60 protein-coding genes, 2 tRNA genes and 1 riboswitch (1 of these 63 only partly in view) are annotated in these 55005 nt (G+C 68.4%); of the genes, 39 read left to right on the plus strand and 23 right to left on the minus strand.

The window, feature by feature from the left end; genetic code table 11:
- Positions 1-124 precede the first annotated feature (124 nt).
- Entirely contained in the window at positions 125-1393 is a 1269-nt protein-coding gene (locus Aco03nite_RS44860; protein ID WP_203807837.1) for an ATP-binding protein, read from the minus strand.
- Positions 1394-2946: 1553 nt separating this feature from the next.
- Here Aco03nite_RS44860 and Aco03nite_RS44865 point away from each other — a divergent pair.
- The 3 genes from Aco03nite_RS44865 (at position 2947) to Aco03nite_RS44875 (ending at position 4483) form a co-directional block, all read left to right on the plus strand.
- Entirely contained in the window at positions 2947-3192 is a 246-nt protein-coding gene (locus tag Aco03nite_RS44865) for a toxin HicA (RefSeq protein WP_239145957.1), read from the plus strand.
- Entirely contained in the window at positions 3189-3524 is a 336-nt protein-coding gene (locus tag Aco03nite_RS44870) for a type II toxin-antitoxin system HicB family antitoxin (RefSeq protein ID WP_203807839.1), read from the plus strand. The genes Aco03nite_RS44865 and Aco03nite_RS44870 overlap by 4 nt, the downstream gene beginning before the upstream one ends.
- A 332-nt stretch (positions 3525-3856) precedes the next feature.
- Positions 3857-4483: a hypothetical protein gene (locus Aco03nite_RS44875; protein WP_203807841.1), complete on the plus strand. Its 627-nt coding sequence runs from the start codon at positions 3857-3859 to the stop codon at positions 4481-4483.
- Between the two features lie 683 nt (positions 4484-5166).
- On the opposite strand, the gene Aco03nite_RS44880 is transcribed toward Aco03nite_RS44875, so the two are convergent.
- Entirely contained in the window at positions 5167-5658 is a 492-nt protein-coding gene (locus Aco03nite_RS44880; protein ID WP_203807843.1) for a hypothetical protein, read from the minus strand.
- Between the two features lie 299 nt (positions 5659-5957).
- On the opposite strand from Aco03nite_RS44880, the gene Aco03nite_RS44885 reads away from it, so the two are divergent.
- Positions 5958-6437 carry a hypothetical protein gene (locus Aco03nite_RS44885; RefSeq protein WP_203807845.1) on the plus strand — a complete coding sequence of 160 codons (480 nt, stop codon included), beginning with the start codon at positions 5958-5960 and terminating at the stop codon, positions 6435-6437.
- A gap of 1649 nt (positions 6438-8086) precedes the next feature.
- Here the strand turns inward: Aco03nite_RS44885 and Aco03nite_RS44890 are convergent.
- Complete coding sequence (locus Aco03nite_RS44890; protein WP_203807846.1) at positions 8087-8308, minus strand: DUF397 domain-containing protein; 222 nt, start codon at positions 8306-8308, stop codon at positions 8087-8089.
- Positions 8305-9165 (minus strand): helix-turn-helix domain-containing protein, encoded by an 861-nt coding sequence (locus Aco03nite_RS44895; protein ID WP_203807848.1) that lies wholly within the window; start codon positions 9163-9165, stop codon positions 8305-8307. Before Aco03nite_RS44895 ends, Aco03nite_RS44890 begins: the two co-directional genes overlap by 4 nt.
- 265 nt (positions 9166-9430) lie before the next feature.
- Between Aco03nite_RS44895 and Aco03nite_RS53715 the strand changes: the two genes are divergently transcribed.
- From Aco03nite_RS53715 to Aco03nite_RS54910, 12 genes are all read left to right on the plus strand, one after another.
- Positions 9431-9970 carry a helix-turn-helix transcriptional regulator gene (locus tag Aco03nite_RS53715; RefSeq protein WP_239145958.1) on the plus strand — a complete coding sequence of 180 codons (540 nt, stop codon included), beginning with the start codon at positions 9431-9433 and terminating at the stop codon, positions 9968-9970.
- A 70-nt stretch (positions 9971-10040) separates the two neighbouring features.
- Positions 10041-10247 carry a hypothetical protein gene (locus Aco03nite_RS44905; protein WP_203807850.1) on the plus strand — a complete coding sequence of 69 codons (207 nt, stop codon included), beginning with the start codon at positions 10041-10043 and terminating at the stop codon, positions 10245-10247.
- A gap of 156 nt (positions 10248-10403) precedes the next feature.
- Positions 10404-11279: a helix-turn-helix domain-containing protein gene (locus tag Aco03nite_RS44910; protein WP_203807852.1), complete on the plus strand. Its 876-nt coding sequence runs from the start codon at positions 10404-10406 to the stop codon at positions 11277-11279.
- Positions 11280-11281: 2 nt separating this feature from the next.
- Complete coding sequence (locus Aco03nite_RS44915; protein ID WP_203807854.1) at positions 11282-11500, plus strand: DUF397 domain-containing protein; 219 nt, start codon at positions 11282-11284, stop codon at positions 11498-11500.
- Positions 11501-11504: 4 nt separating this feature from the next.
- Positions 11505-12716: an MFS transporter gene (locus tag Aco03nite_RS44920; RefSeq protein ID WP_203807857.1), complete on the plus strand. Its 1212-nt coding sequence runs from the start codon at positions 11505-11507 to the stop codon at positions 12714-12716.
- 121 nt (positions 12717-12837) lie between these two features.
- Positions 12838-13272, plus strand: a complete 435-nt coding sequence (locus Aco03nite_RS44925) for a hypothetical protein (protein WP_239145959.1) — start codon at positions 12838-12840, stop codon at positions 13270-13272.
- A gap of 92 nt (positions 13273-13364) precedes the next feature.
- Positions 13365-13676 (plus strand): hypothetical protein, encoded by a 312-nt coding sequence (locus Aco03nite_RS44930; RefSeq protein ID WP_203807859.1) that lies wholly within the window; start codon positions 13365-13367, stop codon positions 13674-13676.
- A gap of 2 nt (positions 13677-13678) precedes the next feature.
- Entirely contained in the window at positions 13679-15076 is a 1398-nt protein-coding gene (locus Aco03nite_RS44935) for an FtsK/SpoIIIE domain-containing protein (protein WP_203807948.1), read from the plus strand.
- A gap of 32 nt (positions 15077-15108) precedes the next feature.
- Complete coding sequence (locus Aco03nite_RS44940; protein WP_307837680.1) at positions 15109-15588, plus strand: DUF2637 domain-containing protein; 480 nt, start codon at positions 15109-15111, stop codon at positions 15586-15588.
- Positions 15585-17327, plus strand: coding sequence for a replication initiator (locus Aco03nite_RS44945; protein ID WP_203807864.1), 1743 nt, complete (start codon positions 15585-15587; stop codon positions 17325-17327). Before Aco03nite_RS44940 ends, Aco03nite_RS44945 begins: the two co-directional genes overlap by 4 nt.
- Positions 17324-17524: a helix-turn-helix transcriptional regulator gene (locus tag Aco03nite_RS44950; RefSeq protein WP_373872690.1), complete on the plus strand. Its 201-nt coding sequence runs from the start codon at positions 17324-17326 to the stop codon at positions 17522-17524. Before Aco03nite_RS44945 ends, Aco03nite_RS44950 begins: the two co-directional genes overlap by 4 nt.
- A gap of 2 nt (positions 17525-17526) precedes the next feature.
- On the plus strand, positions 17527-18705 hold the full coding sequence (locus tag Aco03nite_RS54910; RefSeq protein ID WP_203807952.1) for a tyrosine-type recombinase/integrase: 1179 nt from the start codon (positions 17527-17529) through the stop codon (positions 18703-18705).
- On the opposite strand, the gene Aco03nite_RS44960 is transcribed toward Aco03nite_RS54910, so the two are convergent.
- From Aco03nite_RS44960 to Aco03nite_RS44970, 3 genes are all read right to left on the minus strand, one after another.
- Positions 18665-18738: transfer RNA gene (locus tag Aco03nite_RS44960), tRNA-Ile, on the minus strand. The genes Aco03nite_RS54910 and Aco03nite_RS44960 overlap by 41 nt on opposite strands.
- 215 nt (positions 18739-18953) lie before the next feature.
- Positions 18954-20219 (minus strand): FAD-dependent oxidoreductase, encoded by a 1266-nt coding sequence (locus tag Aco03nite_RS44965; protein WP_203807866.1) that lies wholly within the window; start codon positions 20217-20219, stop codon positions 18954-18956.
- 125 nt (positions 20220-20344) lie between these two features.
- Positions 20345-20417: transfer RNA gene (locus tag Aco03nite_RS44970), tRNA-Asn, on the minus strand.
- 219 nt (positions 20418-20636) lie between these two features.
- Between Aco03nite_RS44970 and Aco03nite_RS44975 the strand changes: the two genes are divergently transcribed.
- Positions 20637-20936, plus strand: coding sequence for a hypothetical protein (locus Aco03nite_RS44975; RefSeq protein WP_203807868.1), 300 nt, complete (start codon positions 20637-20639; stop codon positions 20934-20936).
- Positions 20937-21098: 162 nt separating this feature from the next.
- Here the strand turns inward: Aco03nite_RS44975 and Aco03nite_RS44980 are convergent, their stop codons facing one another.
- From Aco03nite_RS44980 to Aco03nite_RS45015, 8 genes are all read right to left on the minus strand, one after another.
- The gene (locus Aco03nite_RS44980; RefSeq protein WP_239145961.1) at positions 21099-21920 is read right to left on the minus strand and encodes a sugar phosphate isomerase/epimerase family protein; all 822 of its coding nucleotides are present in this window, start codon (positions 21918-21920) and stop codon (positions 21099-21101) included.
- A gap of 493 nt (positions 21921-22413) precedes the next feature.
- Positions 22414-23490, minus strand: coding sequence for a YihY/virulence factor BrkB family protein (locus Aco03nite_RS44985; protein ID WP_203807872.1), 1077 nt, complete (start codon positions 23488-23490; stop codon positions 22414-22416).
- Between the two features lie 104 nt (positions 23491-23594).
- The gene (locus Aco03nite_RS44990) at positions 23595-24377 is read right to left on the minus strand and encodes an ABC transporter permease (protein WP_239145962.1); all 783 of its coding nucleotides are present in this window, start codon (positions 24375-24377) and stop codon (positions 23595-23597) included.
- A 1-nt stretch (position 24378) separates the two neighbouring features.
- The gene (locus Aco03nite_RS44995) at positions 24379-25128 is read right to left on the minus strand and encodes an ABC transporter permease (RefSeq protein WP_203807874.1); all 750 of its coding nucleotides are present in this window, start codon (positions 25126-25128) and stop codon (positions 24379-24381) included.
- Positions 25129-25130: 2 nt separating this feature from the next.
- Entirely contained in the window at positions 25131-26051 is a 921-nt protein-coding gene (locus tag Aco03nite_RS45000) for an ABC transporter ATP-binding protein (protein WP_203807876.1), read from the minus strand.
- Between the two features lie 31 nt (positions 26052-26082).
- A complete protein-coding gene (locus Aco03nite_RS45005) occupies positions 26083-26607 on the minus strand; it encodes a hypothetical protein (protein WP_203807878.1) in 525 nt (174 codons plus the stop codon).
- Positions 26604-28469, minus strand: coding sequence for a DNA primase (gene dnaG / locus Aco03nite_RS45010; protein ID WP_203807880.1), 1866 nt, complete (start codon positions 28467-28469; stop codon positions 26604-26606). Before dnaG ends, Aco03nite_RS45005 begins: the two co-directional genes overlap by 4 nt.
- 45 nt (positions 28470-28514) lie before the next feature.
- Positions 28515-29726 carry a deoxyguanosinetriphosphate triphosphohydrolase gene (locus Aco03nite_RS45015; RefSeq protein WP_203807882.1) on the minus strand — a complete coding sequence of 404 codons (1212 nt, stop codon included), beginning with the start codon at positions 29724-29726 and terminating at the stop codon, positions 28515-28517.
- Positions 29727-29813: 87 nt separating this feature from the next.
- Between Aco03nite_RS45015 and Aco03nite_RS45020 the strand changes: the two genes are divergently transcribed.
- The 8 genes from Aco03nite_RS45020 (at position 29814) to Aco03nite_RS45050 (ending at position 35436) form a co-directional block, all read left to right on the plus strand.
- Positions 29814-30329 carry a DUF4388 domain-containing protein gene (locus Aco03nite_RS45020; protein ID WP_203807884.1) on the plus strand — a complete coding sequence of 172 codons (516 nt, stop codon included), beginning with the start codon at positions 29814-29816 and terminating at the stop codon, positions 30327-30329.
- A gap of 133 nt (positions 30330-30462) precedes the next feature.
- Positions 30463-30813 carry a roadblock/LC7 domain-containing protein gene (locus Aco03nite_RS45025; protein WP_239145963.1) on the plus strand — a complete coding sequence of 117 codons (351 nt, stop codon included), beginning with the start codon at positions 30463-30465 and terminating at the stop codon, positions 30811-30813.
- A gap of 33 nt (positions 30814-30846) precedes the next feature.
- Complete coding sequence (locus Aco03nite_RS45030; protein WP_203807888.1) at positions 30847-31917, plus strand: DUF4388 domain-containing protein; 1071 nt, start codon at positions 30847-30849, stop codon at positions 31915-31917.
- 38 nt (positions 31918-31955) lie between these two features.
- Positions 31956-32444, plus strand: coding sequence for a roadblock/LC7 domain-containing protein (locus Aco03nite_RS45035; protein WP_203807890.1), 489 nt, complete (start codon positions 31956-31958; stop codon positions 32442-32444).
- 45 nt (positions 32445-32489) lie between these two features.
- Positions 32490-32861 (plus strand): hypothetical protein, encoded by a 372-nt coding sequence (locus Aco03nite_RS45040; RefSeq protein WP_203807892.1) that lies wholly within the window; start codon positions 32490-32492, stop codon positions 32859-32861.
- 91 nt (positions 32862-32952) lie between these two features.
- Positions 32953-33078 (plus strand): hypothetical protein, encoded by a 126-nt coding sequence (locus Aco03nite_RS54425; protein ID WP_275415972.1) that lies wholly within the window; start codon positions 32953-32955, stop codon positions 33076-33078.
- A 144-nt stretch (positions 33079-33222) separates the two neighbouring features.
- Positions 33223-34302: a DUF2786 domain-containing protein gene (locus Aco03nite_RS45045; RefSeq protein WP_203807894.1), complete on the plus strand. Its 1080-nt coding sequence runs from the start codon at positions 33223-33225 to the stop codon at positions 34300-34302.
- Between the two features lie 54 nt (positions 34303-34356).
- The gene (locus Aco03nite_RS45050) at positions 34357-35436 is read left to right on the plus strand and encodes an MFS transporter (RefSeq protein ID WP_203807896.1); all 1080 of its coding nucleotides are present in this window, start codon (positions 34357-34359) and stop codon (positions 35434-35436) included.
- Positions 35437-35449: 13 nt separating this feature from the next.
- Here the strand turns inward: Aco03nite_RS45050 and Aco03nite_RS45055 are convergent, their stop codons facing one another.
- Positions 35450-36271, minus strand: a complete 822-nt coding sequence (locus Aco03nite_RS45055; RefSeq protein ID WP_203807898.1) for a tetratricopeptide repeat protein — start codon at positions 36269-36271, stop codon at positions 35450-35452.
- A gap of 102 nt (positions 36272-36373) precedes the next feature.
- On the opposite strand from Aco03nite_RS45055, the gene Aco03nite_RS45060 reads away from it, so the two are divergent.
- Positions 36374-37459: an SPFH domain-containing protein gene (locus Aco03nite_RS45060; protein ID WP_203807900.1), complete on the plus strand. Its 1086-nt coding sequence runs from the start codon at positions 36374-36376 to the stop codon at positions 37457-37459.
- Entirely contained in the window at positions 37456-38514 is a 1059-nt protein-coding gene (locus Aco03nite_RS45065; RefSeq protein WP_203807902.1) for a TFIIB-type zinc ribbon-containing protein, read from the plus strand. Before Aco03nite_RS45060 ends, Aco03nite_RS45065 begins: the two co-directional genes overlap by 4 nt.
- Here Aco03nite_RS45065 and dusB read toward each other — a convergent pair.
- Entirely contained in the window at positions 38511-39629 is a 1119-nt protein-coding gene (gene dusB / locus Aco03nite_RS45070; protein WP_203807956.1) for a tRNA dihydrouridine synthase DusB, read from the minus strand. The genes Aco03nite_RS45065 and dusB overlap by 4 nt on opposite strands.
- Before the next feature lie 163 nt (positions 39630-39792).
- Between dusB and Aco03nite_RS45075 the strand changes: the two genes are divergently transcribed.
- Together Aco03nite_RS45075 and Aco03nite_RS45080 are read left to right on the plus strand one after the other, a co-directional pair.
- A complete protein-coding gene (locus Aco03nite_RS45075) occupies positions 39793-42651 on the plus strand; it encodes a hypothetical protein (RefSeq protein WP_203807904.1) in 2859 nt (952 codons plus the stop codon).
- Between the two features lie 59 nt (positions 42652-42710).
- The gene (locus Aco03nite_RS45080) at positions 42711-43199 is read left to right on the plus strand and encodes an XdhC family protein (protein WP_239145964.1); all 489 of its coding nucleotides are present in this window, start codon (positions 42711-42713) and stop codon (positions 43197-43199) included.
- A 7-nt stretch (positions 43200-43206) separates the two neighbouring features.
- On the opposite strand, the gene Aco03nite_RS45085 is transcribed toward Aco03nite_RS45080, so the two are convergent.
- The 3 genes from Aco03nite_RS45085 to Aco03nite_RS45095 form a co-directional block, all read right to left on the minus strand.
- Positions 43207-44586, minus strand: coding sequence for a glycine--tRNA ligase (locus Aco03nite_RS45085; protein ID WP_203807906.1), 1380 nt, complete (start codon positions 44584-44586; stop codon positions 43207-43209).
- Positions 44587-44655: 69 nt separating this feature from the next.
- Positions 44656-45147, minus strand: a complete 492-nt coding sequence (locus tag Aco03nite_RS45090) for a hypothetical protein (protein WP_203807908.1) — start codon at positions 45145-45147, stop codon at positions 44656-44658.
- A gap of 16 nt (positions 45148-45163) precedes the next feature.
- A complete protein-coding gene (locus Aco03nite_RS45095; RefSeq protein WP_203807910.1) occupies positions 45164-45505 on the minus strand; it encodes an antibiotic biosynthesis monooxygenase family protein in 342 nt (113 codons plus the stop codon).
- 34 nt (positions 45506-45539) lie between these two features.
- Between Aco03nite_RS45095 and Aco03nite_RS45100 the strand changes: the two genes are divergently transcribed.
- From Aco03nite_RS45100 to Aco03nite_RS45130, 7 genes are read left to right on the plus strand one after another with little or no spacing between them, the layout of a single operon-like run.
- Positions 45540-45791, plus strand: a complete 252-nt coding sequence (locus tag Aco03nite_RS45100; protein WP_203807912.1) for a DUF6703 family protein — start codon at positions 45540-45542, stop codon at positions 45789-45791.
- 49 nt (positions 45792-45840) lie between these two features.
- Positions 45841-46776, plus strand: a complete 936-nt coding sequence (locus Aco03nite_RS45105) for a metal ABC transporter substrate-binding protein (RefSeq protein WP_203807914.1) — start codon at positions 45841-45843, stop codon at positions 46774-46776.
- Between the two features lie 5 nt (positions 46777-46781).
- Positions 46782-47567, plus strand: coding sequence for a metal ABC transporter ATP-binding protein (locus Aco03nite_RS45110; protein WP_203807916.1), 786 nt, complete (start codon positions 46782-46784; stop codon positions 47565-47567).
- Positions 47567-48433, plus strand: a complete 867-nt coding sequence (locus Aco03nite_RS45115; RefSeq protein ID WP_203807918.1) for a metal ABC transporter permease — start codon at positions 47567-47569, stop codon at positions 48431-48433. Before Aco03nite_RS45110 ends, Aco03nite_RS45115 begins: the two co-directional genes overlap by 1 nt.
- A 30-nt stretch (positions 48434-48463) precedes the next feature.
- The gene (locus Aco03nite_RS45120) at positions 48464-48766 is read left to right on the plus strand and encodes an ArsR/SmtB family transcription factor (protein ID WP_093621506.1); all 303 of its coding nucleotides are present in this window, start codon (positions 48464-48466) and stop codon (positions 48764-48766) included.
- Positions 48763-49164, plus strand: coding sequence for a Fur family transcriptional regulator (locus tag Aco03nite_RS45125; protein WP_203807920.1), 402 nt, complete (start codon positions 48763-48765; stop codon positions 49162-49164). The genes Aco03nite_RS45120 and Aco03nite_RS45125 overlap by 4 nt, the downstream gene beginning before the upstream one ends.
- A 16-nt stretch (positions 49165-49180) precedes the next feature.
- Positions 49181-49789: a hypothetical protein gene (locus Aco03nite_RS45130; RefSeq protein WP_203807922.1), complete on the plus strand. Its 609-nt coding sequence runs from the start codon at positions 49181-49183 to the stop codon at positions 49787-49789.
- Here the strand turns inward: Aco03nite_RS45130 and Aco03nite_RS45135 are convergent.
- Positions 49769-50278 (minus strand): DUF6328 family protein, encoded by a 510-nt coding sequence (locus tag Aco03nite_RS45135; RefSeq protein WP_203807924.1) that lies wholly within the window; start codon positions 50276-50278, stop codon positions 49769-49771. The genes Aco03nite_RS45130 and Aco03nite_RS45135 overlap by 21 nt on opposite strands.
- 31 nt (positions 50279-50309) lie before the next feature.
- Positions 50310-51125 (minus strand): alpha/beta fold hydrolase, encoded by an 816-nt coding sequence (locus Aco03nite_RS45140; RefSeq protein WP_203807960.1) that lies wholly within the window; start codon positions 51123-51125, stop codon positions 50310-50312.
- Between the two features lie 57 nt (positions 51126-51182).
- Positions 51183-51287, plus strand: a riboswitch (TPP riboswitch).
- 74 nt (positions 51288-51361) lie between these two features.
- On the opposite strand from Aco03nite_RS45140, the gene Aco03nite_RS45145 reads away from it, so the two are divergent.
- From Aco03nite_RS45145 to Aco03nite_RS45155, 3 genes are read left to right on the plus strand one after another with little or no spacing between them, the layout of a single operon-like run.
- Positions 51362-51949, plus strand: coding sequence for an ECF transporter S component (locus Aco03nite_RS45145; protein ID WP_203807926.1), 588 nt, complete (start codon positions 51362-51364; stop codon positions 51947-51949).
- Positions 51950-51952: 3 nt separating this feature from the next.
- Positions 51953-53383 carry an ABC transporter ATP-binding protein gene (locus tag Aco03nite_RS45150; protein WP_203807928.1) on the plus strand — a complete coding sequence of 477 codons (1431 nt, stop codon included), beginning with the start codon at positions 51953-51955 and terminating at the stop codon, positions 53381-53383.
- Between the two features lie 52 nt (positions 53384-53435).
- Positions 53436-54239: an energy-coupling factor transporter transmembrane component T family protein gene (locus Aco03nite_RS45155; RefSeq protein WP_203807930.1), complete on the plus strand. Its 804-nt coding sequence runs from the start codon at positions 53436-53438 to the stop codon at positions 54237-54239.
- A gap of 27 nt (positions 54240-54266) precedes the next feature.
- Here Aco03nite_RS45155 and Aco03nite_RS45160 read toward each other — a convergent pair whose 3' ends face one another.
- A protein-coding gene (locus Aco03nite_RS45160; RefSeq protein WP_203807932.1) for a metallophosphoesterase family protein crosses the window boundary here: on the minus strand, positions 54267-55005 show its 3' portion. The gene runs 20 nt beyond the window's last position; the window shows 739 of its 759 coding nt (coding positions 21-759); its start codon lies off the right edge, out of view — the gene reads right to left on this strand; the stop codon is at positions 54267-54269.

Consider the following 55005-nt stretch of genomic DNA (forward strand, 5'->3'; position numbering starts at 1 on the left):
CCTAGCCCTGGGCGCAGCCGGCTTCGTGATCGGCCGCCGCCGCCGAGCCCGCTTCGAGGCATAACCACCCACACCAGAACGGCCAGGCCCTCCGATCCACAACGATCGGCAGGTGTCCTGGCCGTCAGGGTCCGAGAAGCGCCAACGGAACGACAGCAACACCGTCACGCCTGCGATAGGCGTGCCCACCGGCATAGACGACGACGGCGTCGATGAGATCTCCGCCGATCCGCTCGCGCAGCCAATGCAGGTGCCTGGTATCGGCGTCCTCGACCCGGTCCGCCAGCTTGACCTCGATGGCCAGCACCCTGCCATCAGCATGCTGAACAATCAGATCCACTTCGTGGACATTGTTGCGGGTCCGCAGATGACTCACCCGTGCCTCGGCCGTTTCGGCATACGTGTGAACGCTGAGCGCCACGAGGTGCTCGAAAAGAGCACCGAGGACCGTGCCCTCGGACAGGTTGATACTGCCTTGCTCGGCGCGTAGCAACGCGACGGCATCGAGCCCCAACAGCCGAGCGGCCAGCGCCGGGTCGGCAAGGTAATGCCGGGATGACTGACCGAGGCGATCCAGATGGTTGTGGCCAGGAATCCATGCCGGCAGGTCATCGAGTAGCCACAACGATGACAGGGCGTCGCGGTAGGCGAGGGTGGTCTCCTTGGCTGGCTTGTTCGCCAGCCCAGCGGTAGCCGCGTCGAGAATCTTCGAGTAGGTCGCCGTCGTCGAGGTCGCGGCAGCATAGGCGGCAAGCCAGGCGCGCAACACAGCCGGACGACGGACCAGGTACCCCTGCTCGGGGAACTCCCGCTCCACCACGTTGTCCAGATACGCGTCCAGCTCGACCCGCCGGACGCGGGGCGGCAGTCCCCGAATCGCGGGGAATCCCGACGCGATGATCTCCTCGACGTAGGCGGCCAGCCGCAGTGCAGTCCGGCCCTCGATGTCCTTGTTGCCGGCCAGCAGCGCAGACAGGCTCACGGTAGGGGTCTCGACATCTCGTTCCGCCACACTGAGCGGGCGCATCCGCATCGGGACGATCCGCCCGGCACCCGAATGGATCACCGCACCACGAGGAGCCGAACTGCCGGCGATGATGAAATGCCCCGGTGGAGAGCCCGCATCAACCGCACGCCGGACCTGGTCCCAGACCTCGGGCAGTCGCTGCCATTCGTCCACGAGCACCGGACCCGGCAGGCGAGACAGAACTGAAGGATCAGCGGTAAGGATCTCCCGCTGAGCAGGCAGGCTCAGATCGACCACAGACGCGGCCCGTTGCATAGCAGTCGCTGTCTTCCCGACCCCTTTGGGTCCATGGATCGACAGAGCACGTAGATGCGGCTGAAGCTCGTCCAGTGGGCCGTCCAGGACACGCCGCCGATACTCGATCACCACCAGATCTTACCAGTTCGAACCGCTTAATCTTCCAATCGCATACGTTCTAGTCTTCCAAATGCACGGCCTCCACTCTTCCATTCGCACACCCACCCCTCCATCGCTTGCCAGCCTCAGCCAACGCAGCACAGCGTTGATGATCTTCATGACGGCCGCCGACACTCATCGCCCGACAGTAGAAGCCTCCGCTACAAGTCCCATAGTCGTCACCCCGCGGAGTGACGGAAAGCGTTGTGCAGATGAGCTAACCTTCAATCGCTCCGCATTGGAGCGTCTCGCAGTCTCGATGCTCCGACCTCTTCGTCTCTTTGCATCCTCTCCACGTCGGCGCAGGACCTACATGACGGCCAAGCATTGCCGGTCGAGTGGAGCCCTGTGCGCCTCTCGACCAGCATCGTCGAGAGGGAGAGAGTGTTAGATCTAGAGTTCCTGACTGCGCACACGCCAGCAGCCGCCATATTGTTGGGCTTCTGTGCCCGGCCAGCAGCAGACGCAGTCATATTCATCTCCGTGATGGTGTCCGTGGAGAAATCCCAGCGCGTGGAAGCGATCAAGGCCATCCGCTCGGGACAACCGCCGATGGCCCCCTCATCCTCGCCGGGCGATCCCACCCCGCCCACCGTCGAGCAGCCGGCCAGGTAGCGAATCGCCGCTTGAAGCAGTCTCCGACCTGCCCGAAAATCTCGACGTCGATCACGGGGGCGATCTTTTCGGCAGCCAAGGTCGGTGTCAGGCACCTGTTCCGCACCCGCGATATCGGTGTTCTGGCATCCGGCACGGGCATCCAAAGGGCATCAACTATGGCATCCTTCGCTCGTACGCCACGGACATTCTGGTGGCACCTATGGCACATCGAGCGCCGCTCGCGCTGAGCGCCTCGGAGACGTCGCGCCGCCCAAAGGCACCCCTCCACGCCCGGCCTTTCAGGCTTTTGTCCTAATCGGTCGAGATTCGTCGCTTACCGGTCACCGAGCCGACATATGCGGGAGGAAATCAGTGGCACCCACCCTCAACACGGTGGCAAACGATCCAGCGCGCCCACTACGGGAAAGGACACCTTGCTCAGCCGTACGACGGCAATCAGCAGCATCGCGGCGGGCGGACCGCAACCGGACCGCCTGCCGCGCCCACCGTGACGTGGGGTCTGGGGGTCGCCCCCAGGAAGACAAAGGTGGGGCGGGCGGGACTCGAACCCGCGACCGAGGGATTATGAGATCAACACTGGCGGTTGATCAAGCTGCATAAATATCCACTGAGCTGCGAAAAGGCCTGCCATCACCTGACAGCGTTCCACTGCCTCTTCGGGCTTCGTGCGGACTGAATGCGGACTACTCGATCTTGGGGAGCGCTCCTCGAACGCCGCCCGCCAGCTAACAACGCACGTCCGGCGTTCGGCAACCGGGCCACCACCGCAAACCGCGAAGCGGCACGACAGCACTGCCAACCTCACCCCAAACCCCGGCCAGAGGATCATCCATGCCATCCATGTGCCGCCACCTACCTCAGGATCGTAGTATCACCGGTGATACTGCCGGAGTATCATGGGTGATGTGGCGGACAGACTGGCGAAGATCCTGGCGGAGATGCGCCAGAGCCCGAACAACATCCGGTTCGCGGACCTGCTGTTCGTCTGTCAGCAGTACTTCGGAGAACCACGATCGCCGGGCACATCGCACCACGTGTTCAAGACGCCGTGGCCTGGCGACCCCAGGGTCAACATCCAGGACAAGGGCGGCAAGGCGAAGCCCTACCAGGTCAAGCAAGTACTGACCGCGATCGAGAAGCTGGAGGAATGATCGTGAGCATGGCAGACCACTACACCTACCGCGTCCATTGGTCAGCGGAAGACGGCGAGTACGTCGGCACCGTCGCCGAACTGCCTTCCGTCTCCTGGCTCGCCGCCGACCGGATGGAAGCCTTCATCGGCATCCAGCGCGTCGCCGAAGAGATCGTCGCCGACATGGAGGCCTCCGGCGAGACTCCCCCTGTGGCCATCGCCGACCGGCACTACTCCGGCAAGTTCCAGGTCCGCGTGCCCGAAGAGGTCCACCGCCGTCTGGCGATCCGGGCAGCCGAGCAGGGCGTCTCTCTAAATGCGCTGGCCTCCTCACGCCTAGCCAGCGCCTGACAGTTCCACGGCAGACTACCTACGGCGATCACTCGATCAGGCGGCGAGCTGTGAAGCTGTTCGGCAGCAACTGGTCTCGGATGCGCTAACCCTGAACCTATGGATTACCTACGGTACGGGTGGATCAAGCGTCGTACGAGGTCAACGGCCTGACAAAGATCGGCCCGGTCGGGTCCGGCTGCTGGCGTTGCTGTACTTCACCGATGTATAGCTGCGAGAGCCACTGGAGTATCCGCCCCGTCTTCAATCCGCTCTTGATCTCTGTCCGGCCTCGTCCATCACCAGAGATGTGCCGACGGATGTACCGTTTACCGGCTTGCCACCACAAGCCCGTGACCGTCCACCCCAGGACAAAGGAGCTCGACACCGTGGGATTTGGATGGGACGAACTCGACGCGCTGGGATCCGCCATGGGCGGAGTCTTCACGGCAGCGGCATTTGGCGGAACCCTGCTGATCTTGCGTAACGAGCGCCGCCAGCGCATACAGGGTGATAAAGATCGTGAAGCCGAGCGGCTGGACAATGAGCGTCGTCAGGCGCGACTCGTCTACGCGACTCTGACTGAGCCGCCGGAGGATCGCAGATGGGCCGAGCCTTCAGCTGGCGAGGTCTTCGTACGGGTGTTCAACCACAGCGATGCGCCGATCTGGGACGTGAAGGTTCCGATCCCAGATCGCGAGTACGCCCCGGTATTGATCGAGTGCGTGGGTCCCGGAGACTCCGAAATCGGTGGGGTCTATGACATGCCTGATGACTGGTACTTGAGGCATGTGGGTCCGGGTTGTCCGTCACTTCCCGACTGGATGCCCATAGACGTCTTCTTTGTTGACAACTCTGGGCGGCGCTGGCGACGCAGCGGTCGAGCAGAGCCAGTGCGGTTGCTCGACGGTGAAGATCTACGGCCACCAACACCCGACACCGACACCGACACCGACACCGACACCGACACCGACAGATAGTTACCGCACCATCCCGTCCGCCGTCGACCCACACCACGTGGAGCGGGCTTGGTTCAGGGCGCCAAGGTGGAGCGCCCAACCGGACGAACGACCTTGGCGCCCTGAACCAAGTCTGCTCGGCTTCGCCTGGGTCGACGGTGGACGGGATGGCATCCATCCTCGAAGCCCGAGGCTCCCGCCGGAGGCACCATCTGAGCCATCTCCGCAGCAGGACTGAGCCGGCGCGCTGGCCGATGCCGGCCGGAGGCCGCCAGCAGGCCGAGCGCGTCCGGCCGCGCTGCGCTTGCGCGGCGCCTTGATCCAGAACAGAGCAATTCGGCAGTGCGAAGCAATCGTTCGGCAACCGCCAGGAAGACCCCCACACTGCCAGGACGGTACTCATCCAAGATCGATGAGCTGCAACCCGTTGACCAGCGGCGGCGCGGATCGAATCACCGTAGCTCCCCGCCACGCCCCGCCGATGACCGGCCCGTCTGGCACGGATCTGGCATGGCAACACGGCTCGGACCCCGTGACCGATCGAGTCAAGGCGATCAGGTTAGATCAAGCGGGATACCAGGTCAGACGGCTTACAGCGATCTTGCTTGGGTCAATGCGGTCGGATTGGTTGCTGTACTTCTCTGCTGTACAGCAACCCTCGTCCAGACCGAGCCCAGCACTCAGGCCGGGGATTGCTCTGGCCCCTACCGCCGGCCGAGTGCACCGAGCTTGCCGTCCGGGCTATCAGTGAGGTCGGCCCGCGCGATGGCCACAAACTGGCCTACCGCATCCTTGTACTCGGTCTTCCACTTCTCCAGCGGCCTCTCCCGCCTAGCCTCCACTGACCAGACCACCTCGCCCAGTTTCTCGGAAACTCGCCACGCCGCCGCGTTCACATCCCCGGCTGACATGAGCCGCACCTCCTGGCATAGCACGTGAAGCGAAGTCAGGTCGTCTCTGTACTCGCTGATGCCGCCGTCCTCATGCCAGCCCTGCTTCAAACGTGCGTAGATCGCTTCGGCTGCGGCAAGAAGACTCGCGTAGATCCTTCGTCGTTCACTGAGCCAACGCCGCGAATCTTCCCGCTGGATCCGAAGTCGGTCGAGCCTCACGATTACTACCTGTGCAACCAGCACCCCGCCTAACGCAAAGAGACCGGTTACGAGCGGTACGCCCCACCACGGAACCTGAGTCATCGATCCACCGTAGTCGACCGTTTCCGAGCCAAGGAAACCTTCATGGACGTTCGACCTGCCGCTGGAGCGGCGAGCTGCTAAAACAGCCGACGTGGGTGTCTGCGGCGAGGCGTTCCTGTTGTCATGGAGTTGGACACCCACAGTGCCAGGACGGTCCTCACCCAAGGTCGCTGAGCTACATCGCGATGAACAGCATCGGCAAAGATCCACGTACCACTGGTCCCACCCACCTCCGTCGATAACCGGCATCTCGGGCACGCATGTAGCACAACACTTGAACAAGTCGGCCATACTGAGGCATGCGATTGCGTCGACAGCCTTCGCCAGCCACTTCAATAGAAGAGATTTCATCGAAAGATGCGCTAGCAATCGCCGTGCCTCATGTGTACGGCTACTGGGAAGGCCGCCATACTCATCGGATCCAGGCGGTCAACTTCCAGATCATCTTTATGTCATTGCTTACGACCTCCTATGCCGGAGTGCTTGCGACCAACAAAAACCCCGTCATCCTGGTCCTTATTGGAACCATCGGCTGCGTTGGCTCCTTGTTCAACCTGGTGCAAGATTTGCAATTCAAGAGGCATATAGATGTGGCAACATTGGCACTAATGGAACTTCAGGGGCGACTCGCGGATGCACTGGAGCTTGACTCAGTCCGCGTTATTGAAAAACTAAGGTCAGTGCGGGGCGTGAGCTTTACCACGCTTCTCGCTTTCGCCTATTCGATATCCGCCTGTCTCTCACTCTCAGGCGCAATATTTGGCTTGACGCTGACATGAGTAGCCTGAAGGCCCACTGACCCCCTTGACCCCCAGGTACTTTTCGATCTTGGCTGAGCTGGGCTAGATGCCTCTTGAACTGCCAACCATCGTCCACCGTCGTACGACATGGTCACTGGCGATTGTCACCCAGATAGTCACCCAGGCGCCCCGAGGCTTGCACTCTCGCTTCATAGCCTGCCTCCATAAGCACAGGGATCAATCCACTCTGGACGCGGAGAGCCTCCTGCCGCACCATGAGGCGTGACCCAGACACCGACATGGCTCGCCGTGGTGACACCACTACTATCTGGAGCCTTTGGCATAGTGGGCGCTCTAGGCGGCACAGCACTAGCAGCCAAGCGCACAAGGGAACGCGAAGATCAATCGTGGAAACGTCAACAGCAAACTGACCTGGCAAGATATAGGCGAGAACGCACCGACCGCCTTCGAGAACGGCGTGCCACCTTGTACAGCGACGTCGCCGAGTATGCCCAGCGACGCGACTCCTCACTTGAGGGCTGGCTAACGACCGAGGACGAGCCCGCACCAACCGGCGGATACGAGCTTCTACACCTTGATCAACTACACGCACGGATGAGGCTTCTCGCCCCACCGGCAGTACTCGATAGGTGGAATAGCTTTCAAGTAGCAGAGCGACGAGCCTTGCACCACTACCAAAACGACGTTGTACCGGTCAGCGTCAACGGTCGTCGATGGTTACATCGAACAGACCAATACGTTCGCAACCTTCAACTAGCAATTAGTGAACTATTTGACGCGCTGAGTGACGCGATTCAAGACCTTGAGAAATCCGAAACTGAGGTTGATGGAAACCTATAATTGGGCAGGATTCCAAATAAATTGATCCTGCTTAGGGTGCATCCCCAGTCATCACCCACGCTCCAGGTGCAAACCTCAAACGCCTGTTGACGTTGCCCTCACCATCTTGGAGAGCGATGTACAACAGTCCGTTCTCCTCAACCTTTGAAGTCACCCGTGGGCTTTCAAACTCAGCGATCTTACCGTTCGTAGTCTCAACCTTGATCTTCATAGCATCTAACCTCCTTCCACGGAGGGTAGCTGTAAGGTGTTGCCAATCATGGACGTATCTACTTATCCCGGCGTCAATGGCGACTTGACGCCCCGCACGTCGCGATGAGTCGGCGCCGGGGCGGCGGTGTGCGCCCACTTCGAGGGCAGGCCACCTGGCCTGCCCTCGACACCTGACCGCTAGGGCCGCAGAGGCTCCGAGGCTCAAGGGCCGTCGCTTGCGGCCGTCGCTTGCGACGCGAAGCGCCCTTGACCATGGAGGAGCGGCCCGGACACACTGCGCGCCGCCGCCCCGGCACCGACGGTAGCGCCTCGCGCTACGGCCTGGCGAGGCAGCTCGGCCGCGTCGCTCTGGCCGTGCCGATCGGCAGCCGGCCAACTCCGACGTCACCCCAATCCGCTAACCCTGTCGTCGCTGCGACCCGACTCCGCTTCTGCACGCCAGCCGACGGGCTGCCAGCATGTCCGGGCCAAGCGACAGCGGCGGCACGGGCACGCGCCCAGGCGGCGGCGTGAGCGGCCCGTTTCGGGACGCCTTGAGAACGTATAGAAAGTTTGAACAAGTCCGCGACGCTACCTCGCTAGGCCTGGACGGGTTTAGCTGTCACATGTGCGGCTTACTTGCGGAATTCGCCGTCTTTGACGCCGCTGACGAAGGCAGTCCACTCAGCCAGAGCGAAAAACAGGACCGGCCCGTCAGGATCCTTACTATCCCGGATAGCAAAGCCACCATCGGGGGTACTAGCAACCTCGACACAATTCCCACCGGAGCCACCTGAGCGGCTGCTCTTCTTCCAGGTCGCTAAGCGGCGATCAAAGCTAGCGGATTCAATGCTCATGGCTTCATCTCCTCTGTAGCCGCCGCAATTAGGTCAAGGGAGTCTGCGGGGCTGGCGGCTGTCGACAGGACCGACTCCCATGCGTCTCGATACGTCGCGACTTCACGAGGGTCATCGACATAAAGCGTTCGAGCGAGCAGTTCGACGCTTACGATGTCGCCGTCCTCGGCGTCGGCGAAGCGCAAAGTGATGAAGCCGCCTTGGACGGGCATGTAGGCGCCGGACCCGAAGGGGAGCACTTGCACGGTGGTGTTCGGCCGGCCGGAGGCCTCGGCAATGTGCATGAGTTGCTCGTGCATGACATCGGCTCCGCCGACTCGGCGGCGTAGGACCGCTTCGTCGATCACCGCGTGGACGCGGGGCGCCTCGGGACCAGTGAGAACTTGTTGCCTCAGCATCCGCGCTTCGACTCGTCGTCGGACGTGGTCTTCGTTGTCGCTGGGGCCGTTGGCAAGGACCAGGCCTTCGGCGTACCGCGCGGTTTGCAGTAGACCTGGCACCACAACCGGCTCGAATGTGAGTACCGCGCTCGCAGCCGCTTCCAGCCCGAGGATGTGTGCGAACTGCTTGTGGACTACGTCGTCGTAGCGGTGCCACCAGTCTTGGCTGCGTGACACGGAGGCGAGTTGGACGAGGGCGTCGACCTGGGACTGTTCGGTGAGGCCGTAGAAGGTCAGGAGGTCGCGGCAGTCGCGGGGCGTGGTAGGTGACTGGCCCCGTTCGATGCGGCTGACCTTCGATGGGGACCAGTCGAAGCGTGAGGCCACTTGCTCGCCGGTCAGGCCGTTCGCTAGGCGCAGCTTGCGCAGCTCAATGCCTAGTTTTCGCCTTGCTACTGAGCCGCCCTGTACTGCCATGGGGTCTCGCACCTCCCGTCGACGCACAGTCTCTCAGCCTCCTCTCGGTGATCTTCTGACGCGGGTGCATGGATCATGTGCGCGGTTCATGCAATTGCGTGGCGCACTTGCGCAGCGTACGGTTATGCACGGCTGCATAGCCAAGGGGTCCACCTGGCCGCTCCCTGACCTGTGCCGGTGCCCCGTCCAGTTACCGAACCGACTGGGAGTCTGCGATGCACAGACGGCGTAAGTTCTGGCGGTACTTCAACTCACGGTTCTGCACGTGCGGGCTGCTCTGGCCCTGCGTCGATCGGGAGATCGCCGCCGCACAGGCCCGCTGGCAGCAAATACAGAGCACGTCCTGGAATGCCCGGACGCTTCAGTTCGCCGTGATACCGCGAGCGAAGTCGACTCGCACGGATCGGCCGGCCGGATCGGCTGGGCGCCGGAAGCGCCGCCGTCGCGCATGACCGTCATCTTCGGGCCGGACATCCAGCTACACGTCACCGGCGCATCGGCTGAATGCGAACTCGTCCCCGGCGGCCCGGACAACGGCTCCGGCCACATCACTACTCTCCGGATCGGCGTCGTAGTCCAGCATGCCCTGTCCCAGGGGGCGAAGCCGCTGGAACTGGTCGGCACCTCCGAAATCAAGAAGATGCTGGGAGTAGGTAGGCAACGCGTGTACCAACTGACCTGCCGCCACAACTTTCCCAGTCCAGCGGCTTCTCTCGACTGCGGCAAAGTGTGGTTCAAGTCGGAAGTCCAGGAGTGGATCGACCGGTACCGCTCCTCGACGCTTCAGCAGTCCAGCGATATCTGACGCTTACCTGTCAACGCGGGCGGCGGTGCCGAACCTGACGCGTCGTCCCGACCGAAGGATGTGGTGCCGCATGGAGTTGAGTGCCGGTGACATCTTCATGGCCGAGCGGCTGGCCGATCTGATGTCCAATTACGACTATGCCTGCATCGACGGCAGCACGGTCATCGAACTGGCCGCCTCGCTGCGCGACTTCCTTCTCAGCAAGGGTGTCCAGACCTCCCCCGCCGGGGCGGAAAGGTACGTACGAGAAGCAGGCGTCGTTCCTTTGAACCCATAGACGCAGGACCGCACCTCCGACAAACGCCGGCTCCGCAATCGGGGCCGGCGTTTGTCGTGCCAGCGCAGGAGGCGGTTGTCCATCTCCACGTGACTACAGAGTCCGCGTCAGCGTATGGTGATCGGAAATTTATGCATGCATGAAAGGTGGCCGCCGGTGCCGACGGACGCATCCGCGCAGCGACTCCGTGTCGGGGCTGAGCTGCGGCGACTTCGGCTGCAAGCGCAGCTCTCCGGCGAGTTCGTGGCGAACGCCTTCGGTTGGGCTCAGTCGAAAGTGTCCAGGATGGAGACCGGTCGGACCGCCTTCACAGTTAAGGACGTCGCCGGCCTTTTGGCGCTGTACGGCGTGCCGGACGATGTCCGCGCCGAGCTGCTGGGGGCGACGGCTGAAGACACCGGTGAGGGCGCCTGGATCGTCCGCGCGGGCGGCTTCCCGCGACGGCAGGGCTCCATCTCTCAACTGGAGTCGACTGCCAAGCGCATCCGGCACCATCAGCCGGTGGTCCTGCCTGGCCTGCTCCAGACCTACGACTACGCCCGTGCCGTCATCTCAGCCGCGGGCGCTACCGACCCGGACAGCATCGCGGCGGCCCGGATGAAGCGTCAGGAGATGCTGACCGCACCGAACGCCCCGAAGTATGAGGTCGTCCTGGACGCGCGGGCCTTGCTCCTGGGCGTCGCCGACGTCGACCTGATCCGCGCGCAGATCCGGTCACTCGCGGAGCGGGTGGCTTCGTTGAAGTCGCTCGACTTCCGGATCATCCCGTTCGGGAAGGTGTCGCCGGTTTTCACGACGGTGGGCTTCACTCTGTACGAGTTCAAGGAGCCCACGAGTCCGGCCGTGGCCTGGGTGGAGACGCCTACCGGAGACGTCTACTTCTCGGCTCGCGAGGACACCGATCGTTACTCATCGCTGTTCCAAAAGCTACAAAGCGTTGCACTCCCCCAAAGTCATGCGGTTCGATACCTTCAGTCGCTTGAACATGACATCGAGCGATATCTGACCGGTCCCGACCTGGGAGGAATCTGACCGTGGACAAGCCTGACTTCAGTACGGCGAAGTGGCGCAAGAGCACCGGCAGCGGCGATGGTGGCTGCGTCGAGATCGCGTACGTGGGTGGCACTATCGGGGTCCGCGACACCAAGGACAACGGGACCGGCCCGATCCTGATGTTCAACGAACGCGAATGGACCGCCTTCCTGAGCGGCGCGCGCGGCGGCGAGTTCAACCTCGACACCCTCGCGGACTGAACGCATGACGGCGGCCAAGGACGCGGGCGAACGCGCGAAGATCGACCGGCGCACTATTCCGCTCTTGGCCGCCACGGGTATATCCGTCACCGGCGATGGCGCCTTCATCTCCGCCGCGCCCCTGCTCGCCGCCGCACTGACCCGCGATCCGGTCCAGGTCTCGCTCGTGACGGCCGCCGTTTACATCCCGTGGCTGCTGTTCGGTCTGCCCGCCGGCGCACTCGTTGACCGCTGGTCCCGCAAACGAGTCATGGTCCTGGCGGACCTGTTCCGGGCCGTCGTCCTGGCCGCGCTCGTCGCACTGCTGGTGATCGGTTGGGCTTCCCTGCCGGTGCTGGTGGTCGTAGTACTGCTAGTCGGTATAGCGCAATGCTTCTTCGACTCCGCGGCTCAAGCAGTGATCCCGACCATCGTCGGACGCGACAAGGACGCTCTCGCCAAGGTCAACGGCCGTTACTGGGCGCTCGACACCGTCGGTCGCTCCCTTCTCGGCCCTCCCCTGGGCTCGTCCGCCTTCGGCATCAACCGCGCTCTGCCCTTCGCGGCGGACGCCGTCTCCTTCCTCGCCTCGGCCTTACTGGTCCGACGGCTGCCGGACACCCCGAGGCCCGACGGCGATCACGAGCCGATTCTTTCGGCCGTCAAGGCCGGCCTGCGGCACCTGCTCCACACCCGCGAGCTGCGCGTGCTGGCGTTCAGCATGGGCGCCTACAACGGGGCCTTCAACATCGCCATGGCGCCCTTCGTCCTGTACGCCACCGACGTCCTGGATGTGCCCAACGCCGCATACGGGGTGCTACTCGCGATGAGTGCCCTCGGCGGTGTCGTCGCCGGTTGGCAGGCCGGACCTCTCACCCGCCGGATGTCCTACCGGCAGACCATGGCACTGGTGCACACGACTCAGGCCGCCGCTTGGGCCGGCATCGCCTTCACGGGCAACCCGTGGGCCGCCGGACTCTTCCTCGCCCTGCTCGGCGCGGGCTCCTCGCTGTCGAGCGTCGCGGTCGGCTCCGCGCGTCAAGCCCTCACCCCGGACCACCTGCTCGGCCGGGTCGTCTCCGCATTCCGCCTCTTCGGACTCGGCCTCGCCGGACTCGGCGCACTGGCCGGCGGACTCATCGCCAGCACTTGGGGCTTGACCGCCCCGCTCGTAGCAGCACCGATCGTTCTACTGATCGCTAGCTTGCTGACCTGGCCTTACAAGCGCCAGCACTGATAGATCGAAAATCTTCTCTCCTCTTTAGTGGACAGTTGACTATGCACACGTGCATAGTATCTATGCACGCATAGATAGAGCTGAGTTGTCGCCCTCGGCGACGAACTGGAGGAGATCCGCAGTGGCTGTGCCCAACGCGCTCAAGGTGCCCGTCCCGTTCGACTACGTCTTCCCGTCTGGAGCCCTGTTCCTCGGTGTCGAGGCCGCGACCGACTTCGACAAGCGCGGACAGGGTGACGACCAGCTCCGCGACAAGGAGACCGGCGAACGCGTCTGGGTCGTACGGGTCCTCGACCTCGACCCGGAGGCGGGCAAGTTCGGCGGGTCGAAGGAACTAAAGGTCAAGGTCGTCGCTGCTCAGCAGCCGGTCCCGCCCACCTCGGCGGTGCCGGGTTACCCGCCGATGGTGGCGTTCAACGACGTGATGCTCACGCCGTACGTGGACTCGCAGCGCTGCAAGAGCGCCGCCACCAAGTGCCGCTCGCGGCTGGCGTGGTCGGTCAAAGCGAGCGCCATGACCACCCCTGAGCAGACCAGCAGGCCGAAGGCCGCTTAGTTCACTTCTCGCGTCCGGGAGCGGGGCCAACAACCGCCAAGAAGTTCTCCCCGCCCCGGCCGCTCCAACCACCACCTGTGAAGGAGAGGGCTGTGGAGCCCAAGGTAGTCGACGCTGCCCGCGTCACGACACCGATCGACCTCGTATGGCGTAACTGCACCGGCTGCGATCGCCACCGACTGATGACGGATGGTGCCGACAGGTGCGACCTCTGCGCCGGGATCGCCCCTCGGCCTGCGGCTGAAGTCGGCTGGGACCTCGCCAACCAGCTCGCCCGGCTCGTCGGTGCCATCGAGGGATGGGCCGATGACCTCTCGGACGTCACCGACGCCGAGAAGCTCGCAAAGATTCGGCACCTGCTCAGCACCCGCAACCCGTATCGCCGCGAGACGGAGGTGCGGTGACCATGCCGCTGATCAACATCATTCGGGGCGAGACCATCCCCGTCGCTCCCCTCAACGTCCGCACACCTGTGGTCAAACTTCCGATCTGGCTGGTCGTCCTCTGGGAGACCGTCAAGGCACTGGCTTGGCTAGTCAACGGCTACATTCGCCACTGGTACGTCACGCTGCCGGTCACCGGCATGACCTGGCTCCACCTCGCCCACGGCTGGCAGGCTCTCGCTGGACTCGTCGGCGGCGTTACCGTCGCTGCGACCGGCTGGGCGTTCGGGCACCGGCCATCCTGGTTGCGGTTCGGCTGGTGGCCGATCTTCGCCAAGATCCGACGCTTGGTGTACCGACGGCGATGGATGGCGGCGATGGTCACCGCTGGGCTGTCGATCTCGTACGACAAACGCACGATCGTTCCGGAGATCCGCCGGGTCCGGTGTCGTGCGGACTGCGATGAAGTTCTGGTCCGGATGGTGACCGGGCAGATCCCGGACGACTTCGCCAAGGCGTCCGAGCGGCTGGCGCACACCTTCGGCGTGCGGCAGGTCAAGGCCATACCCGGCCCGACGTACGCCACCGTGGTCCTGGTCCTCATGCGCGGCGATAGCCTCCACGACACCGTGCCGCCGCTGCCCGTGCCGTACCGGCCGGACTTCACCGCCCTGCCCATCGGCGTCCAGGAAGACGGCGACCTCTACCGGCTGCGCCTGTTCGGCACCCAGGTTCTGATCGTCGGTGCTACCGGGTCGGGGAAGGGTTCGGTGATCTGGTCCATCGTCCGGTCCCTCGCCAACGGGGTCACGGTCGGACTGGTCGAACTGTGGGGCCTCGATCCCAAGGGCGGGATGGAGCTCGGGATCGGCCGGCCGTTGTTCGCCCGGTTCGCCTCGCGGGACTTCGCCGAGATGGCGGCCATGATCGAGCAGGCGGCGGCTACCGCTCAGGAACGCGCTGCTCGGCTGGCTGGCAAGACTCGCCAGCACACCCCGACCGTGGATGAGCCGCTGATCGTCCTGGTCATCGACGAACTGGCGAACCTGACCGCCTACCTGACCGAACGCCAACTCAAAGATCGGATCAAGGCCGCGCTCGGCATCGTCCTGACCCAGGGCCGCGCCGTCGGCGTGCACGTGGTCGCGGCGATCCAGGACCCGCGCAAGGAGGTGCTGCCCGCCCGTGGGCTGTTCCCGACCCGGATCGGGTTGCGGCTGTCGGAGCCGGCAGAGGTCGACATGGTCTTGGGCGACGGGATGCGCGACCGGGGCGCGCTCTGTGACCGCATCCCGCAGACACAACCCGGCATCGGCTACGTGACCTTGGAAGGCGACACGACACCGATGCGGGTCCGGCTGACCTACTGCGACGACGAGACCGTGCGCGACATGGCCGACCTGTACGGCGGTGCCGAATGAAGCTCACCGCTGGCCGCATCGAAGGTCTGACGTTGACCGCCATCCTGACGACCGTTGCCCTGGCTGCCGGGTGGGCCTCGTTCTCCCATGTCCACGACTGGACCATGCGCCACGCCCCGGCCGGCACCCCGGACGCCTTCGGCTGGGTCAATGCCGTCATCTCGGAGCTGGTGCCGGTAGCCGCGCTGCTCACCATCAAACGGCGGCGTCGGGTCGGTGCGGCGATCGGCTACCCGCTGTTCCTGCTCGTCGCCGCGGGCACCCTGTCGCTGTCGGCACAGCTCGCCGTCGCTCAGCCGAGTCCGTCCGGGTGGCTGCTGTCGGCGGTGCCTGCGCTGGCGTTCATGGCGCTGGTCAAGTTGGTCTTCACCAGCCCTGCTGCGGCTCCGAAGCCAGCAGCCACCCCGGCTGCTCCGGCTGTGCAGGTCGCTGCTCCGGTGGTGCCGGTCGTACCTGCCCGGCCGATGGCCCGGCCCAACGGCGTTCCGGTCATCGGGCAGGTGACCCGATGACGACACCGACCCAAACTGTCGCCCCTCGACCTGGCTCCCGCGCTGCCCGGTTGGGGAATCCTCGGGCCGTCGACGCGCTCAAAGACCTGGCCATCGATCACGGCGTTTGTATCCGCCCGATCGCGCTGCGCCGGACCGACCTGGCCACCGGCAAGACCGAACTTGTCGGCCTGCCCTGCGGCGCCACCCTGGAAGCCAAATGCCCTCCGTGTGCCAAGCGGGCGCGACGGCTGCGGCAGGTCCAGATCCGGGAAGGCTGGCACCGCACCGACGAACCGGTACCCGGCCCGGAGCCGGCCACGCCGCGCCAGCGAGACCTGATCACCGCACGGGCGCACTTGGAGTTCGAGCGGGCCGCGCTCCAACTCGTCGCCATGGAACCCGACCAGCGGACGGCAGAGCTGGAACGCATCGACACGGCGATCGGCGCTGTCGAGCAGGAGATCGCCGCCGAAGGACTGCGGGGCAGCATCGCACCCGGCCGGTCCCGCACCGATCCGGAAGACGACAGCGGCCCTCGGCGGGTCCGGTCGACGAAACGGCGGCAAGACGTCCCCGACCTGCCCCGACAGAAGGTAGAGGCGCGCACGGTCGGCCGAACCTACGTCGGCAGCGATGGGGTCGAGCACCGGCCGTCGATGTGGCTCACCCTCACCCTGGACAGCTACGGGCCGGTCCACTCGATCCACTCAGGGCGGCCCTGTGCCTGCCGTCGCTGGCACGCCACCGATGACGCGCTGCTCGGCACGCCGGTCGACCCGGCCCGGTACGACTACCGCCGGGCCGCCTGGGACGCCGTGCACTTTCCCCGGCTGCTCGACCGGTACTGGCAGAACCTACGGCGGGCGGTCGGCTGGAACGTCCAATACGCGGGCTGCGTCGAACCGCAACGACGTCTCGCACCACACGCGCACTTCGCGATCCGGGGCACCATCCCGCGGTCGATGCTGGAACTCGTCGCCAAGGCCACCTACCACCAGGTGTGGTGGCCGGCCGCCGACCGGCTCCGCTACCCGATCGACCGACCACCGACCTGGAACACGACGGCAGAGACGTGGGCGGACCCGGACACCGGACGACCGCTGGCGACGTGGGATGAGGCGCTGGACGACCTCGACGACGACCCGGACGCCGAACCCGCCCACCTGGTCCGCTTCGGTACTCAGGTCAAGGCCAAGGGCGTCGACCCGAGCACGCGCGACGCGGAGCGGACGATCGGTTACATCACCAAGTACGTGACCAAGTCCGCGGCAGACTGCCACGCGACCACGAGCGATCCGCAGCGCCAGCACCTCGACCGCCTCTGGCACGAACTCCGCGTCACCCCCTGCTCCGAGCGCTGCTCGAACTGGCTGCTCTACGGCGTCCAACCCAAGAAGGCCCACGGACGGCTCCGCCCCGGCCACTGCAAGGGACGCGTCCACCAGAAAACCACCCTCGGCATCGGCGGACGCCGCGTGCTCGTCTCCCGCGACTGGTCCGGCAAAACCCTCGCCGACCACCGCGCGGACGCTCACGCCTGGGTCAAGGCACTGCTCGGCACTACCACCGAAGAGGCGGAGGAAAAGCCGGCGGTCGCCTGGGAGATGGCTCGGCACGACGATCCCGACCTGCCTGCCCTCGAACACCGGCTCTTGCGGTCGATCTCTCAACGCATCCAACGTCGAACACAGCTCAACGCCGCGAGACGCGCGGTAGACGACCACGCCCCGAACACCCGAGAGGAGGCCCACCAGTGAGGCGCGGAACCGTTCGGCAACTGCCCATCGCCCCTCGGCTGTGGTCGGTCGACGATGTCTCCGGCTACCTCGGTATCCCGGTCGGAACCCTCTACCAGTGGCGCCACCGCGGACAGGGACCGCGCGCACGCAAGGTCGGCCGGCACCTCCGCTACGACCCGGCGGACGTGCAGACCTGGCTGGACGAGGCGGCCTGACCATGAGCATCGCCAAGCGCCCCAACGGCAAATACCGCGCCCGCTACCGCGACCCCGGCGGCCACGAGCACTCCCGCCACTTCGACCGCAAGGCCGACGCCGACCGCTGGCTCAACTCGGTGAAGACCAGCATCGCCCGCGGCGAGTGGATCGACCCGGCCCTGGCCAAGGTGACGGTCGGAGACTGGGCGGCCCGCTGGATCGCCAACCAGGTCCAGCTAAAGCCGTCGACCCGGTTCCGCTACGAAGCCGTACTCCGCAATCAGGTCCTTCCGGTGTGGGAACGCGTAGCGCTCTCGGCAGTCGCCCACACGGACGTAGGCGAGTGGGTCCGCCGACTCTCCGACGCCGGTCTCGCTGCCTCAACCGTTCGGCAAGCGCATCGCGTCTTCTCGCTCCTGCTGGCCGAAGCGGTCCGGGACGGCCGACTTCCCCGCAACGTGGCCATCGGCGTCCGCCTGCCCCGAGTCGGCAAGGCCGAGAAGTCGTTCCTGACGCACGCCCAGGTCGCCGATCTCGCAGACGCCGCCGAACCGCACAGCCTGATCGTGCGAGTCCTCGCCTACACAGGACTCCGCTGGGGTGAACTCGCCGCCCTCAAGGTCAAGCGAGTCGACCTGACCCGGCGCCGCCTGCTGGTCGCCGAGTCGATGACGGAGGTCAACGGCAAGGCCGTCTTCGGTACGCCGAAAACGCACCAGCGCCGTTCGGTCCCGTTCCCACGCTTCCTCGTCGACCCGCTGACGGACCAGATCATCGGCCGGAGCCGCGACGACCTGGTGTTCACCTCTCCGGAGGGCGGCGTGCTGCGCAACAACAACTTCCGCCGGCGCGCCTTCGACCGGGCCGCGGAAACCGTCGGGCTCAAGGGCCTCACCCCGCACGAGCTACGCCACACCGCCGCGAGCCTGGCGGTAGCGGAGGGTGCCAATGTCAAGGCCGTACAGCGGATGCTCGGACACGCGTCGGCGGCGATGACCCTGGACGTGTACGCGGACCTGTTCGAGGACGACTTGGACCAGGTCGCGGACCGTCTCGACCAGGCGGTCACCGCTCGTAGTGCGGACTGTTTGCGGACCGCGCCCGCCGGACCGGCCTTCGACGCGGTCCGGCCGCCCGCAAAAAAGCAGGTCAGACGAGTGGGGCGGGCGGGACTCGAACCCGCGACCGAGGGATTATGAGTCCCCTGCTCTAACCCACTGAGCTACCGCCCCGTACCGGCGGCGATACTATCCCGTGCCCCGCTCCCAAGCCTAGCGATCTATCGCTACACCAGGGATTTTGACAGAAGAACGATCTGCGGCCGGGGATCCCTGACTTGAAGATCCTCTACCCGGGGCGGCTCCTCGTCACAGGAATCGTCCCAGGCGGTGGACTCAGCGTAGTTCTCCAGGTAGACATCGCTCATTGAAACGGCCTAAACCGCCCGTTAAACCCCGACTCTCGAGCCCAGAGCGGCCAGTACCGCCCCGGCGGTGCGCCATCCGCCGGCCATCGCGCCCTGGATGGAGGGGCTGTCGCGGTGGTCGCCGGCTACGAACAGGCCGTCGCCCAGGTCGACCGGGCGGCGCAGCCGGGCCTGCGGCGGGTGGGCCGACGGCAGCGCGTGCGGGATGCTGATGACCTCCAGCAACTCCCAGTCCTCGGCCGATGTGCCGTAGATCCGCGACATCTCCACCCGGATGACCGCGTCGGAGGCGCTGGACGGTGCGGACGTGCCGACGATGGTGGCCGCGATGAGGCTTTTCCCGCTGGGGGCGTACTCGGGTGCCGCGTTGCTCATCACCACCGTGTTGGCGATGATCTCCCGGCGGTCGCCGTCCAGCAGCAGGATGGGCTCGTCGATGGGGGCGTGGTCGGCGCCGAAGTAGTAGGTGGTCAGGCTGTGCGTGTCCGGTCTGGGGATCCGGCCGCCGAGCAACTCGGCGGCGCTGACCGGGTCGGTGGCGACGATCACCGCGCGGCAGTGGAGTTCGCCGCCCTCGGTGACGACGACCCCGGGATCCACCGAGAGGGTACGGGCCCCGACCAGCAGCTGCGGGAACGGCAGGGGGCCGGCGACCGCCGCGGGCAGGGCGGCCATGCCGGCGGCGGGCACCCCGAGGCGGCCGCGGGCGAACGAGCGCAACACCATCGCGGCGACGTGACTGGACGTGTCCAGTGACCGGTCGGCGAACACGCCGGAGAAGAACGGCCGCAGCACCTCTTCGATGATCCGGTGGGACAGCCCGGCGTTGCGCAGCATCTCCTGGGTGCTGGTCTCCGGCATCTCGAGCAGCCGTTTCGCCGGCAGGGCGGCGCAGCGGGTGGCGAGCGCCGCGAACTTGAGCCGGTCGGAGAGAGTGCCGACACCGGAGAGCAGGGTCTGCGGGGTGCCGAGTGGTTCGCGGATCGGGTTCTCCAGGCGGTGCAGTTCGCCGCCGCGGCGCACCAGGACGCCGGAGGTGAAGTAGCGCATGTCGAGCGCGTCCACGTCGACCAGAGCGGAGAGCCGGGGGTAGGCGGTGTTGATCACCTGGAAGCCGCGGTCCAGGTGCCAGCCCTCGATCACGTCGGTGGCGACGCGGCCGCCGACCCGGTCGGACGCCTCGACGAGGATCCACTCGACCCCGGCCCGGTCCAGCCGACGGGCGGCGGCCAGCCCGGCGAGCCCGCCGCCGACGATGACGACGTCCACCTCAACGGGCTGCGACATTTCCACCTCACAGGCTGCTACTCAAGCGGAACTCAGCGTAAACCAGACCAACCCGCTGAAGGTGCCGAAAGGGAGCCGGGAAACAGAAAACCCCAGGCTCTGAAAGCCTGGGGCCGAAAGGTCTGCTCCCCGAATTGGACTCGAACCAATAACCTGCCGGTTAACAGCCGGCTGCTCTGCCAATTGAGCTATCGGGGATAGTCACAGTGTCTGCTTCTCACTGCTTGTCGCTTCGGTCTCCCTGGCGACGAGGAGAACACTACATGACCGCCCGGACCGCACGCCAACCGGATACCCCGTTAGCGTCAGAGGCCGACAGTGGGGCCGAAACCGGGATGTGTGGAGTACCGGCCCGGCAGGATGGGTATGCACCTGAGGCAGACGCACGCGCGTCGAACTACGGAAGGAGCCGCCATCATGCGCGGAAAGCTGATGTTCCTCACCGGTCTCGCGGCGGGCTTCGTCCTGGGCAGCCGTGCCGGCCGGGAGAAGTACGAAGAGATCCGGTCCACCGCTCAGAAGGCCTGGCAGCACCCGACGGTGCAGGAGGCCGCCGGTGTGGCCCAGGCGCAGGCCAACAAGCTCTACACCGAGGGCAAGGACAAGCTGCAGTCGTCCAAGCTCGGCGAGAAGCTGAGCACCAACGGGCACGACACCACGGACGAGCTGACCGCCCCGAGCGTCACCGGCACGAAGAGCACCGGCACGAGCTACTGACGCCGGTCGTCTCACGGCGCCGTTCCCGACCCCGGGAGCGGCGCCGAGGCATGTCCGGGACGGATCACACAAAGCCGAGGCACGTCCGGGACGGATCACACAAAGCCAGGGCACGTCCGGGACGGATCGAACCAAAAAGATCAGAAGATCAAAGACCAAAGATCAGAAGACGCAGGGTTCCTGTTCCGGCACCAGGCCGAGACCGGTCAATTCCCCGAGGACGTACGCCAGGGCCTCGCCCCGCTGTTCGTCGCTGCCGGGCACGTCCACGTCCACGTACTCGGTGCGGGCGGTGTCGGCGGCGAGCAGGTGCCGCAGCACGGGCTGCCAGGCGGCCGACGGGTCGGTTATTCGTGCGGTTATCACCGACAGCCCCGCGTCGGTCAGCCGGTCGATGCCGGCCTCGGGGGCCGGCCAGTCGCGGAGCACGGTGGGCAGATCGAGGCAGATGCCGAGCCGGTCCTTGTCGACGCGACTGAGGGCGGCGACGGTCTGCTCGGGGCTGTCCAGGATCCGGCCGGGGCCGGGCTGGAATCCGGCGCGGACGGCACGGCCCACCCGCCAGGCGAGGTCGGCGAGGCCGCCGGAGAGGCGGGACAGGTGGCGGGCGCCGTCGCGCTGCCGGGCCTCGTCCCATTCGCCGTCGCGGCCGAGGCCGCCGGTGACGAGAGCGCCGCGGACCTCCTCGGCGGGGAGCAGGTCGACCAGGATGCGGGCGAGGTCGAGGGTGTGCCGCAGCCGGGCGGGCTCGCTCCAGTCGGGGGCCGGGTGCTCGCCGCCGCCCTCGGGCGCGCCGCTCAACGTGACGACTTCGAGGCCGCGGGCGTCGAGTTCGTTACGCAGCCGGGTGCGGGCGCGGCCCTGTTCGGCGAGGGCGGCGGCGAGGCGGAGCGGCAGCCGGAGGGCGACGGTCAGCGCCCCGGTGCCGAAGTGACCTCGCAGAACGCTGTTGGCGGCATCGAGTCGCTCGACGGCCGTGGTCACGTCTTCGGCGTGGTCTAGGCTGATTCCGCAGCTCAGGTGCACAGTTCGGCCGGAGGGATGTCGAAGCCGCATCAATATCCTCCCCGGACGAGGTCTCCCGTGCAGGTGCACGTGCATTCGCACGCGCTGACGCTTCCAGTATGGACCATGCCGGGGCCGCGACCTGAACGGCCGAACCCTCGCATCAGGGGTGCCACAGCCGTCTCCATCCGTTGATCCGTGCCCTCGGGTACGAGCCTGTGGCGTGTGACGGATCAGCGGCGCACGTCGCGTGCGACGCGGCGACCAGCAACAACATGATCGAAAACGGGCTCACCTATCGAGTCAGGTCAATAGACTAGCCCGGGGTGACCAGCGAGTAGCTACCCCGGAACCAGCACGGAAGACCAACTTCGGTCACCCGCATTGTTCAGATTGTGCATAAACGGACATGCAATCGTCGGCTGCTCGTGCGTATGTTCCGTGCCGAAGCACGTTGGAAAGTCCCGGAAGGTCAGCGCTGGCTCAGGCCGTGATCGCTGCCCTTCTTCAGCTTCCGGGTGTCCCGCAGCTCCAGGAACGGCTCGTCGTCCGCCGGGTGCCCGGCCGCGATGGCCCGGCCCCGCTCCAGCTCCGCGTCCAGCTCGGCCCCGAGCAGGATCGCCATGTTCGAGATCCACAGCCAGACCAGGAAGGCGATGACACCGCCGAGCGTGCCGTACGTCTTGTCGTAGTTGGCGAAGTTGGCCAGGTAGATCGCGAACCCGGCGGACGCGGCCACCCACAGCACGACCGCGAACATCCCGCCCGGCGTGATCCAGCGGAAACCACCGGTCTTGGCGTTCGGCGACGCCCAGTAGAGCAGCGCGAACATCAGGCTGACCAGCACGATCAGCACCGGCCACTTGGCGATGTTCCAGACCGTGACCGCGGCGCCGCCGAAACCGAGGCGCTCGCCGACCACCCGGGACAGCTCGCCGGTGAAGATCACGATGGTGGCCGACAGGATCAGCATCAGGCCGATGGCCGCGGTGACCCCGACCCGGATCGGCAGGGTCTTCCAGATCGGCCGGCCCTCCGGCACGTCGTAGACCGCGTTCGAGGCGCGCATGAACGCCGCCACGTAGCCCGACGCCGACCAGAACGCGACGACCAGACCGATGATCGCGGCGAACCCGGCCGCCCCGGAGTCGCCCACCTGGGTCAGCACCGTGTCGACCAGGCTGCGCAGCTGCGCGTTCGGGGTCAGATCGTTGACCGCCTCGGTGACGGTGTTCTTGCCGTCACTGCCGAGCAGGCCGAGCAGCGAGACCAGCACCACCGCGGCCGGGAAGATCGACAGGACGCCGTAGTACGTCAGGGCCGCCGCCCAGTCCGAGACGTTGTCCTCGTCGAACTGTTTGAAGGTCCGCTTGACCGCCGCGAGCAACCCTTTCGTGCGCAGCTCGGAGGGCTTGTCCGGGCCCGCGTCCGGACCGGGCGGGGACGAGGAGTCCGAGGACGAGGAACCCGTGTGCGACGTGGCCGCCGCCGCCACGTCGTAATCGTCCGAGCCCTGACGGCGGGCGTCGTCGTGATGGCGAAGTCTCATGAAGGTCCTCCCGTACCGCAACCGGGGCCGACCACAGATGACCTGCGCGAACGGCCTACGGAAAGGGTTCCCGCAGGCCGTCGTGGCTAACCGTCTCGGACGGGTCACTTACAGAGCAGGCGCTCCATCCGGCGCCCGGCGATCCACAACCCCAGACCGGTCAGGATCAGGAGATAGAGCACATCGAGTACGTGGACCGGCTCGAGCGGCCCCAGGCTGATGCCCCGGATCAGGTCCACCGACCGGTACAGCGGCGTCACCTCGACCAGCCAGCGCAGCACCGCCGGATAGGCGGTCGCCGGGACGAACGTGCCGGAGAACAGGAACAGCGCGAACTGCCCCGCGATGATCAGATCGAAGTCCTGCCAGCTGCGCAGCACCGTGGAGATCGCCATCCCCAGCGCGCCGAACGCGAAGCCGATCAGCACGGTGGCCGGGAAGGCGAGCAGGGCCCGGCCCGCGGTGGTCAGGTCCATCAGCACCATCACCACCAGGAAGGCGGCGGAGTAGAGACTGCCCCGGATCATCGCCCACGACAGTTCACCCAGGGCGATCTCGATCGGCCGGACCGGGGTCGCGAGCATCCCCTCGTACAACCGCGCGAATTTCATCTTGCCGAAGAAGTTGAAGGTCGTCTCGTTGAGCGCGCCACTCATCGCCGACGCGGCCAGCATCGCCGGCGCCACGAACTCGGAATAGCTCACCACCCGGCCGCCGGGCAGCGCGATGTCGCCGATCAGCGCGCCCACCCCGACACCGATGGAGAACAGGTAGAGCACCGGCTCCAGGAAGCCACCGAGCATGGCCAGCCAGTACGCGCTCTTCAGCGCCGCCACGTTGCGGCCCGCGACGGCGGCGGACCGCCGGGCCAGGGTCGTCGTCAGCACGTCACACCACCAGCCTGGTCCGGTAGCGCCAGACCGCCAGCGCCCACCCGGCGGCGCACCACAGCGCCAGGTAGGCCACGTGCCCGAGCGCACCCACCCCGAGGTCCAGGCCCAGCGTCGCGGCCCGGCTCAGATCGACTCCGTGCGCCAGCGGCAGGGCGTAGGCGGCCCACTGCAACGCCTCCGGCAACGCGCTGATCGGGAAGAACACCCCGGAGAAGAGCGACATCGGCAGTACGGCGAACCGGATCAGCACCGTCAGCATGGTGTCCGAGCCGACACTGGCCGTGTACGCCATCACCGGCGCGGCCACCGACAGCCCCAGCAGCACCGAGATCGGCAGCACCGTCAGCGACCACAGCGAGCCCAGCGCGCCGAAGACCGCCGCCACCAGCAGGAACGCGATCACACTGAGCAGCACCCGGACCATCATGAACGCCAGGTGCCCACCGATGATGTCGGCGATCCGCAGCGGGGCCGCCGACTGCGCGAAGTAGCTCTTCACCCACTCGAAGCAGGCCCGCACCGGCCAGGTCGCCTCACCGACCGCGGTCTGCACGGCGGTCGAGGCGATCAGGCCGGGCACCATCCACTCCAGGTACGAGTGGCCGTCGATGCCGCCGGTCACGTACGCGCCGACCCCGACACCGAACCCGAGCATGGTGAGCAACGGCAGCACCAGCGAGGAGAGCACGCTGGAGCGCCAGGTGCGCCGATAGTTGACCAGGTGGTATTCCAGGACGTAGGTCATCGTCAGTCCACCAGGGTCCGGCCGGTCAGGTGCAGGAAGACGTCCTCCAGGCTGCTGCGGCGCACCAGCGAGCCGGCCGGGTCCAGCGACCGCCGGTGCACCTCGGCCAGCGCCGCGTCGCCGTCGGTCACGTAGAGCAGGATCCGGTCCGGCAGCACCTCCAGGCGCTCGCCGACACCCTCCAGCTTGCCGACGTAACTCCCCTGGTCGTCGGGGAACCGCAGCTCGACGACCTCCCGCGTGGAGTACGCCTCGATCAGCGCCCGGGGCGAGCCCTCGGCGACGATCTTCCCGCCGTCCATCACCACCAGCCGGTCGCAGAGCTGCTCGGCCTCGTCCATGTAGTGGGTGGTCAGCACCAGCGTGACACCCTGCTGCTTGAGCCGGAACAGCCGCTCCCACACCAGGTGCCGGGCCTGCGGGTCCAGGCCGGTGGTGGGCTCGTCGAGCAGCACGATGTCCGGCTCGTTGACCATGGCGCGGGCGATGGTGAGCCGCCGCTTCATGCCCCCGGACAGCGGCTCCACCTTGCTGCCGGCCCGCTCGCCCAGCTGGACGAAGTCGAGCAGTTCAGCGGCCCGTTCCCGCGCGACCTTCCGGGGGATGCCGAAGAACCGGGCGTACGTCGTCAGGTTCTCCAGCACCGACAGCTCGGGATCCAGGTTGTCCAGCTGCGGGCAGACACCGAGCCGGGCCCGGATCCTCGGCCCGTCCCGGCGGGGATCCATGTCGAGGATGCGCAGCACCCCGTCGGTGGGCGGGGAGACACACCCGATCATGCGCATGGTCGAGCTCTTGCCCGCGCCATTCGGACCCAGAAAACCGAAGGCCTCACCCGGTTGTACGTCTACATCGATACCGTCGACCGCGGTGAAGTCACCGAACCTCTTGATCAGCCCGCGCGCGTGGATGAGAGATGTCACGCACCGACCCTACGGACCGGGTCCGACAGTTTCAGTCAGCCGGTTCGAGAGTGGAGCGTGCCGCACCGACCAGTTCGCCGGTCGCCTCGACGATCTCGGCCCGGTCCACCGGGGTGCCCGAGTCGTAGCGCACCGCCCAGCTCAGCCCGTCCCGCCCACTGACCCGGCGGCCGACCACCCGGACCGCGCCCGCGGCCAGCTCGTGATGCGTCGTGTACGCCACCGACCGGGTCACCCGGGCCCGCACCTGGTCCGGCACCTCCCCCGGCTCCAGCAGCAGGAACGACACCACCGGGCCGTCCACCAGAACCGTGTAACCCTCCCGGTCCTCGGCCACCTCGGCCGGGGTGATCCGCAGCTCCCGCCCGGACCACGCCACCTTGTGGATCTCGTGCCAGCCCAGCCGCCCGGCGCCCGGCAGCCACAGCCCGTGGTTGGTGGCCACCACCACGTCGGCCGACTCGGCGACCGTGCACCACGCCACCACCCGCTCCTCGGGCCCCAGCGCGGGCCGGGACTCGGCGGGAAGCTTGGGTCGCCGTCGGAAGAGCTTCACATCTCACCTGCCGCCTGGTTACGCAGTGCCCGCGCCTGCTGTTCGAGCGAGACGAGCTCGCCCGCCAGCGCAAAATACTCGTCCCGATGGGAGATCGGGTTGAGCCGCTGCACCTTGGACTTGAGATCCCGGATCCGGGTGGCCACCGCCCCGCTCTGCAGCCGCGCCAGGGTCACCTGCACATAGCGGGGTTCGACCTGCCCGTCGACGTAGAGCGGCTCCACCGCCAGCTCGCCGACCAGCATCTGCCCGCCCATGTCGGTGCAGGCGTCCCGGACCTTCTCGATCCAGACCACCCCGCCGGTCGCCGACTGGACACCGCCGGCCTCGGCGATCGCGTCCCGGACCGCCTGCAGCACCGCGTCGCCGTAGTTCTCCGCGCCGACCGCGTCGAACATCGGCCCGGCCAGCACCGGCTCCTGCAGGGCCAGTTTCAGCGCCTCCCGCTCGACCAGCCGCTGCGGCGAGTCCGGGGCGCCCTTCGCCCGGGGCGCCGGCTGCTGGGCCGCCGCCTCACCGCGCAACGCGTTGTTCACCGCCCGCTGCACCGGCTCCAGGTCCATGCCGAGATCGCCGGCCAGTTTCCGGGCGTACTCCGGGCGCTTCTCCCGGTCCTTGATCTTGGCGACCAGCGGCGCGGCCTTGCGCATCGCCTCCACCCGGCCCTCGACCGTGTCCAGGTCGAACCGGCCGATGGTGTGCCGCAACGCGAAGTCGACCAGCGGCTCCCGGCCGGCGATCATGTCGCGGACCGCCAGATCACCGCGGGCCAGCCGCAGCTCACACGGGTCCATGTTGCCGGGCGAGACCGCGATGAACGTACGCCCGACGAACCGCTGGTCCTCCTCGAACGCCCGCAACGCCGCCTTCTGCCCGGCCGCGTCCCCGTCGAAGGTGTAGATGATCTCGCCGGTGAAACTGTCGCTGTCCATCAGCAGACGCCGCAGCACCTGGATGTGATCCACGCCGAACGCCGTGCCACAGGTCGCCACCGCGGTCGGCTCGCCCGCCTCGTGACAGGCCATCACGTCGGTGTACCCCTCGACGATCACCGCCCGCCCGCGCTTGGCGATCTCCCGCTTCGCGTGGTCCAGCCCGTACAGCACGTGCGACTTCTTGTAGATCGGCGTCTCGGGCGTGTTCAGGTACTTCGGGCCGTCGTCGTCGTCGAACAGCTTCCGCGCGCCGAACCCGATCACGTCACCGGTCACGTCCCGGATCGGCCAGAGCAGCCGCCGCCGGAACCTGTCGATCAGCGACCCGGACCGGGCGTGCTTGGACAACCCGGCGGTGACCAGCTCCTCCGCGGTGAACCCCGTCAACCGCAGGTGCTTGCTGAGCGCGTCCCAGCTGTCCGGGGCGAACCCGCAGCCGTAACGCTCCGCCGCGTCCCGCCCGAACCCGCGCTCGGCCAGGAACTCCCGGGCCTTGCGCGCCCCCGGCGTGCCCAGCTGCTCCCGGTAGAACTCGACGGCGGTGGCGTGCGCGGCGAGCAGCCGCTGCTTCTGCCCCGCCTGCGGACGCGGCCCGGCCGGCCGGCTGTCGTCGGTGTCGTACCGCAGCTGGATGCCGGCCTTGCCGGCGAGCCGCTCCACCGACTCGATGAACGACAGGTGCTCCGCGTCCATCAGGAACTTGATCGCGTCGCCGCCCTGCCCGCACCCGTGACAGAAATACACGTTGCGATCTGGGGAAACGTTGAACGATGGTGTCTTCTCGTCGTGGAAGGGGCAGAGCCCCTTCATGTTGCCGCCGCCCGCCGACCGTAGCGTCACCGTCTCGCTGATCACGTCGACGATCGAGGTCCGGTCGCGGACCACGGCGATGTCCTCGTCCTTGACCCTGCCCGCCACGGCATACATCCTGCCTCGTTCGGGCGGCCGGCCGCCAGCAGGGTCCTCCCCGCGTCAGTGGCGTTTCTCCACCAGGTCCCGGTGCCAGGCCGTGGCGGCGTGGTCGGTCAGCGACGCGACCTGGTCGATCACCACCCGCAGGGCGGCCGCGTCGTCCGCGGCGGCCGTGTGCAGCGGATGGAAGAGCGGATCCAACCGCTGCGGCGTACGGGTGAGCACGTCGACCAGCTCGGCCAGCATCGTCCGCTGGCGTTCGTAGCGCTGCTCGGCCTCGCGGGACTTCATCACGTACCGGAAAGCCATGCCCTTGAGGAGCGCGCACTGGTCCCGGACCGTCCGCGGGACGACCAGATCGGCCTGGTAACGGCGTAACGGTTCGACACCGTGGTGACTCTGGGTGGCGCCGACCGCGGAGGCGACGAACCGTCCGGTCAGCACGCTCGTCATCCGTTTCAGGGCGGTCAGCGAGTGGTAGCCGCCGTCGTAACCGGCGACCGCGGCCACCGCCGGGTCGGCGAGCAGCTGTTCCAGGGCGTGTTCCAGGTCGTCGCGGGACTCCGAGGAGTAGGTGGCGGCCACGTCGGCGCACAGCTCGGCCCGTTCACCGGCGTCGGTCAGCAGATCACCGAACGTGATGTAACCGCCGTGCACCCCGTCCTCGACGTCGTGCACCGAGTAGGCCACGTCGTCGGCCCAGTCCATCACCTGGGCCTCCAGGCACTTGCGCTCGTCGTCGCGGCCGTCGCGGAGCCACTCGAAGACCGGCCGGTCGTCGGCGTACACACCGAATTTGCGTTGTCCCGGCTTGCGGAACCACGGGTACTTGGAGCAGGCGTCCAGGGTCGCCCGGGTCAGGTTGAGGCCGGCGCCGGGCACCTTCGCCTCCAGCCTGGTGATCACCCGCAGGGTCTGCGCGTTGCCCTCGAAACCCCCGCAGGACCGGGCCGCCTCGTCCAGCGCGGCCTCGCCGTTGTGCCCGAACGGCGGGTGCCCGAGATCGTGGGCGAGACCGGCCACGTCCACCACGTCCGGGTCGCAGCCGAGCCGGGCGCCCATCTCCCGGGAGATCTGCGCCACCTCCAGCGAGTGGGTGAGCCGGGTGCGCAGGAAGTCGTCCGACCCGGCGGTGTGCACCTGGGTCTTGGCCGCCAGCCGCCGGAACCCGGCCGAATGCAGCACCCGGGCCCGGTCCCGCTGGTACGGGGTCCGGCCGTACCCGCTGTCCTTGGCGGGTTCCGTGGTCCATCGCTGGGCGTCGGCCGTCATGATCGCAAGAATAGGTGCCCGCGGCGGCGGAACGGGCTCGGACAGCGCACCCACCGTGCGACGACCGCACTCGATACGTCCCCCAGGATGACGACCGTGATTCCTGGTTCCCCGGCGACCGCTTCGATGCGGCGCCTGCTCACCGAACTGGGCGAGACCGGCCGGACCGGGGCGCTGCACGTCGGCGGCGCCCCGGGCGGGGTGCTCTACCTCGTCGCCGGCCGCATCGCGTACGCCGAGTCGCCGGCCAGCCCCGGCCTCGGCGAACGACTGATCTCCTCGGGCCGGCTCGCCCCACGGACGTGGCGGGCCGTGCACGCCGAGGGCCGCGGCAGTCATCAGGTCGGCCGGGTGCTGCTGCGCGACGGCTGGCTGGGGCGCAACGAACTGGCGCTGCGGGTGATGACGGTCATCGTGGACACCACCCACGTGCTGTTGCAGCAGGCCGCCGCGCCGGCCCGGTTCGCGCCCGGGGAACGGCACTGGCTCGGCGAGACGGCCGGGCTAGAGCTGGTCTCGCTGGGCCATCTGATCGCCGCGCGCCTGCGTGCGGTACCTCATCCACGAGGCCGGCGTAAACGAGTGACGGCTACACGACCATGACGCACACCACGTGCGACTTCCACTCGCACGGTCACCGGAGGATGGCCCACGGTGGCGGGCGGTAAGTGCCCGAACGGGACCGAAGCGCTGAGGGAGTGAAGTGCCCGGCGTCGACCACTGTCTACAGGAGGCCATGACGATTCCTGGCGCTGTCGGGGCCAGCATCGTCGACTACACCACGGGCTTTCCGGTCGCCACGACCGGAGCCGCTCCCAACTCCGACCACGAGGCCGCGGCCGCCGGTACGGCCGAGGTGGTCCAGGCCGCGACCAGCCGCTCGCTGTTCGTCTCGGCGATACCGCACGACCTGCTCGAAGACCTGATCATCACGACCGCCGGGGGTTACCACCTCCTGCGCCTCGTCCCGACCGAGTTCGACAGCCGCCTGGTGCTCTACGTGTGGCTGGACCGGGTCCGCGGCAACCTCGCCGTGGCCCGCCGCAAGATGCAGCGCCTGGCCGACGAACTGGTCGCCAGGCAGTGACCCGAACCCTGCTCTACCGGGAAGGAGCGAGCGGTGAGCCCGACGAGGACCGCGGCCGCGCCCGGAGACCTGCTCCTGCAGGCCTCCGACACGCGGCAGACCGGTGCGCTGGTGGTCGCCGGGAATCCCGGCGGCGCGGTCTACCTGGTCGAGGGCCGGGTCATGTACGCCGAATCACCCGCCGCCCCCGGGGTGGGCGAGTTGCTCACCTCGTCCGGGCGGCTGGCCGGGCGCACCTGGCAGCAGGCGCTCGACATCGGTGGCACGACCGCCCGGGTCGGCCGCCTGCTCGTCGAACAGGGTCACCTCACCCAGGGCGAGCTGGAGCTGTGTGTGCTCGGCTCGACCTACGACGCGGCGTACTTCGTCCTGTCCGACCGGTCCGCGCCGGCCGAGTTCCGGGCCGGGGCCACCCACTGGCTGGGCCAGGTCGTGCACATCGACGCAGCCGCCGTCGATCACGAGGTGGGACGCCGGATCCAGCTGCTCGACGACATCTTCCCCAACCCGCGGATCGACGTGGCGCCGGTCATCCCGGTGAGCCGGCCGCCCCGCGAACGCATCACCGTCACCGCGCCGCAGTGGGAGCTGCTGGTCCAGGCGGACGGGCAGCGCACCCCGGCTGACCTGGCGCAACTCCTCGGCCGGGCCGGGTACGCGATCATCCAGGAGCTGCGCCGGATGGCCGCGGCCGGGCTCATCGAGCTCCCCGAGGAGCGGGTGCCGGACACGCCGGAGTTCGTCCGGCTCCCGCACCCGCGCGGTGGGTCGGCGCCGCTGGACCGGCCCACGGCGGGCCGTTCCTCGGCGGCGCCCGTCAGCCCACCGGTGGTTTTCGTGCCGGACCCGACACCTGCTCCGGCCCCGATTCCAGAGCTCGGTGTCCCGGAGATTCATATTCCGGAACCGCACCTCCCGGAACCTCGCATTCCGGAACCGCACATTCCGGAACAGAACGCCGGGCCGAACCGGCCCCGGCTGGCCCGCCGAAAACCCGGTGCCAAGCTGCCCAGAGAGTTCGCCGACGAGGGCCCACAGGTACACCAGGGCACCGATGAGGTCCTGCTCAAGCGCATCCGCACCGCTTTGAGGGCACTGCGGTGACCCGCGCACCCCCTATGCAGACGAAGGAGCGAGGAGAAGTGACGGTGGATCCGGCGGTACTCGAGGAACTCGGTCGCCTGCGCACCAGGGTGCCGGAGCTGTCCGGCAGCGTCCTCGCCACCGCCGACGGGCTCGTCATCGCGCACGACTCGCACGGCATCGAACCGGACACGCTCGCCGCACTGGCCGCGGCCCACCTGGCCCTGGCCCGGCGGTTCGCTCACGCGGTCAACCACGGTGACCTGCGGGAGTCCGTCGTCGAATGCGACGGGGGTTACATCACGTCCTACACCGCGGGGCCCAACGCCCTGCTCACCGTCGTCACCTCGGGCAACGCGAACCTCGCCATGGTGCACCTCGAGGCCCGCCGGTGCGTACGCCGGCTGGTCCGGGTCCTCGCCCTGGAGACCGCGCCCTACCTGCGTCCCGAGATCCCCACCCAGGCCGCACCGGCGACTCCGCTGGCCCGGCGGACCCCGATGGCCACCCTGCCGAACGTGGTCCGCCGTCGCCAGGCGACCGGCTGACCCGGCCGAATCACCATCCCACCCGATATCGGAGGAATCATTCCCATGGCTGACATGGAAACCGCACTCAAAGAGATCATGGAGATCGACGGCTGCATCGGTGTCGCGCTCGTCGACCACACCAGCGGCATGGCCCTCGGCACCCTCGGCGGCGGCAAGGAACTCGACCTGACCGTCGCCGCCGCCGGCAACACCGACGTGGTCCGGGCCAAGCTGCGGGCGATGGAGATGCTGAACCTGTCCGAGAAGATCGAGGACATCCTGATCACGCTGGACTCGCAGTACCACATGATCCGGCCGCTCACGAGCCGCTCCGGCAAAGGCCTGTTCCTGTACGTGGCACTGCGCCGCGACCGCGCCAACCTGGCGATGGCCCGCCACCAACTCCGCCGCATCGAGAACGACCTGGACGTCTGATCCCCCTGGTGGGGAGGCCGGCATCCCCTCCCCACCACCGGCGGAAAAGCACACGAACAGGTGACTGGTACAACCTTGCTCAGCGCCTATAGTGAAACGCGAGACGAAGCTCCATGCCGGCCGGCCGAGCGAAGGCAAGGTCGAGGTCGTCGGCAACGGGGTCCAGCTGATCCTCGCGCAGCTGGAGACGCTGATCGGCCGGGAGAACCCCAACTAGCGATGGAACGTCGGTGACGTCAATTGCCCGGTCGTCGCCGCCCGGTGGGGAGGGTCGCACCACCCTCCCCACCCTGGGGCCTCCCGCGTCAGTTGCCGGAGGGACGTGCCGCCGCGCCTGGCGGGGCAACTACCATCTCTGTTCATGAGCGCCCGGGACATCATCGAAAGGGTGCGGTCCGGTTCCCTCGACCACGAGGACGCACTGGACATCCTGACCGGCACGGCTTCTGCCGACGTCGACGCCGCGTTGCGCGCGGTTCTGAGCCGTGAGTTCGAGCGGCTGTTCAGCAACGGCTGGCAGCCGGTCGAGCTGTACCGGGCGGTCGCCCGGCGCGGCAACCCGATCCAGGCGCGCGCGGTCGCCGACGCCGCCGGGGACTTCCTGCGCGGGCGCTCCCCGGTCGACGACAGGTGGCGGACACAGGCCGACTCCCTGCGTACCGCTGGGGAAGGCCGTAAGCCGGACCGGATCGCCGTCCTGGACGCCTCGCTGGGTCTGCTGGCCGAGATGCGGCTGCTGCCGGCCATCGAGGTCCTGATCCCGCCGCCCGGCACCCCGTTGAAGAAGGTGCGGCACCACTCCGACGACCGGATCCTGAACCGGGTGCGGGCGCTGCTGGCGAAGGCGGAGGGCACCGAGTTCCCGGCCGAGGCGGAGACGTACAGCGCGAAGGCACAGGAGCTGATCACCCGGTACCGGATCGAGGAGATCACCGCGCCGGCCGTGGACGTGGTCCCGTTCGCGCGCCGGATCGGGGTGGATCACCCTTACGAGGGCGAGAAGGCCGGGCTGCTGGACGCGGTGGCGCAGGCCAACACGTGCCGCACGGTCTGGTCGCAGGAGCTGGGGTTCAGCACGGTCTTCGGGTTCGACGCCGACATCGACGCGGTCGAGCTGCTCTACACGTCGCTGCTGGTGCAGGCGAACCGGGCGATGGTGCGGGACGAGAAGAACGTACGAAAGCCGCGGTTGAAGGCTTTTCGCCGGTCGTTCCTGGTCTCCTACGGGGTGCGGATCGGCGAGCGGCTGCGGCAGGTCGTCGATCAGGAGATGAGCGGGCACGGCGACCTGCTGCCGGTGCTGCGCAGCCGCGAGACCCAGGTGGTGAAAGCCCTGGACAAGGCCTTTCCGCGTACGGTCCGGGTGCGCGGCAGCCGGGTGGACAGCCTGGAGGGGTGGGAGTCCGGGCGGGCCGCCGCCGACGAGGCGCAATTGCGTTGACGGGTGCGGCAGACTGGGGGCATGGATCCCGGTTGACGCTGACTTCTCTACGCGGTGCACGCGCTGCAGGGCAGCGTGCTCCTCTACCCGGTCTATGCGCTGCTCTTCGCGGATGCCGGGCTCACCACCGGCGAGATCTCGTCGCTGTTCGTCATCTGGTCGGTGGTCACGTTCGTCTGCGAGGTGCCCAGTGGCGCGCTCGCCGACGTCTGGTCACGTAAGCGGCTCTACGCGCTCGGGCAGATCGTCACGGCCTGTGGGTACGGTCTGTGGCTGCTCTGGCCGGCGTACCCCGGCTTCGTCCTGGGGTTCGTGCTCTGGGGTCTCGGTGGCGCGTTCGCGTCCGGTTCCCTGGAGGCGCTGGTCTACGACCGGCTCGGTGACGGCGTCGCCTACAGCCGGGTCATGGGCCGGGCCCGCACCGTCGACCTGCTGGCCATGCTCGCGGCGACGCTGCTGGCCACCCCCGCCTACCTGACCGGCGGTTATCTCCTGGTCGGTGCGGTCAGCGCGGCGACGGTCACCGCGGGCGGTCTGCTCGCGCTCCGCCTTCCCGAGCAGAAGCCGCTTTCCGGTACGGATGACGAGCCCACCGGGAGCATGTGGCGATCCGGTCTGCGCGCCGCGGCCCATCGCCCCCGGGTGCTGCTCGTGGCGATGCTGGTGCCCGGATTCAGTGCCCTGGACGAGTACCTGCCGCTGCTGGCCCGGGAGAAGGGCGCGGCGACTCCGGTCGTACCGCTGCTGTTCGCCCTGACCGCCCTGGCCATGGCGGCCGGAAGCGCGCTGGCCGGACGTCTCCCGCCGCGCACGTCGCGCCCGCTGGCGACCGCGCTGTCGCTGGCCGCGGTCCTGCTGGCCGGTGGCGCGCTGATCCCGCACCCGGCCGGAATGATCCCGGTGTCGGCGGCGTTCGGCCTGCTCCAGTTCGCGATGGTGCACGCCGAGACCCGCCTGCAGGACGCCATCACCGGCCCGGCCCGCGCGACGGCCCTGTCGGTGGCCGGTTTCGGGGCCGAGGTCTGCGCGGTGACGCTGTACGCGACGTTCGCCCTGCCGACCCCGATGCCCACCCTGTTCGCGGCGATGGCGCTACCCCTGCTGGCGACCGCCCTGCTGACCACCCGCCGATGACGGGCACCCCCGGCTAGACGGCGGTGGCCTGGCCCCAGACGTCCACCACGTCCCAGATTGCGGCGTCGGGGGTGGTTCGGGGTGGGCGGGGTAACGGGGCGAAACGTTCGTGGGGCCAGCCCTCGGGTGGGCGTACCGCGGCGGCCTCGTCGTCTCGGGCTGCTCGTTCCAGCAGGGTGCACAGGGTCAGGCGGAGGACCGGGTGGGTGGCCTGCGGGTGGTCGCGGAGCAGGGTTTCCGCCTCGGCGGTGCGGTCGCGGGCCTGTAGGAGCAGGGCCAGGGCGGATGTCGCGTACAGCTCGTCGGGGTAGGCCCGGAGCAACTCCTCGGCGTCGTCCCAGCGCTCGCCGGCTGTCAGAGCCCGGATGGTGTACATCGGATATTTCAGGAAGTACGGCCACGGGTTGCCCATGGCCAGGGCCTCCCGGAACCTGGTCATCGCCTCGTCGTAGGCGCCTGACTCGGCCAGCAGGGCGGCCGCCCGTTCCAGGGCGCGGGCGTCCGCGGGGAAGCGGCTGACCAGGGCGGACTGGAAGCAGGCGCCGGCCGCCGGGTCGAACCTCTGCATCGCCAGGTCGACGAGGCGGGACAGCTGGTCGCGAGGGGCGGACGTGGCCAGGCTCTCCCGTACCGCAATCGCCTCGGTCTCTTGACCTTGATCGTGGAGAAGCGCCGCCAGCAGGGGCCAGGCCTCGGTGTCGCCCCGCTCCAGCCGCTCGCGGAGGGTGGACTCGCCCTGCTCCTCCGCCTCGATCAGCAGCGGCGAACGGTCGCGCCGGTCCGGCTGGGAACCGGACGTGTGGGGCGAAAGGAGCTTACGGAGACGATCCAGCATTCGTGGGATCCTATGCGGCCGGACATTTACCTGGTGGACCGCGCTCTGGGAACCGATTGATACGGTCGAGCCCGCACCAGTGATCTACGTAAGGGAGCCGGCATGAGCCTCTGGGACAAACTCAAGGGTGAGCTGGTCGACATCATCGAGTGGCTGGACGACAGCCGCGACACGATCGTCTGGCGTTTTCCGCGCTACCAGAACGAGATCAAGATGGGCGCGAAACTCGTGGTCCGCGAGTCGCAGACCGCCGTGTTCGTCAACGAGGGCCGGGTGGCCGACTGGTTCGCGCCCGGCACCCACACGCTGACCACGCAGAACATGCCGATCATGACGACGCTGAAGAACTGGCGGCACGGCTTCGACTCGCCGTGGAAGGCCGAGGTGTACTTCGTCAACACCCGGCTGTTCACCGACATGAAGTGGGGCACCCAGAACCCGGTGATCGTGCGGGACCCCGAGTTCGGGGCGGTGCGGCTGCGCGCGTTCGGCAGCTTCGCGATGAAGGTGTCCGACCCGGGCCGGCTGCTCAGCGAGCTGGTCGGCACCGACCCGCAGTTCCGGACCGCCGAGGTGCACGAGTTCCTGCGTCAGCTGGTCGTCGGGCATCTGGGCAGCGCGCTCGCCACCGCGAACGTGCCGATGCTGGACCTGGCCTCCAAGCAGCTGTCGATCGGCAAGACGCTGTCCGAGGTGCTGACCGTCGAGCTGGCGTCCAGCGGCATCGCGATCCCCAAGTTCGTCATCGAGAACATCTCGGTGCCGCCCGAGGTGGAAGCCGCCCTGGACAAACGGACGTCGATGGGGGTGATCGGCAACCTGGACACCTACACCAAGTTCCAGACCGCCGAGGCCATCGGGAACGCCTCGGGTGGTGGCAGCGACGCGATCGGGCTCGGCATCGGGATGGCCGCCGGCCAGCGGGCCGCGCAGTCCCTCAACCAGCCCACGCCGCCGGCCGCCGCCACGCCGCCGCCGCTTCCGGCCGGGAACTGGTTCGCCGCGATCGGTGGCCAGCAGCAGGGCCCGTTCGACGTCGCCACGCTGACCTCGCACGCCAGGTCGGGCAGTGTGGACCGCAACACCCTGGTCTGGCGGGAGGGCATGGGCGCCTGGACCCCGGCCGGCCAGGTCACCGAGCTGACCACCGTCTTCGCGTCCGTTCCGCCGCCCCTGCCGCCGCAGTGACCCAGTACCCCTGCTCCTCGTGCGGAGCCAACGTCGAGTTCGCCCCCGGTACCACGGTTCTGAAGTGCCCCTACTGCGGGGCCGAGACACCGATCGCCGCCCCCGAACGGGCGGTCCGCGAGCACGCCTACGAACCGTTCGTCCGGCTGCCCCGCAAACCGATCGCCACCCTGGCGCCGCACACGTTCACCTGCCAGGGCTGCGGGGCGGTCACCCAGAGCGACAAGATCTCGGACCGGTGCCAGTTCTGTGCCGCGCCGCTGGTCGCCGACGTGACCTCGGGCGGCCAGGTGGTGCCGGAGGCGGTGCTGCCGTTCGCCCTGGACCGCACCGCCCTGCGGGAGGCGCTGCGCAAATGGGCGTCGTCGCGGTGGTTCGCGCCGAACAGCCTGAAGAAGGTCACCGAGGCGGAGTCGGCACACAGTTCCTACCTGCCCCATTGGACGTACGACGCGGGCACCGTCTCGCACTACACGGGTCAGCGCGGCGAGCACTACTGGGTCACCGAGACCTATCAGGAGAACGGCGAGACCAAGAGCCGGCAGGTCCGCAAGACCCGCTGGTACTCGGCGAGTGGCACGGTGTCCCGGTTCTTCGACGACGTGCTGATCGTCGGCACCGGCCGGGTCATGCCCGATCACCTGCACAAACTGGAGCCGTGGCCGCTGCCGGAGGCACAGCCGTACCGGCCGGAGTTCCTGGCCGGGCACGAGACGCTGCGGTACGAGGTGGAGCCGGAGACCGGGCTGGAGCACGCCAAGGCGCGGATGGCGCCGGTCATCGAACGGGACTGCCGGGACGACATCGGTGGTGACGAGCAGCGGGTGCACTCGGTCGCCACCTCGTACCACGAGGTCACGTTCAAGCTGATGCTGCTGCCGGTCTGGATCATGGCCTATCTGCACGCCGGGCGCACGTTCAACGTGGTCGTGAACGGGCGCTCCGGTGCGGTGGCCGGGGAGCGGCCGTACAGCGCGGTGAAGATCGCTTTCGCGGTGGTTCTCGCGCTGCTGGCCGTCGCGGCGGCCGTGGTGGCCTACCAGACTTCTCGTTAACCGCCCGATTCGTCCGTCTCAGCGCCCTCGGGCACGGTCTCGTCGTCCCGGCTGTCCAGCCAGCCGTGCGGCAGCGTGACCTTGCCCGGGGCGTTCACCCGGCCACGCGGCTGACCCAGCGCGTCCGCCGGGAACGGGATCGACGGGTCCAGTTTGGCGAGCAGATCGTCCAGCTCGGCCAGCGACGAGATCATCGCCAGGCTGCGGCGCAGGTCCCCGCCGACCGGGAAACCCTTCAGGTACCACGCGACGTGCTTGCGGAAGTCGGCACAGCCGTGCTTCTCGTCCTCCAGAGCCTCCACCAGCAGCTGCGCGTGCCGGGCCAGGATCTTGCTGACCTCACCGAGGGTCGGCAGCACCGGCTGGTACGCGGCGCCCTGGGTGAACGCGGCCTCCAGGTCGGCGAACAGCCACGGGCGGCCCAGGCAGCCGCGGCCGACCACGACACCGTCACAGTTGGTGTGCTCGACCATCCGCAGGGCGTCCGAACCCTCCCAGATGTCGCCGTTGCCCAGCACCGGCACGTCCAGGGCCTGCTTCAGGGTGGCGATCGCGTCCCAGTCGGCCTTGCCCGAGTAACGCTGCTCGGCGGTCCGGGCGTGCAGTGCCACGGCGGCCACCCCCGCGTCCTGGGCGGCGAGCCCGGCATCCACGTACGTCAGATGGTCGTCGTCGATGCCCTTGCGCATCTTGATCGTGACCGGGATCCCGAACGGTTTCGCCGCCTCGACCGCCTGACTCACGATCCGGCCGAACAACCGGCGCCGCCACGGCAGCGCCGAACCGCCACCACGGCGCGTCACCTTCGGCACCGGGCAGCCGAAATTCAGGTCGATGTGATCGGCGAGGTTGTCCTCCCCGACCATCCGGACGGCGGCCGCGGTCACGTCCGGATCCACGCCGTAGAGCTGCAGGCTGCGGAAACCCTCGTCGTCGGCGAACGCGATCATCTTCAGCGTCTTGGGGATCCGCTCCACCAGCGCCCGCGTGGTGATCATCTCGCAGACGTAGACGCCGCCGCCCTGCTCCCGGCAGAGCCGCCGGAAGGCCACGTTGGTGATCCCCGCCATCGGGGCGAGAACAACAGGCGGTCGTACGACATGGTCGCCGAGCATGAGCGGTGCAGTCACGCCCCCTAGCGTGACACGCAGACCCCGCTACCTCCGAATTCAGGGTGGGCGGACATCGATGAGCCGCCCCGCCGGCGCCACCGTCTCGCTACTATGACGCTCACCTGCGTCGATCAATGGCGCTGCTTCGGGGGAGAAAAAAGTTCATATGAAACGTTGGGGCGCGTCGATCGCGCTGACGGTCCTCGCGGTCACGGCCGCCGTGGTGCCCACCGGCTCCCCGGCCTCCGCCGCCACTTCCACCAGAGTGCCGCTGGTGAGCTGGGCCTATCTGGACTCGCTGAATCCGGACACCAGGGTCGTCGACGCGGAGGCGACACCTCCGGTCGGGACGTCGGCCGACGGCGAACAGCGGGCACACACCTACCGTTCCTATTTCCGGTACGACCTGACCGGGATCACCGACACCGTGGTCCACAGCTCGTACCTGTACACCAACGAGAAGACCGTCACCGACTGCTCGGTGCCGGTGACCGTCGAGGTGTGGCGGACCGCTCCGGTGGAGGGCGGCGCCAGCTGGCGGCAGCCGCCCGCCGAGCTCGAGAAGCTGCTGTCCACCGAACGTGGCGGGGGCTCCCGGTCCTGCCCGGGTTACCTGGGCCTGGACATGGTGCCGGTGCTCAACGCCGCCCTGAGCCGCGGCGAGCAGAGCATCACCCTGGAGTACCGGGTCGCCGCCGCGCAGGAGGCCACTCCGCGTACCGGTCGCACCTTCGACAAGCCGACCCTCAGCGCGACGGTCAACCACCCGCCCACGGTGACCGGCCTGCGCCTGACCTCTCCGGACCGGCCGTGCGGCACGCTCACCGAGCCGTCACCGGCGGCCCGGACGACCTATTTCTCGGCCACCGCCGAGGACGCGGACGAGGGCGACTACCCGACCCTGCTGTTCGCGATCTGGCCGGCGGATCAGCCCGATCAGCGCCGCGAGTTCCGCGACTACTACGGCACCGACCTGAATCAGTACGCCGACGGCACGATCCTCGCCTGGCAGGCGCGGGCCAGCGACTACTACGACGCCGGGCCGTGGAGCGAGCCCTGCTACATCGTCATGGACAAGACCGGTCCGGCGAATCCGCCGAAGGTCTCGTCGCGGACCTATCCCGAGGGTGACACCCCTGGTGGAGGCACCGGTATCGAGGGGAAGTTCCGCTTCGACGGCGACGGTGACCGGGACGTGGTCGCCTTCGTCTGGCGCGACTCGACGGGAAACCACGGGACGATCCCGGCCAAGCATCCGGGTGGCAAGGCGATCCTGAAGTACACCCCGAAGCTGCGGTTCCAGACTGATCTCGTGGTCGCGTCGGTGGACGCGGCGGGCAACCGCGGGCCGGAGCGGACCTACCGGTTCCGGGTCGCCGAGACGGCGCCGCGCGTCGGTGTCACCGTGAACGGGGTCGGCCTGCCGAGCACGATCACCTTCAGCGCGCCGAAGCCGGAGACCACCGCGTTCGGCTACCAGTTCGGGGACGGCGCGGAGGTCCGTCTGCCCGCGGTCGACGGTGCGGCGACCGGCCCGATCACGTTCACCGCCACCGGCAGCGTGCAGATGGCCGTCCGCAGCTACGCCGGGACCAAGCTGATCGGGCAGGACACCGTGCAGGTCTATGTCACCGACGCCCCGGGCGTCGAGTCGGCGGACTTCACCTGGGACACCGATCAGGTCGCGGGCAAGGTCGGTTCGTTCACGTTCCGGCCCCGCAACAGCGACGTGGTGGCCTACGAGTACCTCCTCGGTGACGAGTGGCGGACCATCCCGGCGCGGGACGACGACACCGCGGTGCTGACCTGGACGGCGACGCCGGGCTGGCACGCGATGACGGTCCGGTCGGTCGCGTCGGACGGCTCCAAGTCGATGGACTCGGACTATCAGTTCAGCATCATCGACACCCGCCCGACCGCATACGCCAACGAGCTGAACGTCTGGCCGCGCCGGGACGGAGTCGGCGTGCCGCTGCGCATCGAGTTCGAGAGCCGGCTGCCGAACCTGACCGGCTTCGCCTACCGTTTCGACGGCGGTTCCGAGCGGACGGTGTCCAGCGAGGGCAATCCGTACGCCTACGTCACGGTCACTCCCGAGCACTCCGGTGACAACAGCGTCGTCGTCGAGGCGCTGCTGTCGGACGGCACACGATCGCCCGCCACCACGTACACGTTCGGCATCTGGTCCGGTCCGGTGGTGACCCAGACTCCGGAGGGCAGCGGGACCGTAGGCCGGCCCACCACGTTCACCTTCCACCCGGGCCTGCCCGGCGTCGCCTCCTACCGGTACTCGCTGAACGGCGCCGACGAGGAGACGATCCCCGCCGGGGCCGACGGCACAGCGACCGTCACGTACACGCCCAGCTCGTGGGGCTACCACACGGTGAACGTCACGAGCGTGGGTTCGGACGGCACCGAGTCGGAACTCCGGATGGCGCCCCTCGACGTCCGGGACAACAAGGTCGACGTCTACAGCACCTACGACTGGACGCGGGCCGGCATCGGCTGGACCGGGTATTTCCACTTCTACACCCAGCTGTTCGGTGAGGTGACCGAGTACCACTACCGGGTCAACGACGGCCCCGAGCAGACGCTGCCGGCCAGCACCGAGGGCACCTCCACGCTGGTCGCGGTGCCGTTCGACCGCAACGGCACGAACACGATCCACGTGCAGAGCCTGACGGCGGATGGCGAGCTGTCACCCGTGACGGACTACGAATTCATCGTCGGCAACGCGCCGTACGTCGTCAGCGCGCAATATCCCGACAGCTCGTGGTCCGGCGGCAGCGGAGTCCAGGGCACCTTCGCGTTCAGCGGTGGTACGCCCGGAATCGTGTCCTTCTCCTGGCAGATCGACGACGGCGCGGTGGCCGGCGTGCCGGCTGACGGCGAGGGCAAGGCGTCGATCACCTTCACCCCGACGGGGAACTTCGCCACGCACACCCTGACGGTGACCGGTCACCTGGCGGACGGCACCACCACCGACCCGACCACCTACTACATCTACGTGTCCAACGGCTCCTGATCCCGAACGGCCCTCCGGCGCCCACACGCCGGAGGGCCGTTTCTGGCAGAGTCGGGGACGTGACTGAACAACGGAGCCCGCGGCGGCTGATCGCCGTGTTCGAGTCGCCGGTGGCGGAGATGCTGTTTCGGTTCGGGGTGGAGCTGGGGTTCAGCACCGTGCTGGTGGAGCCGGATCCGACGCGGCTGGCAGGGACTCCGCGGCCGCACGGGGACACCTTCGTCGGGGATCTGGTGGCGGCGGGGCCGGACGAGCACACCGACATCCTGCTCACCGATCATCATCGGTCCGAGGCCGAGATCGGGGCGCTGCTCAAAGAGGCCCTGAGCGGCCAGTCGCGGTGGATCGGCATCCTGGGTAATCCGCGGGCCGAGGGGCCGCACGTGGCGGCGCTGCGGGAGCTGGCCGTGCCGGAGGACCGGATCGGGCGGGTGCACCGCCCGGTCGGCCTGAACATCGGTTCGCGGACCCCGGCCGAGATCGCCGTGGCGACCCTGGCCGGGTTGATCGCGGACCGGAACGGCCGTCCGGGCGGCTTCGAGTTCTGAGCGGAACTCAGCAGCCCGGCAGGCGCTTGATCAGGTAGTCCTCGATCTGGTCGAGGGACACCCGCTCCTGCTTCATGGTGTCGCGGTCGCGCACCGTCACCGCGTTGTCGGTGAGGGTGTCGAAGTCGACGGTGACACAGAACGGGGTGCCGATCTCGTCCTGGCGACGGTAGCGGCGGCCGATGGCCTGCGAGTCGTCGAACTCGACGACCCAGCGCTTGCGCAGGTTCGCCGACAGCTCCTTGGCCTTCGGCGACAGCTCCGGGTTGCGCGACAGCGGCAGCACGGCGACCTTGACCGGGGCGAGCCGCGGGTCGAAACGCATGACGGTGCGCTTGTCGACGCCGCCCTTGGTGTTCGGCGCCTCGTCCTCGTCGTACGCCTCGAGCAGGAAGGCCAGCACCGCGCGGGTCAGGCCGGCCGCGGGCTCGATCACATAGGGAACCCAGCGCTCGCCCTTCTCCTGGTCGAAGAAGGACAGGTCGACGCCGGAGTGCTTGGAGTGCGTCGTCAGGTCGAAGTCGGTGCGGTTGGCGATGCCCTCGAGCTCGGCGAACTCGGTGCCGCCGAACTGGAAGCGGTACTCGATGTCGACGGTCCGCTTCGAGTAGTGCGAGAGCTTCTCCTTGGCGTGCTCGTAGAAGCGCAGGTTGCTCTCCGACAGGCCGAGGTCGCGGTACCAGTTCCAGCGCTCCTGCAGCCAGTACTCGTGCCATTCCTCATCGCTGCCCGGCGGCACGAAGAACTCCATCTCCATCTGCTCGAACTCGCGGGTCCGGAAGATGAAGTTGCCGGGAGTGATCTCGTTGCGGAAGCTCTTGCCGACCTGCGCGATGCCGAACGGCGGCTTCTTACGGGCCGCGGTGGCCACGTTGTTGTAGTTGACGAAGATGCCCTGGGCGGTCTCCGGGCGCAGGTAGTGCTGGCCCTCGGCGCTCTCGGTGGGGCCGAGGAAGGTCTTCATCAGGCCGTTGAACATCTTCGGCTCGGTGAAGGTGCCCTTGTTACCGCAGTTCGGGCAGTTCAGCTCCTGCAGCGACTCGGGGAGCTTGCCGTGCTTGGCCTCCCACGCCTCTTCCAGGTGGTCGGCCCGGAAGCGCTTGTGGCAGGACTGGCACTCGGTCAGCGGGTCGACGAACGCGTCGAGGTGACCGGAGGCGGCCCAGACGTCCTTGTTCAGGATGACCGCCGAGTCCAGGCCGACGATGTCGTCGCGCTGCTGGACCATGGTCTTCCACCACTGGCGGCGGACGTTCTCCTTCAGCTCCACGCCGAGCGGACCGTAGTCCCACGCCGAGCGGGTGCCTCCGTAGATCTCACTGGAGGGGAAGACGAAGCCGCGGCGCTTGGCCAGGCTGACGACGCTGTCGATACGGTCGGCAGGCATGTGAATCTCCTCCTGCGCCGGCTGGGTGTCGGCGGGGAAATCAGTGGTTTATCAGGACGAAAAGCGAGATTACTCTCCGAGTCCGCACACCTCGAACTTACCCGTCGAGGTGCTCTGGGTCAGCTCGGCGTCGACCCGCGCCCGGTCCCCGTCGGCGTAGGTGAGCTGCACCGGCACCGAGACCCGCACCCCGAGGGCGAGGTCGCCCACCTCGTACGACTCGAAGGGCTCGAAGCCCTGCATGCGAGCCGTGTACTCGGACTGGGTCTCGTCGAGTTTCGCCTGCTCGCAGAGCTGCCCGTAGGCGCCGTCGAAGTCGCGGGCCTTCAGATCCTCCAGGTACCTGCTGACGACCACGTCGGCCTGCTCGTCGAGCGCGCTGGCGAACGAGGTGAGGAAGCCACCGCCCGCGATGGCGCCGCCGCCGCAGACCAGCACGAGGATGCCCGCGACGATGGCGGCCGTGGTGCCGAAGCGCTTGCCGCGCCCCTCGACCGGCGGCGCCGGGAACGGCGGGTGCACACCCGGGCCCGGCGGCGGAGGAGGCGGAGGAAGACTCATGTCCCCAGCCTAATTGTCAGCGCCAGGGTTCGGTCGCCCGGTCGCTGCCGGTGATCACCACGTCCGCGTCCGGGGCGGCGGACGCCAGGGTCTCGAAGGCGGACGGCTCGTCCAGACTGAGCGCCAGCAGCGGGGTGGCGTGCACCTTCACGTCGAACGCGCCGAGGGCACGCCGGTAGGCTCCGACGGACTCCCACTCGGTGATCAGGATCCAGCCGGCCGGGTCCTCCAGGGCCCGGGTGAGGCGGCCGGAGCGGTATCCCCGGGTGCGGGCCAGGGCGGCGAGCGCGGTGTGTGCCTTTTCGCGGAAGTCGTCGGTCGTTTCCGCAGGGACCGCGAAGCGGTTGAGCACCAGCATGTGACGAGGGTACGCACCCGGGACAGGAGCTTCTGTGACACCTCCGGCCTTCCTCCACCGGCTGCAACGTGTGAACCCCACCACTGCCTTCGTGGTGGCGCTGGGGTGGTTGCTGGCCGGTCTGCTGCTGCCCGGAATCATCGGCGGCCTGATGCTGTTCGTGCTGGTGGCGGCCTTGTCCACACTCACGTTCACGACCTGGCCGGTGCAGTCGCCGATCACCCGGGTGGTCCGGTCGGCGCTGCTCCTGCTGCTGCTCGCGGCGGCGGTATCGAAGATCCTGTGAACTCATGCGGCTTTGACAATCATTCTCATTATCGACCACAGTTGCTGACATGATGCGCCGCCTCGCCGTACCCGCCGCCGCCCTGCTCCTGACCTCCGCCCTCGCCGGCTGCAGCGACTCGGCGAACGGGGACGACGGCAAGCTGAACGTGGTCACCGCGTTCTACCCGCTCCAGTTCGTCTCCGAGCGGATCGGCGGCGACGCCGTCAAGGTCTCCACCCTGACCAAGCCGGGCGCCGAGCCGCACGACGTCGAGCTGACCGCCAGCCAGGTGGGCGAGGTCGCCGACGCGGGCCTGATCGTCTACCTGAACGGCTTCCAGCCGGCCGTGGACGACGCGGTGAAGCAGAACGGCGGCGACCGCGCCTTCGACGCCACCTCGGTGGTCGAGATGATCCCGCGCGCCGAGGCCGACGACCACGCCGAGGAGGAGGGCGAGGCGCACGCCGACGAGGAGGAGGCGCACGGCCCGAACGACCCGCACGTCTGGCTGGACCCGGAGCGGCTCGCCACGATCGGTGACAAGCTGGCCGAGCGGCTGGGCAAGGCCGACCCGGACCACGCCGCCGACTTCACCGCCCGGGCCGCCACGCTGCGCACCGAGCTGACCGCCCTGGACGGCGAGTTCAAGACCGGGCTCACCGACTGCACCCGCCGGGAGCTGGTGACCAGCCACAGCGCGTTCGGTTACCTGGCGAACCGGTACGAGCTGACCCAGATCGGCATCACCGGCATCGACCCGGAGACCGAGCCGTCGCCGCAGCGCCTGGCCGCGGTGGCCGCCGAGGCCAAGGAGCACGGCACCACCACGATCTTCTTCGAGACCCTGGTCAGCCCCAAGGTCGCGGAGACCATCGCCAAGGAGGTCGGTGCCGAGACCGCGGTTCTCGACCCCATCGAGGGGCTGTCCGACGCGTCGGCGGATTATTTCTCGGTGATGCGTGCCAACCTGACCGCACTGAAGCTGGGTCTGGAGTGTAAGTAAAGAAAATGAGCTCTGTCGTCGAGGTGCAGAATCTCGCGGCCGGTTATGACGGCCGCGAGATCCTGCGGGACGTGTCACTGAAGGTCACCGCAGGCGACGTGGTCGCGGTCCTCGGCGCCAACGGTTCCGGAAAATCCACCCTCATCCGTACGATCCTCGGTCTCGTCCCCACCCTGCGCGGCGGGATCGAGCTGTTCGGGACACCGCAGCGGCGGTTCCGGCAGTGGGAACGGATCGGATACGTGCCACAGCGGCTCGGCGCCGGAAGCGGTGTGCCGGCCACCGTCGGTGAGGTCGTCGCGTCGGGCCGTCTGGCCCGGCGCGGCGTTTTCCGTTTCCCGGCCAAGGCGGACAAGGCGGCGGTACGCGAGGCCCTGACCGCCGTCGGCCTGCTGGACCGCATCGACGACCCGGTCGCCACGCTCTCCGGTGGTCAGCAGCAGCGCACCCTGATCGCGCGGGCGCTGGCCGGCAAGCCGGACCTGCTGGTGCTGGACGAGCCGAACGCCGGGGTGGACGCGGCCAGCCAGGAGGCGTTCGCCGGGGCGCTGACCCGGTTCGCCGGTGACGGCGGCACGATCCTGCTGGTCCTGCACGAGCTGGGCCCGCTGCGGCCGCTGATCGGGCGGGCCGTGGTGGTGCACGACGGGCGGATCGCGCACGAGGGCACTCCCCCGGAGCCGGCCGGGCACCACGCCGAGCCGGACCACGAGCACCTGCACCCGCACGCCGAGGAGATCAAGCCCGCGATCTGCGAGTGGGCGCCGACCGAGCAGACGAAGGCGTACTGATGGAACTGCTCGCTATCCCGTTCATGCAGCGGGCCCTGGTCGCCGCGCTGATCATCGGGCTGGCCGCCCCCGCGCTCGGTATCTATCTGGTGCAGCGCCGGCTGTCGCTGATCGGCGACGGCATCGGGCACGTGGCCCTCACCGGCGTCGGCGTGGGCCTGCTGACCAACACGTCGCCGGTGCTGACGGCGGTGCTGGTGTCGATCGTCGGCGCGGTCGGGGTGGAGCTGATCCGCGAGCGCGGCCGCACCTCCGGCGACCTGGCCCTGGCCCTGCTCTTCTACGGCGGCATCGCCGGCGGGGTGCTGCTGGTCGGCCTGTCCGACGACAGCAGCACCAGCCTGATGCAGTACCTCTTCGGCTCGCTGCTGACCACCTCGGCCGAGGATCTGTGGGTGATCGGCGGGCTGGGCGCGGCGGTGGTGGCGGCGATGCTGGTGTTCCGGCCGGCGCTCTTCGCGCTCTGCAACGACGAGGAGTACGCGAAGGTCAGCGGCCTGCCGGTGCGTACCCTCAACATCCTTCTGGCGGTGACCACCGCGCTGACGGTGACCATCGCCATGCGTACCGTCGGATTGCTGTTGGTCTCCGCCCTGATGGTGGTTCCGGTCGCCGCGGCGCAGCAGGTGACCAGGGGTTTCCGCAGCACGATGACGCTGGCCATGCTGATCGGGGTGGGCGCCGCCGGCGCCGGGGTGCTGGTCTCGGCCGAGGCGGACACCGCTCCGGGCGCGACCACGGTGCTGCTGGCGCTGGCGATCTTCGTCGGCACCGCGGTGGGCGGGTCCACGGTGCGACGCCTACGGCGACGACGCGGTGACTCTCCGGTGACCTCGGAGCCACCGGATGTCGTGCTGCATGCCTGACGTCCGGGTGGTTGTACCGTTGTCGCAACGATGACGACGACCACCGGCTACGAAGCGTACGAATCGGCGGGAGCGCTGCTGCGCGCACTCTCGGCGCCGATCCGTGTGGCCATCGTGGTCGAGCTGGGTGTCGGCGAGCGTTGTGTGCACGATCTCGTGGAGAAACTCGGCGCCCCGCAACCCCTGGTCTCCCAGCATCTGCGGGTGCTGCGCGGAGCCGGCGTGGTGCGTGGTGTCCGCCGTGGCCGGGAGATCGCTTACTCCCTGGTGGACGAACACGTCGCTCACATCGTCGCCGACGCCGTGAGCCACGCCAGGGAGAGCCGACAGTGAACTCCGATACCACGATCCGCAACACCAAGCAGCGCAGCGCGGTCAGCGCCGTCCTCGCCGAGACCGAGGGTTTCCACAGCGCTCAGGACCTGCACGCGATGCTGCGTGACCGGGGCGAGCGGGTCGGGCTGACCACCGTCTACCGGACGCTGCAGGGGCTGGCCGACGCCGGCGAGATCGACGTGATGCGCCCGCCGGGCGGCGAGCACCTCTACCGTCGCTGCAGCCAGGGCCACCATCACCATCTGGTGTGCCGCTCGTGCGGGCGGACCGTCGAGGTGGCCGGCCCGGCGGTGGAGTCGTGGGCCGACAAGGTGGCCGGGCAGCACGGGTTCGTGGACGTCTCGCACACCATGGAGATCTTCGGCACCTGCCCGGAGTGCGCCGCGAAGCGCTGAGTGCGCCCCTTCGGGGGTGAAGCTCTACGCCGACCGGGTTCCCGTCGCCCTGCGCCAGCTCCTCGTCGACATATTCATCGTCATATGGATCTACGGCTGGATCCAGGTCGCGATCTGGATCCATGACACGGTGCAGAAACTCGCCGTCCCCGGGCAGAAGCTGGAGAGCGCCGGCGCCGGCATCGCCGCGAACCTGGCCGACGCCGGCGGCAAGGTGGGCCGGGTGCCGGTGGTCGGCGACGACCTGACGAAACCGTTCACCAACGCCGCCGACGCGGCCCGGTCGATCGCCGAGGCCGGGCAGGACCAGCAGGAGTTCGTGGCCCAGCTGGCGCTGATCCTGCCGGCGATCGGATTGTCCGTACCGCTGGCCCTGGTGCTCTTCGTGTGGTTGCCGTTGCGCTTGCGCTGGATCCGCCGGGCCGGGGTCGCGGCGCGGGTGCGCGACGCCCCGGCCGGGCAGGACCTGCTGGCGTTGCGGGCGCTGGCCTCGCAGCCGCTGACCGAACTGGCCAGGCTGGGGCCGGACATCGCGCAGAGCTGGCGGTCCGGTGATCCGGCGGCGGTCACCGCCCTGGCCGACCTGGAGCTGAAACGGCTGGGGTTACGACACGGCCGCCGCTGAGTCCTCGTCGGCGTCATCGTCGCCCCACTCGCGGTGCGCGAACGGCAGGATCGCCCAGTACGTGAGGAACCAGCCGCCGGTCAGCACGGTCAGCGGGATCGCCCACTTCCAGTCCAGCAGGTAGTCGGTGATCAGCAGGACGCTGGTGGTCATCGCGATCAGCATGAAGGCCAGACCGCCGGTGGCCATCTTGTGGGCGTACTTGACCAGTTCGGGTTTGCGGCCCTGCCGGAACAACGCGCGGTGGAACGCCACCGGAGAGATGATCATCGCGGTGGCGAACGCCGCGCTGATCAGCGCCACCACGTAGGTGTCCTTCTGGAAATCGGTAGTGTTCGGAAAGCCGCTGCTGAACGGCAGGGTCAACAGGAACGCGAAGAGGATCTGCACGCCGGTCTGTGCGACGCGCAGCTCCTGCAGCAGGTCCGCGAAGTTCCGGTCCCAGCGCTGCTTCTCGGTCTCTCGGGGGGTGTGGGTATCGACCGCCATGACCGGCCGAATTCCCCACCGGCCACCTTGGTCAAACGCCGATCCGTGCCAGTACCGCCTCGGCCAGCTCTCTCGGCGCCTGTTCGGGCACCCAATGGCTGACACCGCGCATCACCACCAGCTGATAGTCACCCTGCACCCAGTCCCGGGTGCGCAGCGCCGCGGTCCGGCCGACCACCCCGTCCCGGTCGCTCCACACGTACGTGGTCGGCACGGTCACCACACCCAGGTTGGCGACGTCGTCACCGTTGAACGCCCGGTACCAGTTGAGGCCGCCGGTCAGCCGGCCCGGTTCCCGCATCGCCGCGACGTACTGCTCGGCGCGCATCCCGATCGGCCGCAGCATCGCCTTCAGCACCATCCCGTGCCGGGCCAGCAGCAGTTTCTCGGCGACCGCGGACCGGAAGACGCTGAAGTACGCGAGCCGGGCGTTCTGGCTGGGCCGGACCCGCAACGCCAGCATCAGTGCCCTCGGGTGCGGCACCGAGACCGCGGTCAGGGTGTGCACCCGCTCCGGGTGGCGGGCGGCCAGCTGCCAGCCGACCTGGGCGCCCCAGTCGTGCCCGACCACGTGCGCCCGGTCGACCCCGAGCGCGTCGAGCACGGCCACCGCGTCGGCGGTCACAGAACCCATCGTGTACGCGGCCGGCTCGCTGGGCCGGGCGCCCGGGGAACAACCCCGCTGGTCCAGCGCGTACGTCCGCAGCCCGGCCGCGTGCAGCCGCGGCACCATCAGGTCGAACTCCCGGGAATCCTGCGGAAAGCCGTGAAGCAGCAGAACGGGCTCGCCGTCCTCGGGACCGCCCTCATGGACGTCGAATGTCATCCCGCGAGCTTTGACCTCGATCACGTATTCCCCTCCTGTACCCGCCCGTTACCAGGTGTTACCGTCACCGCAGCAAATGTAATCCGACAGGGGAGCGCACAGCGCTGAGAGTGCGGGTAAATCCGCAGACCCTCGCACCTGATCTGGGTAATGCCAGCGCAGGAAGTTCGGTCTTCTCCAGCCGCGTCGTGTCCCGGGCACCGTCGCCCGGGGGCCACGGCGTGCGTCTCCTCCCGGTACCCGCTGGGAGGCGTTTCATGACAACCAATCCGTACCGCTGGCGCACGATAGACATCGTCGTCGCGTCCGTGGTCGCCGTGGCGTTCGGCGTGATCTTCTGGGCCTGGAACACGGTCTGGGCGGTCACCGAGGGCGCTTTCGCGTTCTTCCCGCCGTCGCAGACCGTGCTCTACGGCGTGTGGCTGATCCCGGCCGTGCTCGGCGGCCTGATCGTCCGTAAACCGGGCGCCGCCCTCTACACCGAGCTGGTGGCGGCCGTCGTGTCGGCGCTGCTCGGCAACGCCTGGGGTGGCACGGTCATCCCGCAGGGCCTGGTCCAGGGACTGGGCGCCGAGCTGGCGTTCGCGGCCCTGCTCTACCGCTCGTACTCCCTGTCCCCGGCCTTGCTGGCGGGCGCGCTGACCGGGCTGAGCGCGGCGGTCTACGACTTCTTCGTGTGGAACTCGGAGGCCGCACTGATGTCGTACCGGGTGCCGTACGCCGCGATCACCGTGGTCAGCGGCGCCGTCCTGGCCGGGATCGGCTCCTGGGCGCTGGTCCGGGCGCTGACCCCGACCGGCGTGCTGGACAGGTTCGGGGCCGGTCGCGAGCGGGCAACGATCTGACACATGAGTGACGTTCGGCTTCGCGGTTTCGGGTGGCGGCACGCCGGGCGCCGCGCCTGGGCGGTCCGCGGGCTGGACCTCGACATCCGGCACGGTGAGCGGGTGCTCCTGCTGGGTCCTTCCGGGGCCGGCAAGAGCACCCTGCTCGGCGCGCTCGCCGGGCTGCTGCCGGAGGACTCCGGCGAGTCCGAGGGCACGATCGAGATCGACGGTCTCGACCCGCGCAAGGCCCGGGACCGGGTCGGCATCGTCTTCCAGGACCCGCAGACCCAGCTGGTGATGGCCCGCAGCGGCGACGACGTGGCGTTCGGCCTGGAGAACCGGGGGATCCCCGCCGCCGACATCTGGCCGCGGGTGTCCGATGTGCTGGATCGCGTGGGGTTCCCGTACCCGATCAATCGGCCGACCGCCGCGCTCTCCGGCGGCGAGGCGCAGCGCCTGGCCCTCGCCGGCGTCCTCGCTCTGCGCCCCGGCCTGCTGCTGCTCGACGAGCCGACCGCCAACCTCGACCCGCCCGGCGCCGATCTGATCCGGTCGGCGGTGGCCCGCGCTCTCGATCCGACGACCACGCTGATCATCGTGGAACACCGGGTCGCCGAGGTGTTGTCGCTGGTGGACCGGGTGGTGGTGCTGGAGCCGGGCGGCGGTGTGCGGGCCGACGGCGACCCCGAGATGATCTTCACCGCCTACGGCGACAAGCTGGCCGCCGAGGGCGTCTGGGTGCCGGGTTTCGATTTCCCCACGGTTCCCTCCTCAAGATCAACCACCGATTTGCTGGTACGGGCGGAGCAGGCCGCCGTGGCCACCCGCCTGGCACCCGTCTCGATCCACGCCGCCGCCGGTGAGATCGTGGCGGTGACCGGCCCGAACGGCGCCGGCAAGTCCACACTGGCCCTGCTGCTCGGCGGCCTGCTCGCCCCCACCAGCGGCCGGATCACGGCGTTCGACGACAAACGGCCACCGCACCGGTGGCGGGCCGCCACGCTTGCCGCCCGGATCGGTTCGGTCTTCCAGAACCCGGAGCACCAGTTCGTCACCGGCCGGGTGGCCGACGAGCTGGCCCTGGGCCCACGGCGGATCGGCCGCTCCCCCGCCGAGATCACCCGCATCGTCGACGACCTGCTGCAACGCCTGCGCCTGGACCGTCTGGCGGAGGCCAACCCGTACACCCTGTCCGGTGGTGAGGCGCGCCGCTTGAGCGTGGCCACGGCGTTGGCGACGGCGCCCCGCCTGCTGGTCCTGGACGAGCCCACGTTCGGCCAGGACCGCCGGACCTGGAGCGAGCTGGCCGACCTGCTGGCCGCCCTCCGCGACGAGGGCCACGGCATCATCGCGGTGACCCACGACGAAACCTTCGTCCGAACCCTGGCCGACCGCACGTTCCCGCTGGGCGTCCCCGCCCCCGCCCCACTCCCCCGGCGGTCCCGCCCATGACCTCCCACCCTCTGCCCCGGCTACCCCGGCTTCTTCTCCGGTGGGCCCGGCCGTGACCCTTTCGCTCACGCCGATCGCGGATCCCACCGCGCCGCTGGCCCGCCGCAACCCGGTGGCGAAGACCGGCGCCGCCCTCCTCTTCACCCTGCCGTTGATCTCCACGGTCGACCCGTTCAGTCCGGCGGCGGCCCTGGCCGTGGAATTGCTGGTCCTGCCGTTCTTCGGAGTCCGCCCCGCCCTGCTGCTGCGCCGCGCCACGCCCCTGCTGCTGAGCGCCGCCGGCATCCTGGTGACGATGCTCCTATTCGCCGCCGACCGCAGCGGCGACCTGCTGTTCGCCCTGGGCCCGATCGAGGTGACCACCGGAGTCCTGTCCACCACCGGCGCCCTGATCCTGCGTATCTTCGCGATAGCCCTGCCCGGCATCGTGGTCTTCGCCACCACCGACCCCACCGATCTGGCCGACGCCCTGGTCCAGAACGCGAAGGCCCCCGCCCGCTTCGCGATCGGAGCCTTGGCGGCCTTCCGCCTGATCCCACTGCTGGGCCAGGAGTGGCGAGCGCTGTCCCTGGCCCGCCGAGCCCGGGGAGTGGACGCCGGCCGCAACCCGGTGGCAAAACTGCGCCTGTTCAGTTCGACAGCGTTCGCCCTGCTGGTGGGCGCCTTACGCCGGGGAGTCCGCCTGGCAGTGGCCATGGACGCCCGAGGCTTCGACTCGGGAATCCCCCGAACCCACGCCCGCCGCCAGCACTTCACCACCCCCGACGCACTGCTGCTGCTCGCCGCAGCTCTGACAGCAGCCGCCATCATCACCGCCTCGGTACTACTGGGCTGGTTCAACCCGATCGTCGGCTGATCGCCCCGCACCCACCGCCCGGGCCCGTCAGGTGGTGAGGACGATCGCCCGGGCGTCGACGTTGACGAGGTGGCCGCTGCCCAGGATGGCGACCGGCGTGTCCCAGTGGACGTGGCCGCAGAACGTCAGGGGCGGCGGGCGGCGCTCCGTCGCGGTGCGGAGGGCCGCCCGTCCCCGCTGGTCCGGGTGGTTCCCGGTCGGGCCCTCGTGCAACAGCAGCACGTCCGCGGTCAGTCCGCCGAGCCGGGCGACGAAGTCCGTCTCGGTACGCCGTAGCGGCCGCCCGGGATCACCGACGATTCCGGAGACTCCCGCGATCGTGACGCCGCCGAACTCCACGGTGTCACCGTCGAGAAGGGTGCCGAAACCCGCCACCTGCGCCGCGGTGATCTCGTCGTGGTTGCCGGCCACCCCGGTGATCAGCGGGCAACCGGCCACGGCGAAGGCCAGCCACACGTCCTGGACCGGGCCGCTCGCTCCGCGGAGGTCGGCGCCGGGGGCCGAGTACAGGTCGCCGGTCAGCAGGATGCCGGTGCGGGACGGTGGGGGCAGCAGGCCGGCGTCGGACCACAGGCTCAGGTGGTCGGCGAGGGCCACCCCCAGCAGGGCCGATCCCACCACGCCCTGCAGGTCGCCGGTGACCAGGAGGGCGTCCAGGCCGGCCGGGAGTTCGTCGACACGCAGGCGGGACACGTCGAGCAGGGCGTTGCGCGGGCGGCCGCCGGGACCGGCCGCCCGGTACGGGATCGTCGCCAGCGGTTCGGGG

Origin of the sequence: Actinoplanes couchii, assembly GCF_016862075.1 — a bacterium.
GTDB classification, from domain to species: domain Bacteria; phylum Actinomycetota; class Actinomycetes; order Mycobacteriales; family Micromonosporaceae; genus Actinoplanes; species Actinoplanes couchii.

Bases quoted from the DNA above. Each gene is read 5' to 3' on its own strand.
- Aco03nite_RS44870 (WP_203807839.1), top strand. From the start codon at position 3,189: ATGATCGTGAGCATGGCAGACCACTACACCTACCGCGTCCATTGGTCA.
- Aco03nite_RS44880 (WP_203807843.1), bottom strand. From the start codon at position 5,658: ATGACTCAGGTTCCGTGGTGGGGCGTACCGCTCGTAACCGGTCTCTTT.
- Aco03nite_RS44885 (WP_203807845.1), top strand. From the start codon at position 5,958: ATGCGATTGCGTCGACAGCCTTCGCCAGCCACTTCAATAGAAGAGATT.
- Aco03nite_RS44890 (WP_203807846.1), bottom strand. From the start codon at position 8,308: ATGAGCATTGAATCCGCTAGCTTTGATCGCCGCTTAGCGACCTGGAAG.
- Aco03nite_RS44895 (WP_203807848.1), bottom strand. From the start codon at position 9,165: ATGGCAGTACAGGGCGGCTCAGTAGCAAGGCGAAAACTAGGCATTGAG.
- Aco03nite_RS44905 (WP_203807850.1), top strand. From the start codon at position 10,041: ATGGAGTTGAGTGCCGGTGACATCTTCATGGCCGAGCGGCTGGCCGAT.
- Aco03nite_RS44920 (WP_203807857.1), top strand. From the start codon at position 11,505: ATGACGGCGGCCAAGGACGCGGGCGAACGCGCGAAGATCGACCGGCGC.
- Aco03nite_RS44935 (WP_203807948.1), top strand. From the start codon at position 13,679: ATGCCGCTGATCAACATCATTCGGGGCGAGACCATCCCCGTCGCTCCC.
- Aco03nite_RS44945 (WP_203807864.1), top strand. From the start codon at position 15,585: ATGACGACACCGACCCAAACTGTCGCCCCTCGACCTGGCTCCCGCGCT.
- Aco03nite_RS54910 (WP_203807952.1), top strand. From the start codon at position 17,527: ATGAGCATCGCCAAGCGCCCCAACGGCAAATACCGCGCCCGCTACCGC.
- Aco03nite_RS44965 (WP_203807866.1), bottom strand. From the start codon at position 20,219: ATGTCGCAGCCCGTTGAGGTGGACGTCGTCATCGTCGGCGGCGGGCTC.
- Aco03nite_RS44975 (WP_203807868.1), top strand. From the start codon at position 20,637: ATGCGCGGAAAGCTGATGTTCCTCACCGGTCTCGCGGCGGGCTTCGTC.
- Aco03nite_RS44985 (WP_203807872.1), bottom strand. From the start codon at position 23,490: ATGAGACTTCGCCATCACGACGACGCCCGCCGTCAGGGCTCGGACGAT.
- Aco03nite_RS44995 (WP_203807874.1), bottom strand. From the start codon at position 25,128: ATGACCTACGTCCTGGAATACCACCTGGTCAACTATCGGCGCACCTGG.
- dnaG (WP_203807880.1), bottom strand. From the start codon at position 28,469: ATGTATGCCGTGGCGGGCAGGGTCAAGGACGAGGACATCGCCGTGGTC.
- Aco03nite_RS45015 (WP_203807882.1), bottom strand. From the start codon at position 29,726: ATGACGGCCGACGCCCAGCGATGGACCACGGAACCCGCCAAGGACAGC.
- Aco03nite_RS45020 (WP_203807884.1), top strand. From the start codon at position 29,814: ATGACGACCGTGATTCCTGGTTCCCCGGCGACCGCTTCGATGCGGCGC.
- Aco03nite_RS45025 (WP_239145963.1), top strand. From the start codon at position 30,463: ATGACGATTCCTGGCGCTGTCGGGGCCAGCATCGTCGACTACACCACG.
- Aco03nite_RS45040 (WP_203807892.1), top strand. From the start codon at position 32,490: ATGGCTGACATGGAAACCGCACTCAAAGAGATCATGGAGATCGACGGC.
- Aco03nite_RS45045 (WP_203807894.1), top strand. From the start codon at position 33,223: ATGAGCGCCCGGGACATCATCGAAAGGGTGCGGTCCGGTTCCCTCGAC.
- Aco03nite_RS45055 (WP_203807898.1), bottom strand. From the start codon at position 36,271: ATGCTGGATCGTCTCCGTAAGCTCCTTTCGCCCCACACGTCCGGTTCC.
- Aco03nite_RS45060 (WP_203807900.1), top strand. From the start codon at position 36,374: ATGAGCCTCTGGGACAAACTCAAGGGTGAGCTGGTCGACATCATCGAG.
- dusB (WP_203807956.1), bottom strand. From the start codon at position 39,629: ATGCTCGGCGACCATGTCGTACGACCGCCTGTTGTTCTCGCCCCGATG.
- Aco03nite_RS45075 (WP_203807904.1), top strand. From the start codon at position 39,793: ATGAAACGTTGGGGCGCGTCGATCGCGCTGACGGTCCTCGCGGTCACG.
- Aco03nite_RS45085 (WP_203807906.1), bottom strand. From the start codon at position 44,586: ATGCCTGCCGACCGTATCGACAGCGTCGTCAGCCTGGCCAAGCGCCGC.
- Aco03nite_RS45090 (WP_203807908.1), bottom strand. From the start codon at position 45,147: ATGAGTCTTCCTCCGCCTCCTCCGCCGCCGGGCCCGGGTGTGCACCCG.
- Aco03nite_RS45095 (WP_203807910.1), bottom strand. From the start codon at position 45,505: ATGCTGGTGCTCAACCGCTTCGCGGTCCCTGCGGAAACGACCGACGAC.
- Aco03nite_RS45105 (WP_203807914.1), top strand. From the start codon at position 45,841: ATGATGCGCCGCCTCGCCGTACCCGCCGCCGCCCTGCTCCTGACCTCC.
- Aco03nite_RS45110 (WP_203807916.1), top strand. From the start codon at position 46,782: ATGAGCTCTGTCGTCGAGGTGCAGAATCTCGCGGCCGGTTATGACGGC.
- Aco03nite_RS45115 (WP_203807918.1), top strand. From the start codon at position 47,567: ATGGAACTGCTCGCTATCCCGTTCATGCAGCGGGCCCTGGTCGCCGCG.
- Aco03nite_RS45120 (WP_093621506.1), top strand. From the start codon at position 48,464: ATGACGACGACCACCGGCTACGAAGCGTACGAATCGGCGGGAGCGCTG.
- Aco03nite_RS45135 (WP_203807924.1), bottom strand. From the start codon at position 50,278: ATGGCGGTCGATACCCACACCCCCCGAGAGACCGAGAAGCAGCGCTGG.
- Aco03nite_RS45145 (WP_203807926.1), top strand. From the start codon at position 51,362: ATGACAACCAATCCGTACCGCTGGCGCACGATAGACATCGTCGTCGCG.
- Aco03nite_RS45150 (WP_203807928.1), top strand. From the start codon at position 51,953: ATGAGTGACGTTCGGCTTCGCGGTTTCGGGTGGCGGCACGCCGGGCGC.